The following is a 57,602-nucleotide window of genomic DNA, read 5'->3' on the forward strand; positions in this document are numbered from 1 at the left end:
GTCGTAACATGGAACTGATGTTACCGGAGATCAAGAAGCTAGCTGAAGTCGATATCGACCAAGTGCATGTGACGTTTAACGAAAGTGCCCAATACGCTGCCTATCTATACTACACCGCAGCTATTCAAAGCGGTGGCAAACCCTCTCCGGAATTGAAGGAGTCCTTGTTCGGCTTCGTACAAGAACTGGCAGCGGAGCTTGATGAAGAAGGCCGTAAAAGTAAGCTGGATGAAATCTTCAGCCAATATGACCTTGTCAGCCCGTTTGATCTCAATGATGATCAAAAAGAACAGGTTTACCAGCAAATGACGAGTGCAAACCAGCTAGAACAAAATGCAAAAATCACCTCTGTACCTTCTTTCTTGGTCAAGGGTAAATACCTGGTAGAAAATGGTGCACACGACAGCTTAGAAGACTTAGCAAACACCATTCGTTTCCTATCTGAAAAGCAATAAACCATCCCATTCGACCGGGCTAGCAATTTACACCTAGCCCGGCATCGTATTTCATTGTCAAATGTCTTTCCCCGTTACAGCATCACACAATCCAGTTGCGGAAAAATGGCATCCCTAAGCCAAACTCATACCCTGTTAGGTGCTCCAACTCCCCCTTAAATTTCATTTTTAACCCCATCAACCAACCTCTTTGACCTATTTGCCCCCTGCCGATGGTAGGCATACGCCAGTATCTACCACCTCGTTAGCGTTGAACGATTGACAGAGCATGTCAAAAACCACGCAAAAGTATTAACGATTAACTGCTTTTTACCCATATTTATCAACGCGCTCAATGGCAAAAAAAACTAAAGCTCAAGACCTAAAAAAATAACTTTAGCACCCAGCCCCTTCGTTAACACTTTGCGGCTCTCCACAGACCACAGCAAGTATAAAAACATAAAAAAACAGCCAAGCCACATTAATAAAAACAATGACTTAATTATAAAAACTTCTTTAAACTCACCCCATTAAGATCATTTCACTATTACTACAGGGAACTAAGTATTAAAAAGTAAAAACAAGCACTTACGATGTGCGATACACCATTAAAATTAGGAATTATGAAATGAATAAAAAGCTAATTGCCCTAGCAGTGGCAGCCGCGGCAGCATCATCGTCTACACATGCATTGGAAGTTTATAACGATGGTACTAACACCTTCTCTGTTGGTGGTCGTTTGGCGGCAAGTGCACGTTTCTCTGATGGTGACTCTGAACTACGTAACCAATCATCTCGAATTAACTTCGGCTATACCCATGCGCTAGAAAGTGGCTGGGACATCGGCACTCGTGCAGAGTGGGCTTATGATGCGCTAGCAAACAGTTCTGAGGGCAGCCATGTTTCTAACCGTCTAGGTTATATCACTGCCGATCATGAAGATTTTGGTAACTTCACGCTTGGTAAAGCTTGGTCTGTTCATTACGATGTAACCGGCAAAACAGATATTTTCTGGGTTTACGGTGGTGATACAGCAGGTAACTATGACGGTATTTCTGGCGACGGTGGCGTACATGGGACAGGCCGTGCAGACGACGTAATTCAATACCGCAACAACTTCTACGGTGTTCAGGTTGGCCTTCAGTATCAATTCCAAGACTCTAACCTGTCTTTTGATGACTCAGGTAATGTAGATGGTGGCTATGACCGTGACTCCGGCTACCAGGCGATGCTAGGTTATGACTTCGATACCGGAATGGGCATCGTCGGCGTGAGCGGTGTTTACGGCGAAACAAAATTTGATGACCGTGCAGACGCTAAAGTTGCGAACGCCGTGATCACTTATGAAAATGAAGCGCTATACCTAGCCGCTAACTACGGCCAGTTCCGTAACCACCAAAAAGCAACCGGTAAAGTATTCAGCGAAGCTAAAACAGCTGGTGGCGCCAACGATACAATTAAAGAAGCAACTGGCCTAGAGCTGGCTGCAACTTACGACATTAACCAGTTCCAACTTCTAGCTGGCTATAACCAACTTGAAGATGACAATTCATCTGCTAAGCAAGCATACGGTACACTTGGCGTGGCTTACTTCACAGGTCCTGTGATTCTTGCCGCTGAGTACCAGATCGATGCTAGCAGCAAAGATGCTAACGGTTCTGACGCGGGCTTAGATAACGAGCTTGCTCTACTGATTCGTTACAACTTCTAACTGCTAACTTCTGTTTCGCTAAATTGTGTTCATTGTCGTCGAAGAGACTTGACGAATTTTTATTTCGGGCACCAGGACGGTGCCCCTTTTTATTTCACACCTAGCACTTGTTATTTCACACCCCCGCCTTCACTTCACATCGAAAGTAAAATAGGTCTCAGGATATGGCTCTTTGGCTAAAGTAAAATGCCACCACTCTTCTTTAAGCGGTTTGAAGCCATGTTTTAACATGATGGCCTGTAATAGCATTCTGTTAGCCCTTTGCTGTGCCGAACTTTTCGGGGAGTTGGGCCACGATGCCTTACCAAAGTAATCCCAGCTTGTTCCCATATCCAAATCTTCACCACTAGCAATATCAATCAAGGTAAGATCCACCGTACTCCCTCTCGAATGGCCAGACTTAGCCGCAATATAGCCATCTCGGAATAAGTGTTTTTTTTTCGACTGTCGGGTAATATTTTTCTTTCATACGGGTATCGGACAAATCCTCAGCCCAACGAACAAAATGATCCACCGCAGGCTGAGGACGATAAGAGTCGAACACTTTCAAGCCTAATCCAAATGCCTTTAGGTCTTTCTGCACTTCCGCTAATGCCAACGCTGTTTGCTCGGTACTGATCGCTTTCGCAGCCCTGTAGCCGCTTATCCGTTCGCCAACGAAGTTATCACTGGTGAAATAACGAATATCGACAACTATCGTTGAGTCGACGTGCTGAATATCAACAAAGCCACCAGGCAGTGACTCAGCGTTAGAAAAGGTGCTCATTAGAAAACCGAATACAAGGGATGAGATAAAAACTAAGCCGGCACTCTTTGACATATTCGCTCCTCCTTGGGTATCGATAAAACTGTAGTGCAATTCACCTAAGCAAAAAGCAGCATCCCGAAATTTTAGAGCAGTACATAATTTTGATGAAAACATGTCATTTATTACATTCAGTATTCACCTATAAGTTGGCTTTAGAATCAACATGCTAGCGATACATTGCAATGGGTGACTTTTACAGCTGTCGAGCGTTTTGATCACATTTCACCAATCTCGTTTACAACCAATCTATCTATAAAAATGGCCCGTATTATCGATTGGTTACAAAGGCGGATAATCGTCTTGTCAAGACTTGAAGATCTTGCGGGTTAGTGGTTTGATCTGCGCCTTGCTGGTTTTCACCCACCATGCTCAACTGGGTGAGTAAGCTTAAGATAAGGCTAGGTAGCTTTACTTTTTTGCTGGCAGCAACACAACATGATAACAGTAAGGTGCATTCATAATGGCGAAATCCCCAACCGCTCCGGAAGTCTCTCAAGCCGTCGATATCGAGTACCAATCCACCTCTATGGAAATTTGGGACAGCAAGTATCGTCTGAAATCAAAGCATGGAGAAGCTATTGATGTCACGCTTGACGACACTTTCAAACGCGTTGCCCGCGCATTGGCAGATCTAGAAAACGATGACACGAAAGATCATTGGTACAACGAGTTCCTTTGGGCACTTCGTAACGGGGCAATTCCTGCGGGACGTATCACCTCAAATGCAGGTGCATTCGAACACAAACCTGCAACATCAACCATTAACTGTACCGTATCTGGCACCATTGAAGATTCAATGGACGATATCTTAGGTAAAGTTCATGAAGCAGGCCTCACCCTGAAGGCAGGCTGTGGTATCGGCTATGACTTCTCAACCCTACGTCCACGCGGTGCTTTCGTGTCTGGCGCAGGCGCATACACATCTGGCCCACTTTCTTTCATGGATATCTATGACAAGATGTGTTTTACCGTCTCTTCTGCCGGTGGTCGTCGCGGAGCACAAATGGGCACCATGGATATCCGCCACCCGGATATCATCGATTTCATTCGCGTCAAGCGTGAAGATGGCCGCCTACGCCAATTCAACCTGTCGCTGCTAATCAACGAAGACTTCATCGAAGCAGTTAAGAACGACGGTTCTTGGCAGCTTATCTTCCCAATCACGGCGAAAGAAGCAAAACAAGACAAGCTGGATCTGGACAATGACGGCAGCATTGTTTGGGCAGACTGGCCGACCAAAGAAAACCTGGTTGAGGATGCTGAAGGCCGTGTAGCATGTAAAGTCTACCGTACCCTTCCAGCCCGTAATCTGTGGAATGTCATTATGACATCCACCTACGATTACGCCGAGCCGGGCTTTATCCTTATCGATAAAGTTAACCAGATGAACAATAACTGGTTCTGTGAAGAGATCCGCGCAACTAACCCATGTGGTGAGCAACCACTACCGCCTTACGGTGCTTGCTTGCTGGGTTCGGTAAACCTGACTAAGTTTGTCCGTGAGCCATTTACTGACAATGCCCACTTCGACTGGGATGCCTACCGCAAGGTTGTTGCTATCTTTACTCGTATGCTGGATAACGTCGTGGAAATCAACCAGCTTCCACTTGAGAAGCAGCGTCACGAAATCACCAGTAAACGCCGACATGGTATGGGCTTTTTGGGCTTGGGCTCAACCACAACCATGCTAAAGCACAAATACGGCAGTGCCGCCTCGGTTGCCTTTACCGAGCAAGTCGCTCAGGAAATGGCGATCACAGGCTGGAAAGAAGGCCTTAAACTAGCCAAAGAGAAAGGTGTCGCTCCTGTGATGGACCAAGAGTTCGAAATCACAGCCAAGATGCTGCGCCTGCGCCCTGAAATGGCAAAAGACGGCATAAAAGCCGGTGACAAGGTGAAAGGTAAAGTCCTTCACGCCAAATACAGCCGCTACATGCAGCAGGTTGGCGAGATCGAACCTAAGCTGATCGACGATTTGGCTAAACATGGCTGTCGTTTCACCCATCACAGCTCAATTGCCCCAACAGGCACCATTTCCCTGTCTCTGGCTAACAATGCCAGTAACGGTATCGAGCCTAGCTTTGCGCACCACTATACTCGCAACGTTATCGTACCAGGCAAGAAATCCAAAGAAAGCGTTGATGTGTACAGCTTCGAGCTATTGGCCTATCGCAAATTGATTAACAAGAAAGCGATGCCATACACCACAGATGAAGAATGCCAGCTACCGGAGTACTTCATTACCGCTGATGACATTACGCCGAGCCAGCACGTAGAAGTGCAAGCGGCAGCCCAGCGCTGGATTGACTCATCGATTTCGAAGACGGCCAACGTACCGACCGACTTCCCGTTCGAGGACTTCAAAGACATCTACATGGATGCTTATGACAAAGGCTTGAAAGGTTGTACGACTTTCCGTTTCAACCCAGAAGTGTTCCAGGGTGTGTTGGTAAAAGAGCAAGATCTTGAAAACACTACCTACGTGTTTACCCTAGAAGATGGCTCTACCTTTGAAGCCAAGGGCAATGAAGAAATCGAATACGATGGCGAAACGCACACCGCCGCAAACCTATATGACGCCTTGAAAGAAGGCTACTACGGTAAATTTTAAGGTACAGGTTAGAAAGACATGACAAAGAAAATTGACGGTAAGATTGTTGTCTTCAAGGTAAAAAGCAAAGAACAAGAAGCCCCTCAACCGGCTGCACCCGCTGTACCTGAATATGAAGTACAGCATATGCATGAAGATATGCAGCGCCCTGAGAAGCTATTGGGCACGACTTACAAGCTGAAAACACCGGAACATATCTCAGAGCATTCGCTATTCATTACTGTGAACGATGTGGTGCTCAATGAAGGCACCGAGCATGAGGTTCGCCGTCCGTTCGAAGTGTTCATTAACTCTAAAAGCTTGGAGCACTTCCAGTGGATCGTTGCCCTAACCCGCATCATGTCTGCGGTATTCCGCAAAGGCGGCGACTGCACTTTCCTTGTTGAAGAGCTGCGCTCTGTGTTTGACCCTCGTGGTGGCTACTGGAACAAAGGCAAGTACGTACCTTCTTTGATTGCCGAAATTGGCAATGTTATCGAGCAGCACTTGACTGAAATAGGCATGCTGGGCAAGCCAGAAGTCGACGAGCACCAGCAGGCGTTCCTAGATGCCAAGAAAGCAGAGCTTGAAAGCAAGAAAGAAGAAGCCGAAGAAGCGTCAAGCAGCTTCCCGCCAAGCGCGACCCTTTGCTACAAGTGCCATAACAAGTCGGTGATCGTCAAAGACGGCTGCCAAACCTGCTTGAACTGTGGCGATTCTAAGTGCGGTTAACGCATAAGCCTTTGTAATTTAACTTCCAAAAAGCTGCCAGAATGGCTAACACCGATCAGTTAAGCCATTGATCTGTTGAATGATCCTACGGTTGAGTGAAAATACCCCCAGACATTAATTTTGGGGGTATTTTTTATGTTGGCACATTGGCTTATAGATGTTGATGATTTTGCTTCACCTGACTCACTCTCTTTGTTTCAGAAAGAGTTGCCGCTTGAGTGGATTCAGCAGGCATTCGATGACACCAATAAAGCAAGCTTGAGGCGACGGAAGTTACCGGCTGAGCTTGTGGTCTGGCTCGTTGTCGGGATTGGTTTATACCGCGATAGACCGATTACCGATGTACTTGATAAGTTAGATCTGAAGCTTTCCAGTTCTCTAGGTGAATCCATTGCTCCAAGTGCGATCCCCCAAGCAAGAAAACGGTTAACGGCTAAGCCTCTCGAAGCTTTATTTACATTAACTGCACAACATTGGGCACAAACAGAAGATAGTGATGATACATGGTTCGGATTAAAGCTTTTCTCTGTTGATGGTACGCAATTTAGAACCCACGATACCCCAGCTCTTGCAGAGCATTTTCAATACGTTAAGCACAGTAAAACACGCCATACTGAATACCCAGTTGTAAGGCTATGTGCACTTTGCTCCCTTCGAAGTCGCCTAATCCATAATGTCGCTTTTGGCCCTAGCTACAACGGTGAAGAAAGCTACGCCAAGCAACTCATTTCCTCTGCAACGGCCAACTCTCTTACTATTTTCGACCGATGTTATTTAGGTGCGGAGTTAATGATTAACTGGCAAAACCAACATGGTTCTAGCCACTGGATGACCCCCATAAAATCCAATACAAAGTACACAATCATAGAGCAGTTAGATGAAGACGGGCGTGACTTGATAGTCGAAATGAATGTTTCTCAACACGCTCGCAAAAAAGATCCTCATCTGCCTGAAAAGTGGCAAGCTAGGCTTGCGCTTTATCCAGAAAAAGAGCAACCCAATCATATAAAAGGGGTTTTGACGTCCCTAACAGACAAAAAATATGACCTGCAATCCTTACTTGATGTTTACTTCGAACGATGGGAAATCGAAAACAGTTATGGGGAGATAAAGCATGACATGCTTGAAGATGAGATCCTACTCCGTAGTCAATCAATCGAAGGTGTTGAGCAGGAGATCTGGGGCATTTTAATTGCTTATAACCTAGTCCGGCTGGAAATAAGCAGGATAGCAAAAGAAGCTAAAGTGTCGCCTTTACGGATCAGTTTCACATAATTGATTGATAAAAGCTACCCTCTTTGAGGGTGGCTTTTTTTTCTCATTAAATTATCTTACTTATTAAGCATATAAAAATCATTAAAAAGAATATATTGGTTACATATCAATAATCCCCTAGAGTATTCTTTGCATGCATAAAAACGCAAGACACATCAAGACAATATTAATAAAAACTTATTCCCTATCGCATTTTATCTGATTTTTTATATTCTGACTTTTTCAAAATTAGAAGCTTGTCGATTATTACCATTTAGCCCCTTTTTTTTTGTCGCGATTTAATTAATCATCATAAGCAGAAATTCCTAATGATTTAATTAAGTTATTCATTAACAATGACTGTTACCAAGGGTTAATAAATTCATGTCAACTTTTGATATTAACGTAGTAGATCATGACATTCCAACAATTCACAATTGGAATTCATTAATTCTTGAGACAACAGAAAGAAGAATTTTCTTTGAACCTAGACAGGAATTACTAGGTGACCTGTGTTACGTATACGCAAAAGATGAAAAGAGAAAGAAAATCTCTGTTGGTTCTTTTTATCACTGGATGATACCAGCCATTAATCATGAACAAATTAAACTTTTTCAGGGTGAGTTTGACAGAAATGCGAGTGGTTATGCTTGTTGGGCTTGGGTTAGCGATAAAACCCTTGATGAGTACTTAACGGATCCGGCTTTTGTTCCTCACCCTTCACAGTGGAACGAAGGGCCAAACCTCCTTATTTTCGACATCTGTTTGCCTTACCCGGAATCAAAATTTATCAAACAATTGCTCAATATAAGTCGAAAGCTCAAAAACTCAGGAGTGAAAAGCCTTCACTACCGTGAGCCTGGCAGCTTAAAACCAGTATACAGTTGGTATATCTAGCATGAATAATAACCTCCTTTTAACTCATAGTGTTCCTAGCCACGACAATACTGCGCTTTATGGTGATCATTTACCAGAACACAGTTTTATTTCTTATCCTGCTTTTAAAGTTAAAGATGCCCAAATAGCCTGGATGAATGAAGATTGGTTAAATGAACAAGGCATAGACGTAACCCAAGCAGAACGGCTTATTCTGGACAACTTTGCTTATGTCAGCAGTGGCTATGCCGATGATAATGAGCTGGATCTAACTGATAGTAAAACCTTCATCTCTGATCGTTACGGTAACACCGGTGACGCTGGTAACGGTGGAAGTGCCCGCTGCGGGCTTAATGGTCAATTGCAGATCAAAGGTAACGGCGTCAATCCGCTGGTTGCAGTCAACGTTGATGAGGGTCATTCATCTGGAAAACTGCCACTCAGCGAGGCGATCAGCGAGGCAATATGGAGTGAAATATGCCATCGCGAACTTCCATTTGGTGCATTAAGGATCATTGCGATAATCAGAACTCCACAAACCATAACGGGTGAAAATACCTTTGGCGATGTGGTAGAACAGCCTTGTTCTATCATGATCAGAGAAGTGGCAACCCGCCCTGCTCACTTTGAGCCTGCACTTAACTTCTGGCCACGACAAGGACATGCTCATCTGCGTGATTTAACACATATATACGTAAAATCTGCAGTCAAGTTACTTGAGAGTAACGAGCGTAAAATGAGCGGTAGCAATACCCCAGTATTTGACCTTGTGGAACGTTTTGTCACCCGGTTTGCAACTCAAGTTGCTGTCAGTCGCATCAAGGGGATGCCCCATGGGTCATTGACCAGTTCTAATATTGCTTTAGATGGCCGTTTTTTGGATTTAGGTACGGTATCCGGAATCGGCGATTTCTCCAACGTACTGCTTACTTCCGGCCTAGGAGCAACCTGGGATGATCACCATGGTATTAATGAATGGCTACAAACGTTTTTCTTTCATCTGAATAGACACAGTGAATCTGGGCTAAATGAATCTCAACAAAAAGTACTGGTAAGTAAATTTAATACAACCCTAGAAGAGCAAGAGAATCGTTATACGGCTATCGAGTGTGGCATTCCTGAACAAGTGCCAGACCTTATTGAAATCGGCCGAAAAATAAAAATACAACTAAGAAAAAACAAATGGCATGTTTCTCGTTTGGCCGATTGTAGTTTTGATAAAGAAAAATTTTCAGGTGAAGTTAAATCTGCACTTGAGCTGGTTGGTTACCCAAATGTCAAACCTAAGTTTAAATATAGAAACATTAAGTATTCGAGGTTTACTATTTTTTCTGATCCATGTTTGCAAGGTCAGTGTGGTAATAGAGAAGAAATCAATACGTTTATTTCTCACTATTTAAAATAAATAATATTAGTAGGCTAGTGAAATGGATTCATTATCAATAATTATTGCTGTCCCTCTCCTTATAGAACTTATCTGTGTCATGGTGTTGATGGGGATATTTCTATTTCGCTGGAAGCCGGAAACCATTAATGATGATTTACCCTTAGTGACGGTTTTCGTCCCTTTTTATAATGAAGATAAGGATCTTATTCTAAAGTCCTTAGATAAAATAGATCAACAGGATTACCCATCAAAAATACAAGTACTGATTATTGATGATGGTTCAACAAATAGTACGCCAAAATTTGTTACCCAATGGCTACAACAAGAAAGAAAGCAAGACTATCTATTATTAAGTAAACAAGAAAATACTGGTAGAAAAGGTGCTGCTTTGGATTTTGCCCTAGCTCAGCAAGTCGCCAGTGGTGAGATCTACATTGTGGTAGATAGTGATACGTTCATTGAACCTGGCGGTATTTTAGCGCTAGCCAATAAGATATGGAGCCACCCGGGCTATGCGGCTGTTTGTGGTTATGTGGTACCCAAAAACCGAGAAAGTAACCTATTATGCAAATCTCAATATTATGAGCACATCGGCGTACACGGTGCACTTAGAACCTCTCAGGATCAATTAGGTGTTGTTCCAGTTCTCGCAGGGGCTTTTGTTGCGCACCGTGCCAGTGCGGTACGTGAGCTAGGCGGCTGGAGCGAGTGGTTAGTTGAAGATATTTCTTGGTGCTGGAAAGCCCTGGCACATCGCTACCGAACTGGTTATACCGCTCAGGCTATCGCAACGACTCAATGCCCAGAAAACAATAATGCACTTTTCCGCCAACGTCGACGCTGGTCCCGTGGCCGGGTGGAAGCTTTCTGGGAGACTTGGAAAGTCTCCCCTTTCATGGGATTAGTGTCACTACCGTGGTTCCTCATCTCAGCGACTGAGTTTCTATTTCCGCCTATCTTTATAGCTTTGCCATTGTTCGCAATATTCGGAATGTGGCTACCTTTCAGTGTGATGGCGGCAGCTCTGTTTATCGAGTCGATCTTTATCTTCTTCTTTATAGCGAAAACCGGTAATGCCCATAACCTAAATCGTATTGAGATGGCCATGCTGCCTTTATTTACTCACTTGCTTCGATTTATTACCTGGATCCCCAATATTCTTGGCTATTTGGATGAAATATTTGGTAGAGATAAAAAGTGGTTGACCCGATAACAAATTAGCTACACAAGAACATTTATTAAAAGATTTAGACTAACTGCAGTCTAGAGGCGGCAGCGCATAAAGCCTGCCATTAATTGTCACGATATAAGGAATATATCATGTTTGAACTAACTGAAGAGCAAATCAATCTAGTATCAGGTGCTGCATCAGAAGAGAACCGTCCACCAACAACAGGTGGTGGCACTTGTCACGAAGAGTGTTGCAAGCCACCTACACGCCCACCATACGGTGGCGAAGAAGGTCGCTACTAATTAGCACGCACTGAGATATTTAACATGTGATGAAATATATCATCACATGTTTTTTGGAATTTTAACGAAAAGGAAAACACGATGTTTGAGCTAAATGAAGAGCAGATCAAACTGGTTTCCGGCGCTGGTCGCGATGAAGAAGGTCGTCCAACTGGTGGCGGCACAGATGAAGAAGGTCGCCCAACTGGCGGCGGTTCAAGCGAAGAAGGCCGCTACCGTTAATCAGACGCAGGTATAAACCTGCTGTTGCTCACAGGGGTTATCAGACCCCTGTTTTTCCAATCACAGCAGATCCAATTAATCTCTATGTCTCAGCAATTATTTCGTGAAGAATACCTTCAGCAACAACACAAAACGGAGCAAGGACAGATTCTGATTCTATCTGGCCTTAATCAACGTATTGTAACGGCTTGCTGCATCATAGTAATTGGAGCCATTCTTACCCTGCTAGTGTTAGGCAGTTATACCAAAAAAGCACAACTTGAAGGGGTAATTGTACCTTCGACTGGTCTCATTGCCGTAAAAGCCGCACAGAATGGAGTAATCGAAGCGATTTATGTGGAAGACGGACAGCAAATTGAAAAGTCTTCAAGTTTATTTCGAGTAAATAGCGAAGTATTTGACATAACGGGAGAAAGTATCAATCAACGACTCAAGCGTAGTCTGGAACAACAATTTAATACTTTACAAAGCCAACGCGATTACGAGCGCTTGGTGACGCAATCTCGTATCGATGATCTAACCAGTAAAATTGAACGGTTGGAGCTAGAAATAAATAGTGCCAAACAATCGCTTGAGTTTGCAAAAGAGCGAACTCTGCTAAAAAAAGAAGCCAGAGAAAGTTACAGTAAACTACTTCAAAATAACTATATCTCGGAACTTGCCTACAAAGATTATCTTTCGGCTCTAGTTAGCCTTCAATCAGATGAAGAGAGCCGCAAGTTAATGATCCAGCAACTAGAGCGTGAGCGCGTCGCTGCACAACACCAAATCGATTATATGTCACTGCAAGGGAACCTTCGTACTTTGGAGCTTGAAAGGCAAATAGACGGTCTCCTTCAGCAACAAATAGAACTCACCTCTGCTTCTCAAACAGTCGTCCATTCTCCAGTCAGTGGCAGAATCACCACATTACGCGCCGAAAGTGGTCAATCTGTAAGCCAAGGAGAAGTGATACTCAACATCATACCGGAGCAGGCAAGACTACAGGTTAAGTTATATGCACCCAGCCGTTCAATTGGCTTTCTACAACTAGGTCAACCAGTAGGATTGCGGTTCGACGCCTACCCGCATGAAAAGTTTGGCATTCAAAAAGGTAATATCGTTCAAATTTCACAATCAACACTTACTCCTACAGAGCTTAAAGCACAAGACCAGACCATCCGTTCAGATGCCGAAACACTTTACAAAATTACAGTATCACTGAATAAGTCAACCATTGATGTATATGGCAAGGAGCAGCCCCTAAAAGTAGGCATGCGAGTGAATGCTGATATTAATGTCGAAACTAGAAAACTATATGAATGGTTGTTAGGGCCCATCGCCCGGATTCAAGGAATAAATGAATGATCCAGAAAGAGAACCTAGATTGGGCGTGGCGAAAAAAGCTGAGGCTGGTCAGGCAAACCGAATCGGCTGAATGTGGTATTGCTTGTCTCGCAATGATTGCAGACTGGCATGGGTTCAAAATTGACTTACCCGCTTTAAGAGCACGTCATCACTTTTCTCAACACGGCCTGACACTGGCTGATGTCATGAACTGTGCTCAGAGCCTCAAACTCTCCTCCCGCCCACTACACGCAACGCTTGAGGAATTACCAAAACTCAGTTTGCCATGCATTCTACACTGGGATATGAACCACTTCGTGGTTTTAAGCAAAGTCACCGATAAATACTATGAGCTTTACGACCCGGCCTCAGGTGTAACCAAGCTCACGAAAGAGGCAATGAATACACAATTTACCGGTATAGCCCTAGAGCTGGCTCCAACACATGATTTTGAAAAAGCGGATGTTCGGGAAAAAGTCCGTATTCGAGATTTAATTGGCAAAACGGTAGGGTTTAAAAGCGCACTAAGTAAAATATTCATCTTCGCCGTCGCCTTAGAGGTGCTGGCATTAGTGGCTCCATTGGTCAATCAGGTGATTATTGATGAAGTGCTCGTAAGCTTTGATCATAACCTACTTGATCTTGTGATCATTGCCCTGTTGCTATTGGCTGCGACTCAGAGCTTGGTTAGTTTGGCTCGGCAATGGTTTACCATCTACCTCTCGGTCAACTTCAATATGCAGTGGGCAGCGAATGTCTTCCACCATCTGATCAGGCTACCAATAGACTGGTACGAAAAACGGGAATTGGGGGACATCTCAGCCAAGTTTGACTCACTCAACACCATCCAGCATGCCATTACCAATAATATTATTCAGGCATTACTTGATCTGATCCTTGTAACGGGCACTTTGGCAATCATGTTTATTTATAGCCCTCTGCTAACCATGATCAGCATCGCTACTGTGATCCTTTACGCCATCATGCGCTTCGCCTGGTTTGACAGCTTTAAACGTGCAGAAGAAGAGATCTGGTCTACCAATGCCAAAGAACAGAGTAACTTTCTGGAAACTCTTCACGGTATCTTGAGTGTAAGAATTAATGGTGGCATGGGTTGGCGAGAAAACACTTGGAAAAACCTGAACATTGCACGTAGAAATGCTCAGTTGAATGAGTCCAAACTGATGATGATCTATAGCGTTATCATGGAAGGCCTCACTGCTATTTCCACTGCTGGGGTATTGTGGTTCGGTGCCAAACTGGTGATTGATGGGCAGTTCACTGCCGGTATGTTAATTGCGTTTTTATCTTTTCAAGCTCGCTTTTCTGGCAGTGTCACCGATTTAATCAACAACTATTTTGAGTTTCGTATGTTGTCAGTACACACAGAACGCTTAGCAGATATTGTACTGACCGACAAAGAACAATTTAAAGAAAACATTGCTTTGCCGCCATCCTCAACGCATGGGGTCGATAACACAGCTCTGCAAGTGGAAAACCTCAGTTTCCGTTATTCTGAAAACAGCCCCCTGCTATTTGAAAATCTATCATTCAGTGTGTCTGCCGGAGAAGTAGTTGCTGTCACAGGTCGCTCTGGATGTGGAAAAACCACTCTAGCCAAACTGCTACTAGGACTTTATACACCGGAATCTGGTCAGGTGAAAGTTTTGGGCCAAGATGTGTCTCATTGCAATTTATCTGATTTAAGAAATGGTATAGGTTCAGTATTTCAAGATGATCAGCTATTCAACGGTTCAATTTTGTCAAATATCTGCTTTTTCTCCCAAGACGTTGAAATGGAAAGAGCGATAGAATGTGCCAAGCTCGCCAATATTCATGATGAAATAGAAGCTATGCCAATGGGTTACCAGACACTGGTAGGAGAAATGGGTAATACGGTTTCTGGCGGCCAGAAGCAACGGATTATTTTTGCTCGAGCATTATATAAGCGGCCAAAATTGCTTATTCTAGATGAGGCAACTAGTCACTTAGACGTTACTAGCGAAAAAAAAGTCATCCATGCAGTACGTGAGCTTAACCTACCGGTTATTCAAATTGCACACAGGCCCGAAACTATTGCTGCAGCTGACCGCAGTATTGATATAAGTGCAAGGCCAATAATAAAAGGTAATGCCGCTTAGTCATTAATCTTCAATATAGTGTTTTAACATAGTGTTATTAGTTCAAAACGAGCTTCACACATAGTGTATTTTCAAATTATTTAAAGATTAAGGAGAATCGATGAGTATAGTAAATGATGATGATTTAAAGGTTATGAATTTTCATGAAGGTCAACCTGATGATTCAACAGCAAATGGTAAAAATTATACTTATGATTGGACCAGTATCCATGCTGATAATTTCAAAGTGTGTTTTGATAATTTAAGTGAAAAGAAACTAGCGCTAGAAGTGGGTTGTTATGAAGGTAGAACAACAGCCATGCTGGCTAACGTTTTCGATGAAGTAATAGGTGTGGAGCCTGCCCCACGAGATTTACTACTAGAGACAGTTGCTGAAAATGAAAACGTTACACTCTGTAAAGGCTTACTTTACGACGTAATTAATAATGTAGGCTCAAATTTTGACTTTATTTATATTGATGGTAGCCACATCGGTCAAGATGTACTTTTAGACGTACAACTTGCATGGAAAAAGTTAAACGTTGGAGGCGTATTACTGATAGATGATTATGAATGGTACAATGACCCATACATTGTAACAATGTTTAATGACGGGTTTATTGAAAGCCTTGGTTTAGATCATAAAGAATATCGAGCAAGATTTAGCCCTAAACGAGCTGTGGATGCTTGGCTGAGTATCTCTGTGGAAAGTGAAGTATTTATCAAAGGTTATCAGGTTGCGGTAAAAAAAGTGAGAAATATCAATGAACAAATTAAGAATCGAAGAATTTTTTTCTCACCTGATGATTAATAAAAAGGGCAAATCATGAAAAATAACACTTTCCCCGGCCTCACTGCTAACTTGCTCAAAGCTCTAATGGTTGTTTGGGACACAAATGAACAACAGGTAGTTGAAATTCTTGATACGTTAGAGACAGAGTATCAAGTTAGAAGTAGCAGCAACTTAATTTATCTTGAACAGGAAAAGAAGCCTGATGACAATAAACTTATCCAGTTATGGGATAAGAAAATTAGCTTTATCGATTGGTGCCTGAACAATAATATTGATTATTACTATGACGTACTTACTGGCAGGATTTTTAGTGATAAGAAAGAGCAGCATATTGAGTATGTGATAACATCAAAAGCAATGTTATATAAACTACTGCGAAGTTATCCTGCAATCATTGATCAAATTTTGAACTGGAATGATAAATCTTCTGTCAATGATTTTATTATCAACGAAAAGATTAAACTTTTGATAGATCATAGTCAAAATGAATCAGTGCTTGTGAATCTTTCAGAAAGGAAAGTAGAAGGATATTGTCCCAATGCCTTTTTTGACTTTATTGTATGCTATGATGAAGCCTATATGTGTTGCAGTGGTTGGCATGCATCAAAAAGTATGGGTAACCCATCAGAACAATCACTAAAAGATATATGGAATAGCGAAGAGGCCAAATTATTTAGAAAATCAATTATAGATGGTTCCTATCGGTATTGCTTAAATGATACCTGTTCATACTTAATGGATAAAAGCCATAAATTTCCTTCTCTTGAGCAGTACCATGAAAGCATCCAAAAAGATATTCTTCGAGCAGATGGCGTAATGTCTCATGGACCCGCACACCTTAATTGTGGGTTTGACATGTCATGCAACCTCTCTTGCCCATCCTGTCGGACTGATCCGATAATTGAAAGTGGTACACGTGCTGAAAAAATCCAAGAAATAGAGCGTGAGATTGAAAGTATGGGCTCTTTTTTTCATAGTGTTTACATTTCCGGTTCAGGAGATATCTTTGGCTCACCTTACTCTAAAAAATTCCTGAGAAGAATGAATGAGGATAACTTCCCAAGATTAAGTTCTCTCAACCTACACAGCAACGGACAATTATTTACAAAAAGCAATTGGCTTCAGCTTCCACAATATATTAGGGATTGTAATGTTACCCTTGAAATATCACTGGATGGGGCTAGCAAAGAGACCATTGAAAGCAACCGTAGAGGAGCTATCTTTGAAAAGTTGCTTCATAACCTTAAGTATATTGCAGAATTGAGACAGAACAACCATATCAATTTTCTAACGTTTAGCTTTGTTGTTCAAGATAACAATTTCCATGAGATGAGCGAATTCGTTGAATTTTGTACTCAACTGAATGCTGACTGCATTAGTTTTACAAAAATTCTAAATTGGGGTTCATTTTCTGAGGAGGAATATGTAGAAAAGGCCGTTCACTTAAGTACTCACCCTCGTCACCAAGAATTATTAGACATTCTTAAAGAAGATAATTTATACAATGATAACGTATCAATCGGTAATTTAGCATCGTTAGTTTATCAAGAGTGAAGCAGTATACAGGACGTCGAAAACAGTCGTGGGAAAGCTACCTAGGGTAGCTTTCTGTATTTCTAGTCCATCGCGACTCCACGCAATACCATTTCAACAATAAACTGACGTGCATTATCAAACTCTTCGTCAGTTAACTGCCTGCCCTGTAATAAGCCTATCTCAGTATCAAAATCTGCATAGAACTGTGTCGCCCCCCAAATGAGATAGAGCAAATACATTGGCTGAACAGGCCTTATCAACCCTTGTTCAACCCAAGCCTGAATAACCGTCACCTTTTTTTCGGACCACTCAATCATTGGCAAATGAATATCATCGCCGATAACTGGTGCACCTTGGATGATTTCCATTGCAAAAATTTTTGATGCCTGGGGGTTTTCCCGGCTATAGCGCATTTTCTTGTTAATGTAATTGACTAACACTTCACCCGGAGGTTGGTTGACCGCGTTCTCAGCGAAGCCGTCATTCCACATTTTTACGATTTCTTGCAGTAGCGCTTTATACAGGCCATTTTTGGATTTGAAGTAATAGAGAATGTTTGCTTTTGGCAGAGCAACTTTATCAGCAATAGATTGAAGTGATGTCCCTCTGAAACCATGCTTGGCAAACTCTTTCGTTGCGGCTTGTAAAATCAAAGCTTGATTACGTTGCCTTATTTCGCCACCACTCGCCTCTACTACCACTTTACTTGTCTCCATTTCAGCCTCGTCCTTGAAGGTGCTTCTCGTCACTTAGTAAACCTTTCTGATAACTCACCTGTCAACCAATAACAAATACTCAACCAGATGCACACTAAACGTGCAACTGCACCACGGCGGCTCATAACGCTTATAAAATTTGAAGCAAATATATACGCCAGCCCTGACATTACCATTCCTGAACAAATGGTCAGCTTTTTGCATTGCCCCTATTAAGGACCTAGATAAAATAATAAGGAAAGTAATGACCACCTACCCTTTAGAGCTCAGTGAGCAACAACTTGCCAGTATTTGCAGCAGTCAATTCTGGTGCGCAAAGATGAAGCGAATGGGACCATTTAAGCACTACTCAGATTTCATCAAAGCCAGTGAATATGCCTTCGATGCCATGACGTCAGCTGACTGGCTAGAAGCTTTTTCGGGTCACCCGATGATTGGCAACCTCGAATCATTGCAAGAGAAATACAGCCAAGGTAAATCACTTAGTAAAAAGGAGCAGCAACAGGTTCACTCAGCATCACCTGAAACTTTGCTCAATCTGCATCAAATCAATCAAGCCTATTTGGAAAAGTTCGGATTTATTTTCATCGTGTTTGCTACAGGTAAAACCGCAGATGAAATGCTTGGTCTTATCAAAACCCGATTTCATCGAACCACTCAGCAAGAGTTAAAAACCGCAGCAGAAGAACAAATCAAAATAAGCAAACGACGCATGGAGGCATTTCTATGAAAACACTCAGTTGCCATATCCTCGATACGAGCCGAGGTATTCCGGCCCCTAGTATTCCGGTGGCTCTATACCAAAAAGATGCCCTAACTCCTGTTAGCCAACAGGTTACCGATAGTGATGGCCGGGCGCGATTTGAAGAAGTTGTTCTCGATGAGGGTACATACACTTTAGTGTTTGATACTCACACATATTGTACCCAGCACTTCGGAGAAGCGTTTTTTCCTGAGGTCTGTGTGAAGTTTTACGTTGCCGATGACAGGCACTACCACATCCCCTTATTACTCTCACCCTATTCCTATAGCACTTACCGGGGTAGTTAAGCCTGACAAAACACTACGAAAACATAACAAATACAACATAAGTAAAGTCTAAGAAAAAGCATAAGGAAATGAATCTATGTGGCCACAACTCTATGAGTGGTTATCACTCTTTATTAAATGGTTTCATGTGATCTGCGGGATCGCATGGATTGGAGCCAGCTTCTATTTCACCTGGCTCGACAACAGTTTACAAACTCCGCCGGAATGGAAGAAAAAGAAAGGAATCAAAGGAGATCTTTGGGCAGTGCATGGCGGTGGGTTTTATGAAGTCGCCAAATATCAATCGGCTCCAGAAAAGATGCCAGAACAACTCCATTGGTTCAAATGGGAAGCCTACACAACATGGATTACCGGTACGCTGTTACTGTTTTGGATGTACTACCTCAATGCTGGTGCTTACCTTATTGATCCAAGAGTAATGATACTCAGTCCAACCGAAACCATTGCCATCGGTATCGGAGGGATCTTGCTCGGCGTTGCCGCTTACGAGGCGCTACTGCGTTCATCGCTAAGTCAGAACCGCGCTCTGTTCTTGCCTATTCTGCTCATTCTTGGAACGCTATTTTTCTATGGCTTCTGCCAGTCTTTCAGTGGTCGCGGTGCTTATATCCATATGGGAGCCCTTATCGGCTCTATCATGGCGGCGAATGTATTCTTCAAAATCATTCCCGGACAACGAAAAATGGTTCATCAAGTTGCATCAGGTGTTCCCGTCGATCCTAAACCGGGACTTGAAGGCAAAAGGCGCTCCATTCACAACAATTACTTTACGCTGCCAATTGTGTTCCTGATGATCAGTAATCATTACCCAATGGCTTACCAGCATCCTCTTAACTGGGCGGTAGGTATGGCAATTTTGCTCATTAGCGCCTATATCCGCCATTACTTCAACCTAAAGCACAGTGGGCAGCACAAGCCTATTGTGCTGGGAACAGGTGCTACAGCTATGTTAGCCCTCGCGATCGTGATTAGTCTGCCACAAAGTTTCTTGTCAATTAGCTCAGCGAGCCTAACAGCAGCCGTGACACCTACTGAAGAATACGAGCCTCTGAATCAAAGCCAGCATGCCGCCATGGCAATTATCGAACAACGCTGCAGTAGCTGTCATAACTCAGCCCCTACTGATGACATATTTAAGGTCGCTCCACTCGGCGCTGTCTTTGACAACTGGCAGGATATCGAGCGATGGCGTGAACGGATCTTGATAAGAACCGTTGATACGGCTGACATGCCCTTTCTCAATAAAACCACAATGACCGATGAGGAGCGCGTGCAGCTCAATAATTTGCTCAGGAACAACAGCGACAGCTAACAAAAAAGTCAAATTCAGCAGAGAAAAGGAAGTCATTATGAATAACAGCAGTGAGAGCCAAACTGATCTCATCTACCAATTGGAAGATAGGCCAGCCCCAGGAAAGGCATTCTATGCCGGCTTGCAGCACGTACTGGCCAGTTTTGTCGGTATTATCACACCAACATTAATCATCGGTAGTGTGTTAGGGCTGGGCCAGCACATCCCTTACCTGATCAGCATGGCGTTGATTGTGTCGGGTATTGGTACCTTCATCCAAGCCAGAAGACTTGGCCCTATTGGCGCGGGCATGATATGTGTTCAAGGCACAAGCTTTGCCTTTCTAGGTTCGATCCTCGCCGGGGGACTGGCGGTTAAGGCCAACGGGGGTTCACCAGAACAGATTCTTTCGATGATTTTTGGCGTATGCTTTATCGGTGCCTTCATTGAAATCATCATTTCCCAATTTCTGAGCAAACTCAAACGTATTATTACCCCAATTGTCACAGGTATTGTGGTGACGACGATTGGGGTATCGCTCATCAAGGTCGGAATGACGGATCTTGCCGGCGGGGTGAATGCATCGAACTTAGGCAGTTGGCAGAACCTGCTGGTCGGTGGCGTAGTTTTGAGTACGGTGATTTTATTGAACCGCTCTTCGCATTTAATGGTTAGGCTATCAGCCATTCTTGTCGGTATGACGACAGGGTACTTCCTTGCTTCAAGCATGGGGATGATATCTATCGGTAATGCCTTTGAGCAACCGCTATTGAGCATTCCTGTTCCCTTCAAATTCGGTTTTGATTTTGATTGGGCGATCTTTATCCCTATTGCTGTGATCTATACCATTACAGCAATCGAATCAGCTGGTGATATCACAGCAAATTGTTTGGTAACCAAGCAACCTGTAGAAGGCCAGGGGTACCTAAACCGCCTAAAAGCAGGGATATTAGGTGATGGCGTGAACTCTATGCTGGCTGCAGTATTCAATACTTTTCCCAATACGACTTTTAGCCAAAATAATAGTGTGATTCAGCTTACTGGAATCGCAAGCCGTTATGTGGGTTATTACATAGCAGTTATTCTTGTTGTCTTGGGTTTATTTCCCATCATTGGAGCCATTCTCACCACTATTCCAAAACCGGTTATTGGCGGGGCAACACTGGTAATGTTCGGAACCGTCACAGCTGCCGGTATCAAAATTATCGCCCGAGAGAATCTAGACAGGCGTAACCTTATGATTATGGCTGTCTCTTTTGGCATGGGACTTGGCGTAATGATGGTGCCAGAGGTGGTATCTGACATGCCTAAGATTTTACAAAGTGTGTTTAGCTCCCCTGTCACCACCAGTGGCCTAGTTGCTATCTTCATGACTTTAGCCATGACGACAACAAAGCAAAACAAGCAATCAAAAAATGCCACCGCGCCTAAAACAGCCGCCAAATTAAAACAAAACCTTGAACAAGGATAATTAAACGCTTACTCCCTCTTTAGGCGGGCATAACCATGCCCGCTACTCTCAATATTCTACCTACCTCAATGGAAAACTCACTGTTATGCGACATTTGAAGTATCGCAAAAAGGAATGAAGTGATATAAAAGAACGACCGTACTTTTTTGTGCTATCTGATAGGGAATTCCAATGACTGACCAGACACCATCTGCAAACGTGGCCATTGCAAACGTAAACAGCGAGAACAAGTCCGCTCTCAGTAGCCCTTATTCCCTTCAAAACGGCATCAAGATCAAAAACCGTCTGTTCAAGTCTGCCATGAGTGAGCAGCTTGGTGACGCTGACCATAATCCTAAACCAGGTTTGGTGACGCTTTATCAGTGCTGGGCGCATGGCGGGGTTGGTTTGGCGATGACCGGGAACATCATGATTGACCGTAATGCACTGGGCGAGCCAAAGAATGTCGTGCTTGACGATGAGAGTGATCTCACCATTTTCAAAAAATGGGCAGAGGCCGGAAAACAGAATGGGTCACAAATTTGGCCGCAGCTTAATCACCCGGGTAAACAAATCCCGAATTTCCTTTGTAAAGAGCCTGTCGCACCCTCAGCAATATCATTATCTAGAGGGCTGGAAAAAGGGTTCAATACCCCAAGAGCCTTAACCGAAGAAGAAATTCTTTCTATCATCGCTAAATTTGCCACCAGTGCAAAACTGGCAAAGGACGTGGGTTTTACCGGGGTACAAATTCACGGCGCACACGGTTACCTGGTTAGCCAATTCCTATCTCCAAGGCACAACCAACGTGATGACCAATGGGGCGGTAGCCTTGAGAACCGAATGCGCTTTGTCTTGTCGATATATCACGCCATCCGTGAACAAGTTGGGCAGCACTTCCCTATCGGCATTAAGCTCAACAGTGCTGATTTTATGAAAGGCGGCTTTAGCGAAGAAGACTCTATGCAAGTAGTCCAAGCTTTGGCGGATGCCGGTATAGATTTAATTGAGATATCTGGTGGCACCTACGAAAGCCCTTCAATGATGAGTGGCAAGAAAGCCAAGGAGAGCACCATTCAGCGTGAGGCCTATTTCTTGGATTATATGGAAAAGGTTCGTAACCTTGTCTCAACTCCCTTGGTCGTTACCGGCGGTTTCCGCAGCGCCCCTGCCATGGCAGAGGCCCTGGAAAGCGGAGCAACTGACTTTATCGGTTTAGCCAGGACAACAGCTGTAGATGCAAACTTCCCTAATAAGTTGTTAGCCGATAGTCATTACAGCATGCCATTAACTAATCCAACAACGGGCAACAAAGCCATGGATCAATTGGGAATGCTGAGCATTACTTGGTATGAACAACAACTTTGGCGCATGGCTAAAGGGCTCGACCCAAAACCTAACTTAAGTGCTTGGGGAGTGGTATTTAAAACCCTTGCCAGTGCAGGAATATACGCTTTCAGAAAGCGCAGAGCGTAAACCCAATTCTATTTGTTGCGGTACTCAGTTGCAGTGCCGCAACATCTTGATTTATGCCCTATCCCTTTGCTATAAACCTACTGCTTCACCAGCCTCCCCCCCATTGGGCAATAGACGAACGTTCAAATACTATGACCTCAGATCAGCCAGAACAAAAGCAAACAACTTATAAAAAACCTGATAACTCTCGCAAGGCGTATTCGAGACAAACAGGCTCGCATGAAGATGGGCAAAAAAAAGCCGGCCCTAAACCTGCCCAAAAGGTCGAAGATGTTTTTGAATACGCAATTTGGTGGCTGAACCAACGCGGGTACTCCGTCGTAAAGCTAAAAGAGAAGCTTACTCGTAAAACCACCAACAACGAGTGGGTAAAAGAAGTCATTAACCGCTTGCTAGAGCTGGGATACCTTAACGATCAACGCTACGCTGAAACCTATGTCAATTCCCGCTGTCGCTCTTATGGCCCTGCAGTGCTAGCGCAAAAGCTCAAACTACAAGGCGTCGCACAAGCCGATATTGATAATGCATTATTATCGATTGATGAGTCCGAGCAAGATGTACTGATCACCCGTGTTATCAATAAATACGCAGGGAAAAAGAGTGCAAGAGACATCAGCTTGCGTCTTCAGCAACAAGGGGTCAGCGCGTCTAGAATACAAGCTATATTGTCACAATCCCTAGATAGCGAGCATGAGCAGCAACTGGCTGAGCGACTCATTGCTAAGCACGAGAAGAAAATGGGAACAACAGGGCTTATTCAAAAATTACGCAGCGAAGGGATCAGCCAAGAGTGTATCGATCAAGTTCTGCTCATTGAAACAGAACAAGATGGTGTTAGCGATGACCAACGCAAAGCATTGGAATTTTTGAACAAAAAATATAAATCCCCTATTACTGACTTTGCCGACAAGAAAAAAGCCACTGCATTCTTGGTTCGAAAAGGCTTCAGCTTCACTGACGCCAACTATGCCCTCGAACATCACTTAGAATAGACATTGCTTAATACAGATCAGGGAGCAAAACGCTGTTTTGCTCCCTGTAACTTAATAATTATCTTAGTTAGAGGAAAAAGAGCTGCTCTTGGGTGACGCCCTTATCACCAAACGAGATCAATCCCGCTCCTACTACTTCGCCAACTTGCCACTTGCACCACGCTTTACTGCCATCGACCATGACCTCTGTAATATCCATCTTATCGCCATGTTCCCTGAGCCCAGTAATATAGGCTTGCAGATCTTCTCTGGTGTGGACAATGCCATTTTGATCTAACAGCTTGTAGTCAGACGTGACATTTTCCGCAATCACACTAGCATCTAAATGGGTGAAGCCGCTCGCGTAACCACCCAGCTTATCTTGCGCTGACATACTCCTATCCTCTCTCGGTCAAGGAAGAGCTAGAACTAACTAGCAGTATAGTACTTAGCCCTATTCCAACCGTAACCCTAAAGGCGAATTTTAGAGGATATCAACGTAAATTTATGCCTGCAGGTATTGCCCAAGAGAGATAAAGAACGGCACGCCCAATAAAATATTAAATGGGAACGTAATACCCAAAGCAGCGGTTATCGACATACCCGCATTGGCTTCCGGCAAGCTTTCTTTCATCGCGGCAGGCACTGCAATATAGGAGGCACTCGCACCTAAAATAGCCATCACCGCTATTCCTCCAGCGCTAAAACCAAGCATCAATCCCAGCCCAGTCCCTGCGATACCGCCAATCATCGGCATCAAAATCGCAAAGCTCACCAAGAACAGGCTGTTCTTTTTGAGTGCCGCTAGCTGCTCCCCTGCAACCAGACCCATCCGCAACAAAAACAGTGCTAATACCCCCGAGAACAACTCAATGAAAAACGGCGATAGCTTCTGCACACTCTGACCACCGATATAGCTAATCAACAGGCTACCGACCATAAGCAAGATACTCTGGTTGGCCACCAGCTCTTTTTTGATAAATTCGACATTGATAAGTTTTATACTGCCTTTTGCCAGAACCAAACCCACCAAGATAGCCGGCATTTCAAGCAAAACCACAAACAGTGGGAAATAAGCCTCATAGTTAATGTTGCTGGCCTCAAGCAACGCAACTGCAACTGCATAAGTCGCCACACTGACAGAACCATAGTGGGCAGCTATTGCGCCAGCATTGATTCGGTCTAGCTGACCAAAATACCGCAGTAAGGGGTAGGCAATAAGCGGCAGCAATAAACCAAACGCAATAACGGCAGCGGACATGGTAATTAGGCCCGGGTCGACATGCTTCTGCAGGGCGATACCTCCCTTGAGACCAATCGCCACCATTAGAAACAGGCTGAGGGTTTTATACAAGCTATCAGGGAAAGTAACCTTAGCCCCCAATAGCTGACACACAATTCCCAGGACAAAAAAAGCGACAACAGCATCCATAAGTTACTGCTTCCCCGAACCGTGAACAGACAGAGATTGGGCTTGTAATACTTGGTCAGGTATTACTTCCGCTTCTTTTCTATCTCGTTTTTCACCGGATTTGACGGCGGAGAACACGGTAAATCCAGCCAAACCTACCGCTAAGACAGCAAAACCTGGTAATCCTTGGCCAAGCGTTGCACTCAAGCTGTAAAACAAGACCAGCATCGCGCTGGTTAGCATAGGCAAGGCGTAATTTCTTATCTTCATTGTGACCTCCATCGAAATTGAGGAAATCTTACCCTTAATGATAAATAGATAAAAATAGATAATAGCTATATTATGATTAGATAAAAATCTAATCGTAATTATTGGAGGATCACATGTCGTCCAGGCTCCATGCCCATATCGGGACTTTCCGCCAATTGGAAACTCTGTTGGCTGTCTTTGAAGAAGGGAGCATTAAATCAGCCTCTGAAGCCTTGTTCCTAACCCAGCCTACCGTGTCTATGCAGTTGAAAAAGCTATCAGAAGCCATTGGGTTGCCGCTGTACCAGCAAGTGGGTAGAAAGCTGAAATTCACCGATGCTGGGCTGGCGACAGTAGCAACGGCGAAGAAAATCCTGCAAAACTGTGAAGAGCTGGATATGCAACTTTCTAGCCTAAGGGGGCTTAAATCGGGAACCTTAAGGCTAGCCTGTGTCACGACGGCTAAGTACTTTATTCCCCATTTGCTGGGTCCCTTCTGCGAGCATTACCCGGGTATTGATATCCAATTTACCATCGCCAACCGACAGCAGATCATCGACCGACTGGAGCAAGGCTTGGATGACTTCTATGTGTTCAGTCATTTGCCCGAAGGGCTCGATCTCGATGTAATAGAGTTTATGTCCAATGATCTGGTCGCTATTGCCGAGGCCAATCACCCTCTGGCAAACCAGCCCTCAGTATCATTAGAAGAGTTCTGCCAACAAGATTTCCTTATCAGGGAGCAAGGCTCAGGCACCCGCTACGCCATCGAAGGGTTTTTCAATGATCATCAACACAAACCCAACATCAAAATGACTATCGCCAGCAATGAAGCCATCATTCATTCGGTCCTGTCACGACTTGGTGTTTCAATCCTGTCGGCCCATACACTCGCCTTTGGTGAGATTTATGGTGTGAAAACACTCAATGTCGAAGGATTGCCGATCCAATCTAAGTGGTCCTTTTCATGGACAAAAGCCGAGAGCTTATCCCCTATCGCTCAGGTGTTTCTCAGCTACGTGGAAACAGAAGGCAGAGACGTGATGCGAAAGGCTGTTCAGTTTTAATCTAAATCGATGCCCATGTTCCACCTCAATCGGCATAAAACGCACAACGACAATGGAAGATCTTTCTCTTACTTCTGAGCCTGCAACCTTGGTCAATTGGGGCTAGGCTTAACCCTAAAATGGTAGGAAGAAGCAACAGAGAGTCTCCAATGCTGCATCAACTTATCCTGATTTTAATGGGCCCTATTTTTTGGGTGCAAGGCAAGTATGTCCGAAAATCTATTCCGTGCCTCGGTGAAGCGGAAGGGCCTCGTCAGGGCCGAAGTGGACAAGGTAAACAACCATTAAGAGTCTTACTACTTGGCGACTCCGCCGCAGCCGGTGTTGGAGCCAAATGCCAGTCACAAGCTCTATCTGGCCAGCTTATTTCAGCATTGGAAAAGCAATTTAAAGTTGAATGGCAACTTATCGCTAAAACGGGATTTACCACCAAACAGGTCCTCCAGTCAGCCATGTTACATCCCAAACAGATGTATGATGTCGTGGTGATCTCAGCAGGTGTTAATGACGTGACCAAACCGACCAGTGCGGCTAAGTGGCTCAAACACCAACAGAAACTTACCAATACACTACGAAGCCATTTCTCTTGCCAACACATCATTCTCAATGAAATTCCGCCTATGGAGGTCTTTCCGTCCCTCCCCCATCCATTACGTTGGTATTTAGGCAGCAAGGCCAAGGCTTTCAACCGGAAACTAGCAAAATGGGTAGATACTCAGCCAGATTGTGAACTGGTCAACATAGGGGGACCACTTGATGTTGTCCATATGGCCGTTGATGGTTTCCACCCCGGCCCACAAATTTACCAGCAATGGGGGCAAGCGGTGGCAAAACTCATTGAGGCACGGTGGTCCTCTCAACGATAAAAACCATTGCTGCTAGTTATTAATATTATTGTTTTTAGTGAGTTTTATTATTTCTTCGTATCTACACACCTAAGTTTCATCAAAAATCTAAAGAACTTTACTTACCAGCCTCAATTATTTAATTGTTATTCATTTAATCAGTATCACCTAAACATTATCAACATATGACTAGTTATAATCGCCACTTCTTGCAATCGCATATCATTCATCACGTCTTCGACTAAAAAATTCAAATAACATTTATAACATTTATAACATTACTTGAGAGCAGAGCCTTGCACGTTCTAAAAAGGTAAAAACCAATCATACAAAGTCGTTAACACAACTTTGCGAAGTTGTCTCACACCCCAAAAAACACAACCTTCGTGTTGTTTTTAGGTTAAACAACAAGTTTTTTAACATCATATGTTTAGTAACCTTATGGGATTTGTTGCCACTTAGTTTAAGTGCAAAAAAACAAAATATGTAATAACTTTTGATTCTCAACAAAGTCGATTCACCTCACATTTTATATTTTAACCATCGTTAATATCTCATCCCGAAAAATAACCAATCAGGTAGAAACCTATGAGTAATCGCTCGCCTATAAAAATAGTTGCAATATCAACTATTATCGCAATGGCTGTTATATTCATTGCGCAAGTTGTTATTGGAACAAAAAATATTTCATTCGGGGAAATAAACATTGCCATCCTGCCAATGCTGTTTGCCGTAACGATCGGGATGATCATTTCTTTAAATCCAGTACGTAATAAAATTAGTGCATGGGGTAAGATCTTCACTGAAGAAGAAGAATCCTTCGCCTCTAAAATGGTTGGCTTCTGCTTGCTTGTGCTAGGAACTCAGTACGCAGGTATGATCATTCCAAACATCGACATCATCTTAGATGCCGGTATCCCTCTTATCTTCCAAGAGCTTGGTAACCTGTTGCCAATTCTGGTTGCAATTCCGTTAGCCGTGAAATTTGGCATGGGCCGTGAAGCAATCGGCGCATGTTCATCAATTAGTCGTGAACCTTCTATCGCTGTAATCCAAGGCAAATACGGTACCGGTACCAAAGAGTACATCGGCGTTCTAGCGATTTACCTATGTGGTTCGGTGATCGGTACCCTTTGGTTCAGTGTACTGGGTAGTGTTGGTCCTTTAACGGGTATTCACCCACTAGCACTTGCTGCCGGTACTGGTGTAGGCAGTGGCTCAATGCTAAGTGCAGCATCTGGTGCTTTGGTTAGCAATCTTAACCCAGAGATGGCTCAGCAAGCTCTTAGTATTGCTGCTGCATCTAACCTGCTTTCATCTGTGCTAGGTGCACTATCGCTTACATTTATCGGTATTCCACTTGCCGAATTCGTTTACAAAATTTGCCAGAAGAAAGAGGTGCAAGATGCAGTCGGTGCTTAATGATATGAAGTTTGTGTTCTTGGCACTGTTGCTTGCCATGTTCACACAAACCCTGACCACGGGTATCAATTTCTTCAATATGTGGGATAGCTTTATCGCGATGTCAATTGTGGTATTCCTATCTCTGGTAGCCAAAAACTACATCAAGTCACCACTACCGACTTTTGCCTACGCGACCATTATCGGTATTTTGATTTGTTTACCTGAAACGGCCATTAGAACCTTCTTCCTCGATTCAATCGGCAAAGTACAGTTCCTATCTTGTACTGTACCTCTTCTTGCCTTCGCAGGTCTGTCTGTCGGTGGCAAGATGGAAGAACTGAAAAAGCTGTCTTGGAAAGTGATTGTATTGTTCCTAGTGGTTTCAACTAGCTGTTTCCTAGGCGCATCTTTGATTGCACAAATTGGCTTCTCAATGAAAGGGATTATCTAATGCTGTCTCGTTTTAATATCGACAATAAGCTTCTTGAGCTAACCACTTTCAGCATCACGGCTCGCCAAGATTTACATCAAATCCCTGAGCTGTCTGGCGAAGAATACAAGACATCCGCTTACTGCCAGAACATCATGAATGAGTGTGGCTACGCTATCACAACTTACGATGGCTATACCGGCTTTATCGCTGATTTGATTGTTGATGATTCATTCAAGATGGTTGCCTTCCGTGCTGATATGGACGCACTGGAGATGGATGACCTGACCGACAACGAACATACCTCACAGCATGCAGGTCGTGCCCACAACTGTGGCCACGATGTCCATATGGCAACGCTGCTGACTGCAGCAAAATACCTGTCAGCTTACAAGGATGAACTAAAGCACAACGTGCGCTTCATCTTCCAGATGGCAGAAGAAGACATGCGTGTTGATGGCGCAAACAAGATGGTCGAGCTTGGCTGTATGAATGGCGTGAACGAAGTCTATGCACTGCACAACGATGCAGCGCTCGAATGTGGCTTCGTTAGCATCAATAACGGTATTATGTCTTCGTACGGTAGCGCCTGGACCTTGGACATCGAAGGTAAATCTGCCCATGGCTCTACACCTCACAAAGGGCTGGATGCAATCCGCGAAGGTGTACGCATTGTCGAAGACATGGACTACATCGTCGCCAAGCAGACCAACCCGTTCTCGCCTGCGGTATTTGTCTGCGGCATGTTCAACGGCGGTACAGTGCCAAATGCGGTTGCGGCTAATGTACAAGCCCGCGGGACAATCCGCTCGATGGACAGTGAAACTGATGAAGTGCTGCGCGGCAGCTTCGAGTCCATCGTTGCCCAGAGCAAGCTCCGTGGCTTCAATACTTCTATGACTTACTGCGGTTACCCTGCCATTATCAACCACCCAGAAGCCTACCAGCGTGTGGTTGAAGCAGCGGGTGATGCCGTACCTGCTGATATGATGAACGTCAATGGCTCACCAATGACCGGCAGTGAAGATTTCAGCTACATGGTTAACGCAACAGAAGACAAGCGCGGTGCGTTCTTCTTCTTGGGCTCGGGTAATAAAGAGAAAGGGATCTGTAACTACCTTCACTCTAACCCATACTATGTTGACGAGCATGCTCCTTTGGTAGGCGCACAAATCTTCATTAATATCGCAACACGTTAATCACTGCGATAACAAAGCGTTAGTCTAAGGTCTGGCATTTCGGTGCCAGGCCTTTCTTTTGTCCGCTTTTTACCAGCCAATTTTATAACGCAAAGCCAATAGCCAATAGCCAATAGCCAATAGCCAATAGCCAAGCTTTGACCCACCTAACAGCTTTCTACCTTTAATCCCGCTACACTCCGCGCCAATTATTCCTATAGCACATATTCAACGTGTAAAGTTATGGCAACTATTAAAGATGTCGCCCAATTGGCAGGCGTATCCACTGCGACGGTATCACGCGTTATCAACCGCTCGGCCTATGTAGAGCCCGTTACCTTAGAGCGGGTTGAAAAAGCCATTAAGAACTTGAACTACCAACGTGACGCCAGAGCCACCGCCCTTGCTAGCCGATCCAATAATACTCTTGGCCTACTGACCGGTAACCTTGCAGATCCATTCTTTGCCCTTATCGCCAAGCATGTTGAAGAAGTGGCGCGACAGCATGGCTGCCAGTTGGTCGTGGTCAGTGGCGGCCACAATGCTCAGAGGGAAAAAGAGGGGCTGGATTTTCTCATCAGCCAAGGCTGCGAAGCCATGGTCGTGCACTCCAAAATGCTCGACGATAGTACCTTGCTGAGATACAGCGCCCAGTTACCAGCCATGGTATTGCTTAACCGCACTATCCCACAAATAGCCAATCGCTCGGTGTGGGTCGATAACCGCAAGGGGGCGGCTGAATCTGTCAGTTACCTGATTGCCCAAGGCCACCGCAAGATAGCCTGTGTCACCAGTGATCTTCCGATTGAAGATAGGACAGACCGACTCGAAGGTTATCGTGATGCCATGCAACAAGCGAACTTGGCGATAGAGCCAAACTGGATCATCAACCAGAACTTCAGCGAGCATGGTGGTGAATTGGCTGGTGAGCAGTTGCTTACCCAGTGTCCCGAAGTGACCGCTGTCGTCACTTTCAACGATGTCATGGCAGCTGGCCTAATGGCAAGCCTGCACTCTCATGGCTTGAATGTCCCTGGCGACATATCGATAGTAGGTTTTGACGATGTTTTGCTGGCCCGTTATCTCTACCCTCGCCTGTCGACCATGCACAACCCGATTGACGAGATGTCCGCCCATGCAGCCAAGCTTGCCCTCAAGCTCAAAGCCAGTGGTTTGAACCCGCCTAGCGATCACCAGTTTCAAGCGACTTTAATCGAGAGACAAACCGTTGCAAGGCCCAGAAAGCCCCTTTTAAGCAAAAAAATGTGACGAAACTCATATGTACATACGCCATGTAAGCGCTTACATGAAACCAGCACCTAGCTCTCATTTTGTATCTGGGTGCCCCCTTAACATTGTGTCATTGAAACAAACCTGTACTGACTCAAAGAGGACAACACAATGACAAATACAAAGCCTCTGCCATCACTTCCGCTGGCGATAGCCCCTATCGCGGTAATGTTTGGCTTACTGGCAATTGGTTACGGCATGCTTGGACTGCGTATCGAACCACTACTATTAGTTTCAGCTGCGTTTACCGGCTTTATCGCTTATCGCATGGGTTACAACTGGGATGACATCATGGGAGCTATCGTTGAGAAGCTCGCCAAAGCCATGCCGGTTATCCTCATTCTGGTCTCGGTCGGTGGCTTGATAGCCAGCTGGATGATCAGCGGTACTATCCCCTACATGGTCTACTGGGGCCTGAAAGTCATTAGCCCTGAATACATCTTGATTGCCGCCTTCTTTGTCACCAGTGTCGTGTCGGTGTGTACCGGTACATCTTGGGGCTCGGCAGGTACAGTCGGAGTGGCGCTAATGGGTGTTGCTGCGGGCTTGGATGTTTCCCTTGCCGCAGCAGCGGGTGCTGTGGTTTCCGGTGCTTACTTCGGTGATAAAATCTCGCCTCTTTCCGATTCAACCAACTTCGCACCTGTTGTGTCTGGCACCACCCTTTATGAGCACATCCAGCACATGCTCTACACGACCTTGCCAGGCTTTGTGATCGCTTCTATCGTCTTTTTCTTTGCTGGTCAGCACGGTGATATCGCCGGTGTTGCTGAGCCACAAAAAGTGGTCGAGATCCTAGCTGGCCTTGAAAGCCTTTATAACCTAAACATCCTGCTTGTTATCCCACCAGCAATGATCCTTTGGGGCGCATTGACTAAGAAGCCGGTGATCCCTCTAATGCTGACTGCTTCGGCAATTGCACTTGGTCTGGGTATGGTATTCCAAGGTTTCAGCCTACAGCAGGGTTTCCAAGCTTATGTCGATGGTTTCAACATCAGCATGTTCAGCGCCAACGGCCACGCAATCGACACCATCATTCCTGATGTTTCAAAGCTGCTTAATCGCGGTGGCTTGTTCTCGATGATGAGCACTATCCTGTTGGTCTTCTGTGCCTTTGCCTTCGCGGGGATCCTTAGCCTTACAGGCGCACTCAATGTCGTACTTGGACACTTCCTGCACCTTATCCACACAACAGGCCAGTTAATCCTGTCGACCGTGATCGCGACTATCACCGTTGTGTTCACCACTTCCGATGGCAAGCTGGCACTGCTTATCCCGGGTGAACTGTTCCAAAACGCCTACCGCAAAATGGGGCTAGATACCAAGAACCTATCCCGTACCATCGAAGATGCCGGCACCATTATTGAACCACTAGTCCCTTGGACTGCAGCAGGTGTATACATGGCCGGTACCCTTGGCGTATCCACTCTCGATTACCTCCCTTGGGCTATCCAATGTTACACCGGCGTGATTTTCGCCATTATCTACGGCTTCACTGGCTTCGGTATTGCCAAAGCGCCAGTTACTCAATTAACAGAGCCAGCATCAGAACAACAAGCAACAAACCCTTCGGCAGTTGCTGAAGCGAAATAAGGTAACACCATGACACTATCTTTCGACCAGGTTCATGACCGCCGCTCAACCGGCTCTCTAAAATGGGATTTCATGACCGAAAAGCTGGGGCTTGATTCTGAAGAGCGCCTACCTATGTGGGTATCGGATTACGACTTCCAAGCACCACCAGCGGTGCTGGAAGCACTCAACCAACGGATCGAGCATGGCATCTTTGGTTATGCCGAGCGTAACAACGAGTATTACCAAGCGATCATCAATTGGTATCAGCAGCAACATGGGATCAATATCGATCATAACTGGATCACAACAGTACACGGTGTCCTACCCGGCCTATCAATGTTGATCCAGATGTTGACCGAAACTGGCGACAAGGTGGTCATGCAGACTCCGGGCTACGGCTCATTCCGCAAGATCACCGAACTCAATGATCGTGAAATCGTTGCTAACCCTCTGGTTAACGACAATGGTGACTACCGGATGGATCTTACCCACCTTAAGCAGTGCTTTGCACAAGGCTGCAAGGTGATGATCTTCTGTAACCCGCACAACCCTGTGGGTAAAGCCTGGTCGCAAGAAGAGATTCTGGCACTGGCCGAATTATGTGAACGCTACCAAGTGTGGCTGCTCAGTGATGAAATCTGGGGCGATTTGGCAATGCCGGGCCATCAATACCATTCGGCACTGGCACTACCGGAAAATTTGAAGAAACGCCTTGTGGTTGCCACTGCTGCAAGTAAGACATTTGGCCTGTCGTCATTGCGGATCTCTAACTTCATGATCCCAAACAGTGAACTGAAAGCGGCCTTTATCCGTCGCCTTGATGCCCATGGTATGGATGTCTACAACAGCTTGGCAATGTGTGCAGCGACTACTGCTTACCAGTCATCTGGTGATTGGCTAAATGCGTTGAAGCTCTATCTGCAAGGCAACATCGACACCCTAGCGACTTTCATTGAAAAGGAGCTACCTCAACTGCACTTCCAGCCACCACAAGCTGGATACCTTGCTTGGGTAAATTGCCGCGAGTTAGGGCTTGAAGATGCTGTTCTGGAGCAAAAGTTGGTTGAAGCCGGCATTGTGCCAAGTATGGGAATTGCCTTCGGAACTGAAGGTTCAGGCTATATCCGCTTAAATCTAGGTTGTCCGCGCGAAACTCTGCTTGAGGCTTGCAGGAGGTTAAAAGCGGCTTTGGCTTTGTAAGTCATTTCAAAGCGACTACTCAGCCCTAGCATGTAGCAGCTACACCTAAAAGGATCTGATTGAATCAGATCCTTTTTTCTTAGCATGAGAAAAACCTTACTTGCTCAAGAACACCTGCGAAATGTATTAGAGATAGCCGAATCGCTATTGACCATTCTGTTTATCAGTGCGATACCTCTCAGAAATAACCTCGAGGATAAAGTAGCATCAAACAACATATCATCAGGTATCAGTAAAACATCTGAGAAATTGAAACTGAGAAACATAAATGCAAAAAGTTAATGATTTTGATATTAAATTGCTCCACCTCTTTATTACCATTGTCGAATCAGGCGGCTTTTCTGCAGCTCAATTTAAACTAAACATGCACCAGTCTACCATCAGTACTCGGATGAATGACTTGGAAACACGACTCGGCATGACCTTGTGCCATCGTGGCCGAAGAGGATTTAGACTCACCAGTGACGGTCAAAAGGTTTATCAGTACAGCAAGGAGCTTTTTAAAGATATCGCCCATTTCGAAAGACGGCTAGATAGTATTAGAAATGTCTCACATGGTCATATCCACTTTGCCCTCACCGATAATCTAGCAACCAACCCACGATGCAAAATCCAACAGGCTATCCGCCGCTTTTGCAATGGTTACCCAAAAGTCACCATAGATACCGATATCCGTGACTCTTACCAAATTGAGATGATGCTGCTAGAGGGTAAAATTGAGCTGGGGATCACCTCATCAGAAATGCCTAAAGATGGCCTAAACTACACTTTTTTGTTTAATGAAAAACAATGCTTATATTGCTCGGCTGAGCACCCAATCCTGAACCTCACTCGAGAGGTTCAGGTAGAGGATTTGCTCCAATACCCGATTGTTGAGCGTGGCTTAGCGCACAAAATCACTCCGCTTAGCGAGAAGAAAGATATAATGCACCTTGCCAGCAGTACAAATATGGAGGCAACGGCACACCTGATTTTGTCAGGTAATTTTGTTGGGTACCTTCCAGACCACTACGCCTATATCTGGGAACAGCGCGGTGAAATGGTCAAAGTCAACGCTCCTTCTCTTGAATACCTTGCTGATTTCCACCTAACCACTCTGGATTCAAAAGAGCAATCTCTGGCTGCAACTCAGCTTATGAATGCCGTTGTCAGCGTTCATCATAATCAAGATAAAGACTTAGTCACAGCCTAACACTTTATTATTTATAATTTACCTCCGGGATAAAAATCCTTATCCCGAAGGTTTTATTTCATTCTTTCCAATACATCTAATTTTCGCAAAGTAACCATATTAACCTCACTATTTATTATCCCTCCCAAAAAGCGCTAAATATTTACAGATAAGAACATACCCACCTGATTAGCAAGTCACATAGCCTTTTAATTTATTGAGGTGGGTTTATTACTAAGGTAAATCAATGAGCGTTTATCCATGCATTAATATTCGATTAGATACAATCATCCATAATACTCAAAATATGGTTACGACATGCAAAAACCACGGCGTTACCCCTGCAGGTGTCACCAAGCTCGCCTGTGCCCACCCGGAAGTCGGACAGGCTATTATTAACGGTGGCATTCATCTGCTGGCTGATTCACGCATTGCCAACTTAAAAAAGCTCTACCAACTCGATGCCGAAAAAATGTTACTTCGATTGCCAGCAATCAGTGAAATAGATGATGTTGTCCGTTATGCAGACATCTCTCTTAATTCTGAACTGACAACCTTATACGCTCTCTCGAAAGAAGCCACTAACCAGCACCGAGTGCACCAAGTTATTCTTATGCATGATCTGGGCGATCTCCGCGAAGGAGCATTCTTTGAAGAAGAAACGCTAGCTCTTGCCCGCCATGCTATTGCGCTACCAGGCATCGAACTCGTTGGTTTAGGGACTAATCTTGCTTGTTATGGTGGTGTCGAACCCTGCACCGAAAACCAAGATGAATTGCTTTCAATTGCTGCAAAGATAGAAGCCGAAAACCAAATTAAGCTCAAATATGTTACCGGAGCCAGCTCAGCCGGGTTAAATATTATGCAGCGAGGAGAGCTCCCACAAGGAGTCAACCAATTAAGGCTGGGGGCATCCTTGTTAATGGGGATCGGGCTTAACGATGCTCCGGTTCCCAATACTCGCCAGGACACATTTGATCTTTCAGTAGAGATCATTGAGATAAAAGTGAAACCATCGTTACCTGCTAACTCCACAGCATTGGATGCCTTTGGCAATAAACCTCACTTTATCGACCGCGGGCTTCGTAAGCGTGCCATCTGTGCCATTGGTAAACAAGATGTCGATATCAATCAAATTATCCCGCAAGACAAACATATTATTGTTATCGGCGGCAGCAGTGATCACCTTATTCTGGATATCAATGACAGCGACATTAACTACCAGGTTGGCAGTTTGGTTACATTCAATCTTTCCTACAGTGGTGTTTTGCAATGTATGACTTCTGAATATGTTAACAAGCGATTTATCTAGTCTACCTACCTGAGCGGGCAATAAAGCCCGCCTTGCCCCTCTTAATATTCTCACTTCCTTATTATGGCTCTTCCTCTTTATTACGATATCCATCTTGAGCAACATTAATTGCAAACCACCATATAAATCATTTACTTTAATTTAGATTGTTTTCCTCTCTATAAAACAGAAAAAACCACCAGCAATATTAATTACTGGTGGTTTTGTTATTACCTTAATCCAAATAGTTTACATCTAATTTGCATCGAGCTTAAATCATGGCGCCAATACTTAGGGTCGCCATGATTAATACGGTCAACATTCCTATTAATGGAGCGACCCATTTTAACCAACGTACGTAAGGTACACGTGCGATTGCCAGTCCCCCCATCAATACCGCAGACGTTGGTGTAACCATATTGACCAAACCGGAAGCGGATTGATAAGCCGTTACAACCAAATCACGGCCTACTCCAGCAAAATCAGCAAGAGGAGCCATAATCGGCATGGTTAATACTGCAAGCCCCGAAGAAGAAGGCACGACGAACGACAATAAGACCTCAAGCCAATACATCACATTGATAAAGACAATAGATGAAAGGCCTGTTACTGCATGTTCGGCATAGTTTAGAACGGTATCGGTGATCATCCCGCGGTCCATGATAACGACGATACCCCGAGCGATGCCGATGATAAGTGCAACACCCAATAAATCACGAGCACCATTGATGAAACTAGATGTTAACTCCTCTTCACTCATGCGGGCGACTAAGCCAATAATAATGGTTGCAGCCAAGAACATGGCTGAAATTTCGGCCATCCACCAGCCTGCCATTGCCACGCCGTAGATCATGATTCCGAACGATGCAGCAAACAGTGCCAGAATGATTTTGCGTGTTGTCGTAAATTCAATCAGCTCATCAGACTGATTACCAAGGAAGAAGGCTTTGTTCTCTTCGTATTTGTCATAAACGATAGACTTGGTCTTGTCTTCACGAACCATTTTGGCATAGCGCATGACATATCCGACACAGATCACCCAACCAATGAGCAATATCGCAAAACGTGGTTCGATACCGTCTGTAAATGAGATGCTCGCTGCATTAGAGGCAATTACGGTAGCAAATGGGTTGATGGTTGAGCCAAGGCTGCCAATACCCGCTCCCAACTGCACAGTTGCCGCTGCAACCAAAGGATCAAAACGTGCCAGCATCATGACAGGGACAAGCAATGTATAGAAAGGGATTGTTTCCTCAGCCATACCGTAAATCGTTCCCCCTGCCGCAAACATGGCCATCAAGATGGGGATCATCAGCTCTTCCCGCCCTTTGAACCGTGCGGTTACACGTGCGATACCGGCATCAATCGCACCCGTTTTGGTCACCAAGCCAAGGAAACCACCGATGACAAGAATAAATAAAGCAACGTCAATTGCCGCAGCTTCATAACTGTTGTGATCATAAAAACCATCGATCGGCGCAAGTAAAATGTCCACGAAACCCTGCGGGTTGCTGTCTATCGGTTGGTAAGTGCCACTTATCGGCACTTCTCGACCAAGCTCCTCGTTCATCACACGCTCATACTGACCTGCAGGAATGATCCAGGTTAGCAAAGCGACAAACGCAATAAGGGCAAAAAGGATTGTGTAAGCTGAAGGAAATTTAAAATTAGCAAAAAAGCCGGTTTTCTCTTCTGTTGTCGCGGTTTGGGTCGTCATTATTATCTCCTTGTCTTACTGCTATCACCAGCAGAAAACGGTAACTCTCTATACCAAACACTGAGTAGGAATTGTTATTGGGAAAAATAGAAATCAAAGCATTATTCAAAGTTTTCTTTTATTAATACGTCTCCAGCCAAAATCATTGTTTTTCCTTTGGCAATCACTGAATGAATCGTAAAATCATCATTAAAAATACAGATATCGGCATCACAACCTAATTCGACTCGGCCTTTATTTATTCCTAATGTATCGGCAACGTTAGCTGTCATCATGGCGATGGCCATCTCAGGCTCAATGCCTACATTGATTAATTTCGGTAAAAACTCCAGGTTGCTATCACAACTTGCCGCAACAATACCGGTAAGCTCACCTTGCTCATTAAACTCTGGCAGGCTGCCGTTACCATCAGAGCTAGTCGTAATTCGGTCAGCAGCGACCCCTGATTCAAGTGCATGTTTTATCATCTGCTCTTGCTCAGCAAAATTGCCAGGCGCAGACGTAATATCAATTTTCCCGCCTTTCAATGCAAAGCGGATTGCTTCATCAAACAAGCCTGCATTACGCTCGAGATGAGTTGGTGAAAAGTGTTTAATGGGGATTCCCATATCTAAGAGTTCATCAATCTTGTCAAAAGCATTGGGTAGGTCACCCATGTGGATATGAAGCACGCCGCGTTTTCCTGATAGCAAACTCGCGACTCTGATATCTGAAGTAATACGCGCAAGTTCCTGAGTGGTTGGAAATGAACATCGATGATCTGCCAAGGCAACCTTAACCCCCAATACAGACGGGATAAATGCCATATCATCCCGAATAGACCCCGTAATGGTTTTGGTCGGGACTTCGTAGGAGCCAGTATACATGTAAGCACTCATCCCACTTTCAGTCAGAGCAGCAGCTTTGGCATACAAATCGCGAGGTGAGCGCGAAATACCATCGGTTCCAAGTACACCGATTACTGTTGTGGTTCCTGCCTGTAGCAACTTTTTGAGACTAACCTGAGGGACTCGACTGGCAAAGCCAGACTCTCCACCACCGCCAATAAGGTGTACATGTTGATCAATCAATCCAGGGGCAGCGATCTTGCCACGGCAATCAATCTCGGTAATGTTCGGTAATCCTTTTAGATTTAAATCAGGCTCAATAGCGAGTAGCTTTCCTTGGCCTATTAAGATGTCCGTTTTGCCAACCTTATTGGGGTTATAGAGATTTGCATTTTTCAGTAGGGTAAACATGAGTCCTCTTTCCTTTAAGATCTATAACTTCCGATAACCGTAAATTTATCCGACGGCTACCTCAGACAAGCGAATACTGCTTCGTCTCGCTTGTTGGTTGTCAACATTGAACGACTATTGCAGCAAAAGATAAATAGTGAGGTTGAGATAGTTACTTTGTGTGAAATCGATGTATTGAAAAGAAAGAAGCAATATAGCCATTAATATCAATGAGTTACAAAGAAAGCATTACTCTACCCCCTAGCTATGTTAGCCCCCCCCACAAGCAAATAATCGCCACCTAATTCTTGTCAAACATATCGAGGCCCGATTTGAAATACTTTTCTCTTGTATCCATTCTGATAGCTGCACCTAGCTATGCGGAGTCCCTATGCCAACCCCATGAGGATTATATTACGGGCTGTGATCTTCGAAATGGAAAAGCCGTGAGCTTTTGCTCAAGCAGCGACGGAGGGACCATTTACCGTTATGGCCGTGTAGGAGAGGTGGAGCTTACTATCACAGAGCCTAAAGCAGGTACAATGCAACTAAGCAGTGAATCATATTCACGCGGCGCAGCATCTGAGTATCAAGCAACCAACGGCAAGTACCACTATAACTTTATCGACGCATTATACGGCAACAATGATGCTGGCTACTTATTGCTTGAACTGGAGCATCGTGGCTACGACATACCTTGGCTAAATGAAAGTAGCTTGTCACACCATACGATCAGCAAGTCGTTAACCGTATCGCATGAAACCAAAGGGGAACTCGCCTCTCTTCTGTGTAACGATGACAGCCACTTTTACGGCATTCCTCATAAACAAGCCCAATATATCCATATCATGAGAGAGGTAACTGGTAAGTACCACACTCATAGGCCAGAATCGATTCCTAAGTGCCAATCCAGCACCCAGCCTTGTATTGCGCTCTATGAAGATTTCCAACAAGAATATGCATTGGTGTACTTTTAACCGTTGAAAATAGTCAGTATGTCAATAACAAAACCTATTTGGTCAAGTCGGCTACAGGTGAAATGGCTGAGATCCCTATTGCGACTGTTGCAGCTGAGATAACCGATCACTCATTCACTGAAGTATTTCACTTAACGGTTGATGGCCAGCAAAATGTTGTTTCACTTGAACCGGCCAACTAGATAACCGACTCCAGCGATAGATAGGAATATGTGCCGCCAGCTGGCACTTATTTCCTATAAAGATCAGAGCTTATATTCTTAAATCAAACCACTGTTAATCGGAATCAATGCCCCCGAAAGCTGATGTCGTGTCGGCTGGCTGATATCGATCATTATGCCAGCCAGTTGCGCAGGTTCGACAAAGTTATCAGGTTCAATATCAGGTAATGCCTTACGATTAATTTCGGTATTAATAATGGTCGGCTGCACAGCGTTAACTGTAATGTTGGTACTAATTAGTTCAGCAGCCAAACTTTCAACCAATCCGTTCAAAGCCAATTTTGAAGCCATATAAGGGCCGAAGCCAGCACCAACAAAGCGTGACGTGTCCCTTGCCGAGACAAAAACCATACTGCTACGGCTCTCTCCCAGCATGACAGGGACTAGTGCTTTAGACATACACCAAGCCGTTTGGAAGTTGGCATTAAACAAACGCGCAACTTCATTCGGCTCAACATATTGCCAATAGCTCCAGGAGAACACACCAGCACAATGGTAATGAGCTTCTATCGTACCCAGGTGCGTTATTGCCTCTTCCACCATACGGCGGGCCGATTTTTCATCGGCCATATCACCATAGATAATTTTTATCGCCCCTTTATGCCTCTCCTCGAGTTGGCCGCCTCTTTGCTCATCCCCTACCCGAGCGAAGCCAACTAACTTGGTGCCCTCTGATATGAGTTGTTCGATAATCTTGCTAGCCACTTCAGAAAATGGGGCCGCGATAGTTGCTGTTTTGATCATTAGATACCTCTCTTTTTTCAGGAGTATATCTGAATGCCTTTTGCCATTGCCGCAAAGCAATTTTGCTTTATCTGCATGCCCTTATGTAAATCGCTTTATGTACATACTTTATCGAAGAAGCTGTAGGCTTGCTCTTTCGCACATGAATTGGGCAAACTCTGTACCTTGCCTTATTTCCACTTCCTTGACTAACTCTGTCAGTAAAACTTCCAGATCTTCGACACCTTTTGAGCTAGCCGATTGCGCCATGTAGTCAGCGATACTTTGCCTTGCTTCCTGCTTTTTACACATTGTTTAGTCCTTTACATTGAATCCCAGTCAACCACATCTTAATTTTCAGTCCACATTGTTCACTGATCGCGCTCACAAAACTTTTTTCAAAAACAAAATTAAACAATTTAAAATCAAAAGGTTGAGCAAAAATGTCGTGAAATGACTTTGACTTCTTACGCCGACACGAGAAGCGTTCTGCCTGACTGCCAATTAACCGGAATATACGGATATGACATTGATGGGTTCGATCCTACAAACTGGATATCGTTATTCATACTGCGAATGTTAAATTTATGCCCAGTTACTGAGCCGAATAACTTCACTGCAAAGAAGAATTAAGATGATGCTATCAATACCTCATGAAATATCGTTTGGTGAAATCTACTTACCTCCATTACTTGTTGTCATGACACTGGCATATTTAATGGCAATAGGCGTATCACAATTCTTCGGAAAGCTTGGTTGGCACAAATATATTTACTCGCCAGCTATTGCTGAGTTTTCCCTCATGGTTATTTTCGTTGAGTTATTCAGCAATTTCATCGCAATCGTATAACAGTCAGGTCTTATTATGTTTAAAAAACTATTATTAACGATCCCCTTAATTGCGTTTGCGGGGCACATCTTAATTAACAAAATGGACCAAGTAGACCAATACCCTTGGACTCGAGATGCTCAGGTACGGGCGCATGTTATTCAAATTACACCACGTGTAACGGGCCCGATTATCAATCTGGCTGTTAGCGATGACAGTGAAGTTCAAAAGGGCGACCTTCTTTTTGAAATTGACCCAAGCATCTATCAAGCAGATTTAGAGCAAGCAAAAGCCAAAGAGCAACAAGCCATGGCACAGCTGAAAAAAGCCAAAAATGAAGAGAGCCGCTCTCTGGCCCTATCACGCCGGCAGCCTGGTTCTGTACCCATTTTGAACCTCAACAACCTGCATATTGCTGTTACAACAGCACAAGCAAACCTTGCGGCAGCGCAAGCTGTGGTGAATGAAGCCAAGCTGAACCTGGGGTTTACAAAGGTCATTGCACCGACCGATGGTTATATCACCAACCTTAATCTACGCGAGGGTACACAAGTCGTCGCTAACCAGCCTTCGGTCGCGCTAATCGACAAACATAGTTTCTGGGTTGAAGGTTTCTTTAAAGAAACTGATCTACGAAATGTCAATCAAGGAGACACGGGATTGATCACTCTGATGATGCATCCAGACCAGCCTTTTGAAGCAAAGATCTCCAGCATTGGGTATGGCATTTCTCAGCAAGACGGTAGCACCGGCAATGCATTGCTACCTACTGTGAACCCTAACTTCGAGTGGATTCGTCTTGCCCAACGCATTCCGGTGAAGTTTCATTTTGAAATTCCAGACAGCGATATTCAATTACGTGTTGGCACAACGGCATCAGTAAAAATAGTCGGTGACAAGAGAGAGTAGCCATGTTCAACCTCAATGCTGCATCTAAAGAAGCGATAAAAGTCGCAATTGCGTTTACTTTATCCATTGTATTCGCCATTGCCTTTGGATGGGAAAAACCCTATTGGGCGGCAATAACCGTTGTTGTCGTCGCCGCTAATGACAACTACAACACGGCAATAAAACATGGCAGGAATAGGCTATTAGGAACAATATTAGGGATTGTCTACGCAGTATTGACAGTACATTTCCTTGCCCAGGATAGAGAGCTCTTTATTCTATCCTTACTTGGATTCTCTGCCTTTTGTGTTTATATGTCTGGCTGTGAACGCTATGGCTACGCATTCAAAATGGCCTTCACCGTCGGCGTTATCATTGCTGCAATGGGACAGTTCAACAATACAGCAACATTTGACTTTGCGGTATTGAGGATTCAAGAAACAGTACTCGGAGTATTGGTCTATTCAGTCGTATTCCAAGTGTTCTGGCCAAAGAATACAGAGACGTTATTGATAAGCCAGCTATCGCAAGAAATTGAATCTCAGATAAAGCAAACACGATCGCATTTGGCTGCACTGTACTTGGGTCAGTCATTTGTACCATCTGATTGTGATGCTTCTCGTAACGAAAACCTAAAACAGCAGGTGATCCAAGCAATCAATGACAGCCCTCGGATTTACTCTGAAGGGAAGATATGGCGTAAGTCTGTTGCTTACCTAACCAATAACATCGGGCTCCAGCCTCTTCTCACTGCAAAGGAAGAAGCCAACAAACTCAAGCAGCACTATGGGATACTTAAAGCATTAAGGCACTGCATGCTGTCCAATGATATGAGATATATCAGAGAGGCAGAAGCCGTTTCAGAAATGGAACCAGTTTCGATAAGGACAACGTTCTTTGCCAAGGTAAAGCGCTCTTTATGTCATGATTACAAAAAGCGTTTGATGTATGTTTTGCGGGCACAAGCTGCATTGATGACAAGCTATGCGATGTGGATTTACTTGCCAACACCAGCAGGCATATTATTTCCGGTGATTGCATCAAGCCTAATCAACGCATTATATGATGTACCATCTATGTATTTTAAATATACATTAATTGGTATTTCCTGTTTTAGTGCAGTGATTTTACTTGAGTTCATCTTCTTGATGCCAGCTTTTACAGAGATATATGAACTTGCTGCGTTTTACTTCATTAATATATTTTTAATTTGGAAGTTATTTTCCAGCCCACAGCTTGGCGTATTAAGAGTCTTAGGCGGAAATTTGTTAGTGATGATGACGATGTCGGCTATGTATTTAACACCTGTGTACACCATTACTCAGTCGCTCAATACTCTGATGTTTATATTTATCATTTTAGCTATTGTTCGTTTCTATACCTTGCTAACGGAAGAGATTAGCACAGCATTAAAACTAGAAACAGCATAAATATCTTTAGATGAAATTGAAAATACTGACTTTCAACTTCGCTCATTTACTAAACATAATATTTTGGTGCACTCGCCAAAACTCTATATAGCAGCATTAACTATGAATATTATCACCTATGAAATTTCGACATTAATGTCGTTCACGTTTGCGATCTTACTTTTGTTTATTGGTAAGGGTCTGATTGAACGGTTTGAAATATTGCAAAGATACTCTTTCCCTGAACCTGTGATTGGTGGTTTTGTATGCGCAACCTCGATTGCCCTACTCTATTACCTAGCCGGCATCGAAGTGTCGTTTTCGCTTGAGATCCGGGATTTTTTACTACTCTACTTCTTTGCGGGTATTGGTCTACAAGCAAAAATCAACACATTATTGAAAGGTGGCAAACCACTATTTTTCTTGCTTATTCTAGCCGCCACTTTCATCTTTCTACAAAATGTTGTCGGAATGAGTGTTGCATCTCTGTTCGGTCTAGACCCTAAAGCAGGCCTACTATCTGGCTCAGTTAGCTTGGTGGGCGGTATAGGTACAACACTGGCCTGGGCGCCGACTTTCATCAAAGATCTTGGCATTAGTAACGCTATGGAGTTGGGTGTCGCCTCAAATACCGTAGGCTTGATTACAGCTTGTGTCATTGGCGGCCCGATAGCTAATTACTTATTAAAAAAACATAAGCTTGCGCCATCAAAAGATAAAGATCTAACGATAGGCTCACAGCTGAAAGAAGCACAAAAAGTAGAGCTTAGCCACTATGCCGTATTGTGGGCTTGGGCATGGTTGAATGTCACGATCACCATTGGCTACAGTATCGACAAACTTATCAAGGCGAGCGGGGCTAACCTTCCTTTATTCGTAAGCTGTCTGCTGGCAGGGATCATCGTAGGAAACATCGGTCGCGTATTGTTTACTAAAAATAAAACCCAGGCCAAGATTGCCCAAGGTCAGAAAGGGTTAGCCATGATTTCTGACATCTGCCTCGGTATGTTTTTAACCATGGCGCTGATGGGTCTGAAGCTTTGGGACTTGGAAGGGCTATTTGGCTATATCTCGGTGATTATGTCCGCACAGATCTTGCTATCGATAGCATTCACCGTCACAGCTGTTTACTACCTGATGGGACGAAACTACGATTCCGTTGTCATTTGTTCTGGCTTCGGTGGCATCACTCTGGGCTCTACAGCAACAGCGATAGTCAATATGACCGCTGTAACAGGAAAGTATGGTTCCAGCCCACAAGCATTTATCGTCGTGCCACTCGTATGCGGGTTCTTCATTGACATCATTAATGCCTTAATTATCGGATTCTTTGTCGGTATGTAAACCCAATTAAACAATTTCAAAGAGGCCGTTGTTAACGGCCTCTTTTTATTTATATGTTGTTATCTATAAAAATAAGTTAACCGTTTTTTTAAAGTTAATGTGGATACCGTCCTTCATAAGCGATTAACTCAAACTTTCAAATCAACATATTATAGATTTCAACGAAGCGCAGTCATTCACTTTAATAAATGCTTCAAACATTAGCTCAATATACACACTGAAATATACCGGAGATAAAAAATGAAAAAGCTTACTGTAGCATCAACGCTTGCCCTTACCGTTCTGGCTGCAACACCAGCACTTGCTGCTGACACTGATTACTTCATCGGTGTGGGTGTCGGCTACCAGAACGACCATATATCACATGACCAAAATGGTGAAGATGTGACGACTCAACTGCGTGGTGGTGCAATTATCAATGAACATCACCGTGTAATGGGTACATACAGCTACATGGACAAGTCAAAACAAAACACTTTACTTGCTTCTTATGACTACTTGGTCCCTGTACATAAAGATATCAATGTCTTTGCCGGTGTTTCAGCAGGAGTTGCCAACAGCCATATCAATCATCGTAGCTCTACCGACTTTGTTTACGGTGGCCAGGTGGGCGCGATGTATAAAATCAATGAGAACTGGTCAACTGATCTAACTTACCGCTACCTAGACCAAGACTACGACAAAAACGACACGAAGGTCGATAACTCCCAGCAAGTCGTTCTCTCTGTTGACTATCACTTCTAAACAGAATGATAAATGGGGGGGAAGCAATGCTTCCCTCTTTTTATATTCATAAGACCAAATGATGATGGCATAAACATAAAGGTAGATAAAATGAACTCTATTTATCCATTTGAATATCATCTTGATGCAGAAGGCTATAACAACCTCTCTTCCGTCTTTCACCAACATGTAGAAAGTGAAGGTTTTGAGTATGAAAAAAGTTATACCGACAACTTGCTAAGCTACTTCATGACAGACTTAAGCATTGACGCCCTCAAGTGCTCCCATAAAAATAAAATTGAATATAAAAATGATTTTGAAATGCTTAACGACCCTATTTTTAATCATCAATATTCAATGATTAAAGATTATAATGTCAATTTCAATGGTATCACGACACCCTCTTTATACTGCGAATTACATAGTTTGTTTGAAGCATCATTGTTAGATATCAGGGTTTCAAGCTCAGTCATCAAAATTGATTATGTTGAGACACCTTTTGATTCTAATGATATTTGTACCGCGCTAGAGTGCCGACTCTCTACACTCATAACCAAACATACAACCGCAGATGTTACTATTCAAACCGAGCACAATAGTGATGTAAAGATGGACAATAGCAAAGTGATTATCGATAAACATGCCGTGGTCAGCGTTATTTATCATAATAATATTATTGAGATAGCAGAAGATATTAACGATGTTGTCGAAAGCATGAGCCAAGAGTTCCAATTTGAATATAGCCTTCTACACGAACATGAGATAGAGGTTGATGAATTACGATATTTCAACACCAACAACAATTACAAAAACCATAATATACCTATTTTAAAATCATTTATTAAAAGTAAATGATATGGCACATATTCTTTCCAATCGATATAGAATACAAGATTTAACAGCAAATAAAGAAGAGTTGAAAAATCAGTTCCGCTGGGAAACGATTAATGCTATCACGTATAAAATTGGCGGCCTGCTCTTTGTTATCGGTAGTTTTTTCTTATTTCCGGCTCGATCTGAGCATGCAAGTACAGGAGGCGCCATTTTCCTCGTCGCTTCACTACTGTACTTGATTGTCAATGTACATGACCTATATGAAATCCGACGGTACTGGAAGTCACAGCCAACCCATAGTCTACAGTTAAAGTTGGAGTACTTTGCAGGGTTCAGTTACTTACTCGGCACACTTTGTTTCGTGTGTGGCCGTTTATGCTCATTTTCAACTATGGGCTTCTCCTTTACCGGCACTTGGCTTTTCATCTGTGGCAGTATGTTGTTTGTGTTAGGCGCACTGTCAAATGTATTACTCATTATTAAGGAGAGCTCTATACAACAGTTACAACTCATGAACCTCACGGCAATTTGCTTTGTTATCGGCTCCTTGCTGTTTGCTTTAGCGTCAGTCCCCTATTTATGGCGCTTTGAGTCTACTGTGGATCAACTGACAGTATTCAACTTCCTTGCCTGGCAATACATGCTAGGGAGTTGCTTGTTTTTTCTCGGGGGTATATTCAATTATTTTCGCTCATATCTTTTAATACAGGATGCTATATCGAGGTGAAGGAAAAACCTTAAACCAGCACAACATTCCTTTATTTGGACATTCGCCCAATGAATTTTAGTTTTGAACAACTGCAAGCTTTCGTCTCCGTTTGTGAACACCAATCATTTAGCAAAGCGGCAGTATCCCTGAACAAACATAGAACGACCATCGGACAGGTGATCACTAACCTGGAGGATCAGATCGCAATATCCCTCTTTGAACGAGCGGGTCGCTCAGTAATACCAACTGAAGACGGTAACTTACTCTACCTATATGCGAAGCAAGCCGTTGAACAAGCCAAAACGTTCGATAAAGTCGCTCTAAGCCTTGCATACGGTGGACTTGAAAACATTACTATCGGCTACACCAGTTTTATACCGCATCCCGCTTTGGCAAAAGTCAGAGCTAAATTACTTTCCGATTTTCCCACGATGAAAGTCAATTTTATGGTGATGAACAAACACGAAGTTGTACAAGCACTGCATGATGGTACCATCCATATCGGCTTGACCCTGGGCAAGAACTCTCAGGCCATAGACAGCCTAGACTATACCTTTTTAACGTACGCAAGGTTTAAGGCATTTGTCCATAAAGATAGCTACCTGGCCAAGTTACCAAAAGAAAAAGTGCTCAGTGAACTGAAAACCAGTCGCCAGTTTGTCTTGAAATCACTGCTCGATGAAGGACTTGGTAACAGCACTATTTTTTCGCCTGATTACGAAGTGATTGAGCAATTATCATTAATCATCAAATTCATCCGTGAAGGCTTAGGTTGGGCGTTTCTCCCTCAAGCAGTCATGGAGTCTGCCTACACCACCGAATGTTTCGTTGAGTTGGTTATGGATGAGATAAAACTCGAGCCACAAGTGCCACTTGTACTTATCTGTCCCCACTCAAAGCAAATCATCAATATCAAACGCTCGCTAATAGAGTTGATTGAATGACTTCATCCTACAAACACGATTAACCGGTATTTCTTCGCATTGGTAATATTTATATCAAGCCAAGGGATACTCCTTCGATTTAATGAAATACAGCGTTAAGAGATTAAACATGAAAAAACTATCTACGTTTATTATTCCAGCACTACTCGTTGCAAGCACGTCAGCTTTCGCCTCGTTAGACTTACATTTTGCAACAGAGCAAGATGCAACCTGGGTAAAGGTGACTGATAATGGGCAACCTGTTGCTAATGCGACCATTACAACGGATTATACTGGTGAGAATGAGTTCATTACTGATGAAGAGGGTAAAACATATATCTTCATCAATGCGCTTCATTCTGGCAGTGTGGACTTTACAGCCGTCGATATGAAAGGACAAACGGTTTCAAAGAAACACTATATCAAAGAAGAAAAGTAGCCAAAAAACATACAGGGCCTTTTAGCCATTTGACTTTTCGTTGAATGGTAAAAGGCCAGTGTACTCCGCAGCAAAACACATCACAACAGTACAAAATCTTTTTATTACCTTCTCTGCTAATATAGCTTTTTTCTTATGTCTGAATATCATATTTTTTGTTTTTTATTCTTTATTTCGCTTTGCATTACAGCAATCAATAATAAACTCACACGCAGCCAAACTACTATCGCAATCACGTTTGGTTCGTTTTGTTTTTCAGTGCTGGCGAAATTACTTAGCGTTACTCAATGGTCCACTTTTTCAACTCATTTTACTCAAGCCATTGAGACAATAAACTTTGAGCATTTTCTCCTACACGGCATCCTTGGTTTACTATTGTTTGCTGGCGCACTAAGTGTGAATATTAAGCGGCTTACAGCCCAAAAGTGGGAAGTATTGACACTCGCCGTAGTCGGTACACTACTTTCCACCCTATTTATCGGCGGAGGCCTCTATTCTCTAAGCCAATTGTTCCACTTTCCCTTAGCTCTTATTCATTGCCTACTTTTTGGTGCACTTATTTCACCAACGGATCCTATCGCCGTTCTTGCCATTGTTAAAAAGTTAGGGGCACCGGAAAGCATCACGACACAGGTAGAGGGGGAGTCCTTATTTAATGATGGTATCGGACTGGTGTTGTTTAGCACATTGTTCACCATCGCCTTCAGTGATCATGCCATTAGCCTAGGTAGCGCCTCTCACTTGTTCCTAAAAGAAGTGATTGGTGGACTCTTAATGGGAGCAGGGTTTGGCTTTTTCTTCCATTTCATACTAAAAAACACCACTAACACGCAGCTCAAAATCATCCTAACCGTATTTATTGCTACTGGTGGTTACTCCGCTGCAGAATGGGTAGGCGTTTCGGCCTCTCTGGCAATCGTTGTTGCAGGGATAATGATAGGTAACTGGACGAGAAAGCGAAGTTTTACGGAGGAAGAGAGCGTGTCTTTAAGCCAGGTATGGGAAATCATTGATAGTGGCCTTAACGGCATCTTGTTTAGCTTAGTCGGATTTAGTCTATTGACGATTCACTTCAACGTTCAAAACGGGGTTATGGTTTTATTGGCAATACCCACAACCTTACTCGCAAGATACCTCTGTGTTTCCTTCTCCTATCAGATTTTTTCAAAGTTCAGGCAATATAATCTATATTCCGTTGGCATTATTACTTGGGGAGGTCTTAGAGGAGGACTCGCTATTGCGATGGCACTGTCGATACCCAGCAACATCTGGCTCGATACAAGTAAAGTACTCAACCTAAAAGATACTCTGCTTGCGATGACTTATGCTGTTGTCATTTTTTCAATACTTATACAAGGAACAACTATCCCGGCCTTGATACGCAAAGCAAACAACAGCAGATAGCCTATAGTGGTGACTTAACCTAAAGCCACCACTATAGGCTATCTTATATCCCTCATTGGTACATTTTTACAAAGTCAGCAATTGCCGTTTGAATGGACTCTTTAATATCTGTAATTTCATCAGAGTAAGTGCACCACATTGCAACGGGAACCACAATATCATCTTTGAACTCATCAAACTTAAGCTCTTTCAAGCCATCAACCGAGCTCTCTATCACCGACACTCTAGGTAATATCCCCCAGCCAATACCTTCCTTAACGAGTTTCACCATCAGCGCTAGGCTGTCCACCAAATCATAATTCGCTGATAAAATGATTTTCTGCGCCATGTCATCTTCAATCAAAGATTTAAGAACTAATTGACGTGATGTTTTCAACTTGGCAAATATCAAGTCTGATGAGGTATCAGCCAAATCACTATATTTAGAGCAATATATAGAAAAACTGATATTTCTTAAAAATGTAGCGTCCATGTTCGTAACAACACTACGGGCATCAACATTAACGAATCCAATATGGAAGCTTCCGTTCTCTATGCCTTCCCTGATCTCTTCTCTTGCCCGGATAAAAAAATTGACTTTAAGCAACGGGTACTGTTCTGATAGCACATCACGTACTGCAACAAGCACATTATTAGGTATGAAACTAGTATAAGCGATGCTGATTTCTTGCAAATGACCGGAGGACAAACTCATCGCGACTTTGTTCAATGCCGATGCTTGCTCTACCACTAATTTGGCGTAATGATATAGCATTTTACCTGCATCTGTAGCCTCAACACTGCGGCCAACGCGCTCAAAGAGGCTAACAGCCAAATCATCTTCCAAGTTACCAATAACCTGGCTTGTCGTTGTTCTATGTTTTCCCAGCTGAGTGGCTGCTTTACTGAACGATTTCGTTTCAAAAACCGCCACAAAAGTTGTAAGTTGTTCAATGCTAAAGGTCACTACTGCTTTCCCTTTTCAAATCACTTTATAACAGTAGCACCAATTTTCGTATTCGCTTTATCACCAGATATGAAAACGCCCAGAGTTGTTTCCAACTCTGAGCGTATAAACAGCGTGTATTCTTTGCGTTTACAAGTTAAGCCTAGCAGTTATTATCGGGGCTGTAGTGGTCAAAATATAGGCTAAAAATAACTCGGCTAAGTCAACGGATGAAAAATGGATAATTGATGCCAGTAAAAGCGCGGTGTATACCCACTTAGTGATGGTATTAGTTCTCGTTAAAGAGCTAGGTGTAAAATCACCTAACTGTTTAGCCATGTAGCTTGCCATTTGCATACCAAGTTGAACTGGCAAGATAGACAAGATGACACCTAGCAGTACTGATTTAATATGAATATCGCTTCCTAAAACAAGACTTATAAATACAACACCTAAGCCAACAATAGTCTGAGCTAGAAACACGCCTTTTGCATATTGCTGGATATCATCATTTGTGAAATCAATCATAGGTATACCTCCCCATTCCTTCTTGGTGCCTTCTAGCGAATGAAACTGATAAAGCCCTGCAAAATAACGAGGTTTACCATATCGATGAAAAACGCCCCGACAATGGGGATCACAACAAAGGCCTGGGGCGATGGTCCGTATTGATTAACCAGTGTGCCCATATTCATTACTGCTGTTGGTGTTGCACCCAGCCCAAAGCCACAATGACCCGCCGAAATAACCGCGGCATCATAGTTTTTCCCCATCACTTTGAAGGTGACGACATAGGTAAACACCGCTAAGACCACTGTTTGAGCGATAAGAATGATCAAAAATGGAATCGCCAAATCAAAAATATTCCAAAGTTTCAGATTCATCAACGCCATAGAAAGGAATAAATACAGCGACACGGTTCCAATAATGTCGGTGGTTTCAGTATCTAGATGGTTGGCTTCAATCCTATCTAAGGTATTTGTGATCACAACACCAATAAACAGGGCATAAACAAAATCTGGGATCATCAGCCAATCAATAGCCAAATCACTAACGTATTGGTGAAGGTATTTTGCCCCTGTGACACAAAGCATTATCATAAACAGGTTCATGATCACCTTCTGCGCGGTGACACGTTCTAACTTGGTATCCATGTATGTGATGATGTCTGACGGCTGTCCATTGCCACTTTGCTCCCTGTCTTGTTGCCCTGCGTCTTCACAGATTAAGTGGTTTCTTTGGATCAAACGCTTACCTACAGGGCTGCCGATTACCCCTCCCATCACCAGTCCGAACGTTGCCGCGGCCATGGCAATTTCCAACGTATGCTCAATACCAAAATTGTCAGCAAACGTCTGTGCCCATGCAGCACCTGTCCCATGACCACCGGATAGTGTTATTGAGCCTGCGATCAGCCCCATTAAAGGCTCTAAACCCAACATTGAAGCCAAGCCGACGCCAACACCATTTTGCACAACAATATAGACAGAGGCGACAGCCAAGAATAAAAACACACTCACGCCTCCTTTCGCGAGTTGTTTGAAGCTCGCCGCCAGGCCAACAGTACTGAAGAACATCAACATCAAGGTATTTTGCAATGGGAGTTCAAAGTCGATTTGAACCCCTTGGAAATGCAAGCAAGTGATAATGCTAGCAACAACTAAGCCACCTATTATTGGTTCTGGAATGCTAAAACGACGAAACATCGCCACATGTTTATTTATAGCCAAACCCAATATCAGTACGCAAATTGCGATTAGAAAAGATTCAAGCACACCGATAGAAATAATTGATTCCATATTACATTAGCCTATTACCCAATCACATGAAAACTTTCATTAATTGAAAGCCCGTGATAATTTGAAAAGGTTTTATGCTCGATAAAAAAAACATCATTAATGATAAAATGACAACTGACACGGTTTGTTTTGATAAGGAATCTATCATTTTCATAATTTTCATTTAATTAAATCACGCAATTTTCTTGGTTTTAAATGTCTTGCTTGGGTTGATAATGCCATCTTGTGCGGCGATGGTTTGCAATTCCCATTCATTACGCTGATGCGTTTTTTCTAACACTGAATAGCTGGCATTGTTACATTGTTCAAATGCTGTTTGTGCATCATTGCTAGATAGATAACTACCCGTAAATAGTGATGAAATCAGGTCTCCGACACCTACCGGTTGCTTGGTAAATGGCAGATATGGCCTTTCTGCCAACCATACCCCTTCCTCGGTAGCCATTATCATAGTGAACATATCTTTTGAACCGCTGTGCAAATGCTTAACCAAGACAACTTTTGGCCCTTTCTCAAGTGCCAACTGACAAGCTCGAATTGCATCTTCAATTGTGTTGAAATCGAAACCAACAAATTGTGCCAACTCATATTGATTAGGCACGATGACATCAGCAATCGGCATAACATCATTAATCAGTGCCTCTGCAACACCAGGGGCGACAATACACCCTTTAGCCGGATCACCCATAACAGGATCGCAAACATAGATGGCGTTGGGATTGTGACGCTTAACCCTGTGTACCGCTTCAATCACAGCCATACATTGCTCAGAGCTTCCCTGGTAGCCTGAAAGCACCGCCTGACACTGCTGTAGTTTGTCGATGTTTTCTATTCCATCAACCAATTGGGTAATATCCTGGGCGTCAAACGCTCTTCCCGTCCAGCCTTCTTTATATTGGGTATGGTTAGAAAATTGCACGGTATGAATAGGCCAAACATCAAATCCCATTCGTTGAAGTGGAAACACTGCAGAGCTATTACCCGCTTTTCCATACACAACATGAGATTGAATAGAAAGAATACCAGACATATCACCACCTATATATACGTTAAGTTTTGAGGCGCTTTAAATACGCCGTCATCTGAGTGGGCATAGATTAGTTAACTTAGGAAGATTGTAATAATCGGGTTTGAATGATTAAACCCTTCATCATTGATGTGAGTGATGATTGTAGGGTGCCATCCATCAAACGTGATTATCGATATTTAACAACCACGGATATTATTTTTCACGAACCGGAGTACAGGACATTGTCTAAATCACTCCTCCTTTAATTCTTAGCTCTATAGCACTGAATATTTAACTTGAAACAATTTAACTGGTAAAAACGATGAGTATTATTCAAAACTTAATTAGTAGCTCACCATTTATCGCCCTATTTTTAACATTAGCTTTTGGTTACTTAATCGGAAAAATCACAATTGGCCGATTCGTACTAGGTGGTGTTGCAGGTACCCTATTAGTAGGTGTATTAATTGGGCAGTTTGGTGTACACATTGACCCTGGCGTAAAAAGCATTTTCTTTGCTCTCTTTATTTACGCCGTTGGATTCCAAGGCGGCCCACAATTTTTCGGCGCCCTGAACTTCAGAACAGTCAATATTCTCATGTCGGCAGTTGTCATGACTGTGACGGGCTTATTATGTGTACTCGCAGCCGCTTACATCTTCGACTTAGATCGCGGTACAGCAGCAGGTCTTGCGGCGGGTGGCCTAACCCAGTCTGCCATTATTGGTACAGCGGGTGATGCTATATCCAAACTGGCCGGTGTGACTGACGAAGCGATTCAGATGATGCAGACTAACGTCGCTGTCGGCTACGCTGTCACCTACATTTTCGGCTCATTGGGTCCAATCCTGATGGTTACCTGGATTATTCCAACCATCATGAAATGGGATATCCGCGGTGAAGCCATCAAACTGGCTGAAAAAGTATCAGGCGGTAAACCAGAACTCGGCCCTGGTGAGTTCAATGCTCTGACTGATCTTGTGACCCGTGCCTATCTTGTTGATGCCAAGAGTAGCTTACAAGGTAAAACGGTAGCCCAAGCGAATGAAAAGCTAATTGATATTGCTATCGAAGTTATCGAGCGTGACGGCAAAAGCCTAGATATCGACAAGTTCCTGCCAATCCAAAATGGTGATGTCGTTATTGTTACAGGGCGCCGTGACCAAGTTCGCGAGTTTGCTCAAGAGATTGGCCGTGAAGTACCTGTGCCTAAAGGCGTCGAACTCATCGAGGAAAATCGACAGCTTATTGCCACTGATTCCAAGCTAATTGGCAAGACACTGAAACAAGTAAAAAATGAAACCAATGCCGATATTACCCGTGGTGTATATATCACCGGTTACCAGCGTGCAGGTAATAACATCGACATTTCTCCTGACTTGGTCGTGAAGAAAAATGATGTCATTCAACTTACTGGCTCAGCAAAAGACATTAACCGTGTTGAGAAAAACATCGGCAAACGCCTTGGCTCTGCCTTTGTAACTGACTATGTATTCTTTGGCCTCGGCATGGTACTGGGTCTATTGATCGGTATGATCAGCTTTAAGATCGCAGGTATTCCGGTCACTATCGGCTCTGGTGCTGGCTGTTTGATCTCTGGCCTAATGGTTGGCTGGTTACGTAGCCGTAACCCTCGTGTGGCTTCGTTCCCAATGGGCGCAGCAAACTTTATCCGTGACTTCGGTCTGGCAGTATTTGTTGGCATCGTTGGCCTTGAGGCTGGTCCACAAGCGGTTGTCGCAGTGAAAGAGAATGGATTAAGCCTATTACTGCTCGGCGTCGCGGTAACCATGATTCCACAACTTGTTTCTTTCTTCTTCTCATACTACGTGTTGAGGATCAGAAACCCTATTGAAGCGCTTGGCTGTGTTACAGGTGGACGCAGTGCAAACCCAGCCTTTGCAGCGCTACTTGAAAAAGCAGGTAACTCAACACCGGTATTCACTTTCACAGTAACTTATGCGGTAGCAAACGTATTACTGACACTCTGGGGCCCAATTATCATCGGCATCATTACTAAAAACGCCGGTATGTAACCCCTAGTCATTCAGACAAAACATTAACTCAACACTTACGGGTGTAATTGGGTCGGCCAATTACACTCTTCAAAAGAGAAAAAGATTATGACGACTGAAACCAAAACTATCGACTTTTCAAAATTTGCAGACCTAAGCCCTTTCGAACTA

At 43.7% G+C, this 57,602-nt stretch carries 55 protein-coding genes and 1 pseudogene (1 of these 56 cut by a window edge); 42 read left to right on the forward strand and 14 right to left on the reverse strand.

Annotation, left to right across the window (positions count from 1 at the left end; translation table 11 throughout):
* Positions 1-455 carry the 3' portion of a thioredoxin domain-containing protein gene (locus ACXAGQ_RS26495; protein ID WP_475257978.1) on the forward strand. 169 nt of this gene lie to the left of the window's left edge, so only the last 455 of its 624 coding nucleotides appear in the window; the start codon falls outside the window, past its left edge; the stop codon is at positions 453-455.
* A gap of 607 nt (positions 456-1,062) precedes the next feature.
* The gene (locus tag ACXAGQ_RS26500) at positions 1,063-2,145 is read left to right on the forward strand and encodes a porin (RefSeq protein ID WP_475257980.1); all 1,083 of its coding nucleotides are present in this window, start codon (positions 1,063-1,065) and stop codon (positions 2,143-2,145) included.
* Positions 2,146-2,274: 129 nt separating this feature from the next.
* On the opposite strand, the gene ACXAGQ_RS26505 is transcribed toward ACXAGQ_RS26500, so the two are convergent.
* Positions 2,275-2,520 (reverse strand): M15 family metallopeptidase, encoded by a 246-nt coding sequence (locus ACXAGQ_RS26505; protein ID WP_475257982.1) that lies wholly within the window; start codon positions 2,518-2,520, stop codon positions 2,275-2,277.
* Between the two features lie 25 nt (positions 2,521-2,545).
* Positions 2,546-2,965 (reverse strand): M15 family metallopeptidase, encoded by a 420-nt coding sequence (locus ACXAGQ_RS26510; RefSeq protein ID WP_475257983.1) that lies wholly within the window; start codon positions 2,963-2,965, stop codon positions 2,546-2,548.
* 448 nt (positions 2,966-3,413) lie between these two features.
* On the opposite strand from ACXAGQ_RS26510, the gene ACXAGQ_RS26515 reads away from it, so the two are divergent.
* The 12 genes and pseudogenes from ACXAGQ_RS26515 to ACXAGQ_RS26570 all read left to right on the forward strand — a co-directional run bounded on the left by ACXAGQ_RS26515 (position 3,414) and on the right by ACXAGQ_RS26570 (position 17,280).
* Positions 3,414-5,564 (forward strand): adenosylcobalamin-dependent ribonucleoside-diphosphate reductase, encoded by a 2,151-nt coding sequence (locus ACXAGQ_RS26515; RefSeq protein WP_475257985.1) that lies wholly within the window; start codon positions 3,414-3,416, stop codon positions 5,562-5,564.
* A gap of 18 nt (positions 5,565-5,582) precedes the next feature.
* Positions 5,583-6,275: a TSCPD domain-containing protein gene (locus ACXAGQ_RS26520; RefSeq protein WP_475257987.1), complete on the forward strand. Its 693-nt coding sequence runs from the start codon at positions 5,583-5,585 to the stop codon at positions 6,273-6,275.
* A gap of 135 nt (positions 6,276-6,410) precedes the next feature.
* Positions 6,411-7,544 (forward strand): annotated as a pseudogene (locus ACXAGQ_RS26525) (IS4 family transposase); the annotation flags it as partial.
* A 369-nt stretch (positions 7,545-7,913) separates the two neighbouring features.
* Positions 7,914-8,426: a toxin-activating lysine-acyltransferase gene (locus ACXAGQ_RS26530; RefSeq protein WP_475257989.1), complete on the forward strand. Its 513-nt coding sequence runs from the start codon at positions 7,914-7,916 to the stop codon at positions 8,424-8,426.
* A 1-nt stretch (position 8,427) separates the two neighbouring features.
* Positions 8,428-9,810 (forward strand): protein adenylyltransferase SelO family protein, encoded by a 1,383-nt coding sequence (locus ACXAGQ_RS26535; RefSeq protein ID WP_475257991.1) that lies wholly within the window; start codon positions 8,428-8,430, stop codon positions 9,808-9,810.
* Between the two features lie 22 nt (positions 9,811-9,832).
* Complete coding sequence (locus ACXAGQ_RS26540; protein ID WP_475257993.1) at positions 9,833-11,005, forward strand: glycosyltransferase family 2 protein; 1,173 nt, start codon at positions 9,833-9,835, stop codon at positions 11,003-11,005.
* 107 nt (positions 11,006-11,112) lie between these two features.
* Positions 11,113-11,265 carry a hypothetical protein gene (locus ACXAGQ_RS26545; RefSeq protein WP_475257995.1) on the forward strand — a complete coding sequence of 51 codons (153 nt, stop codon included), beginning with the start codon at positions 11,113-11,115 and terminating at the stop codon, positions 11,263-11,265.
* A gap of 81 nt (positions 11,266-11,346) precedes the next feature.
* Positions 11,347-11,487, forward strand: coding sequence for a hypothetical protein (locus ACXAGQ_RS26550; protein WP_475257997.1), 141 nt, complete (start codon positions 11,347-11,349; stop codon positions 11,485-11,487).
* Between the two features lie 84 nt (positions 11,488-11,571).
* Positions 11,572-12,834, forward strand: coding sequence for an HlyD family secretion protein (locus ACXAGQ_RS26555; protein ID WP_475257999.1), 1,263 nt, complete (start codon positions 11,572-11,574; stop codon positions 12,832-12,834).
* Entirely contained in the window at positions 12,831-14,954 is a 2,124-nt protein-coding gene (locus tag ACXAGQ_RS26560) for a peptidase domain-containing ABC transporter (RefSeq protein ID WP_475258001.1), read from the forward strand. The genes ACXAGQ_RS26555 and ACXAGQ_RS26560 overlap by 4 nt, the downstream gene beginning before the upstream one ends.
* Positions 14,955-15,054: 100 nt before the next feature.
* On the forward strand, positions 15,055-15,744 hold the full coding sequence (locus tag ACXAGQ_RS26565; RefSeq protein ID WP_475258003.1) for a class I SAM-dependent methyltransferase: 690 nt from the start codon (positions 15,055-15,057) through the stop codon (positions 15,742-15,744).
* 15 nt (positions 15,745-15,759) lie between these two features.
* A complete protein-coding gene (locus tag ACXAGQ_RS26570) occupies positions 15,760-17,280 on the forward strand; it encodes a radical SAM protein (protein WP_475258005.1) in 1,521 nt (506 codons plus the stop codon).
* 62 nt (positions 17,281-17,342) lie between these two features.
* On the opposite strand, the gene ACXAGQ_RS26575 is transcribed toward ACXAGQ_RS26570, so the two are convergent.
* A complete protein-coding gene (locus ACXAGQ_RS26575) occupies positions 17,343-17,978 on the reverse strand; it encodes a TetR family transcriptional regulator C-terminal domain-containing protein (RefSeq protein WP_475258007.1) in 636 nt (211 codons plus the stop codon).
* A gap of 244 nt (positions 17,979-18,222) precedes the next feature.
* Between ACXAGQ_RS26575 and ACXAGQ_RS26580 the strand changes: the two genes are divergently transcribed.
* The 6 genes from ACXAGQ_RS26580 (at position 18,223) to ACXAGQ_RS26605 (ending at position 24,237) form a co-directional block, all read left to right on the forward strand.
* Positions 18,223-18,708: a 2-oxo-4-hydroxy-4-carboxy-5-ureidoimidazoline decarboxylase gene (locus ACXAGQ_RS26580; RefSeq protein ID WP_475258009.1), complete on the forward strand. Its 486-nt coding sequence runs from the start codon at positions 18,223-18,225 to the stop codon at positions 18,706-18,708.
* Positions 18,705-19,028: a hydroxyisourate hydrolase gene (uraH, locus tag ACXAGQ_RS26585; RefSeq protein ID WP_475258011.1), complete on the forward strand. Its 324-nt coding sequence runs from the start codon at positions 18,705-18,707 to the stop codon at positions 19,026-19,028. The genes ACXAGQ_RS26580 and uraH overlap by 4 nt, the downstream gene beginning before the upstream one ends.
* Positions 19,029-19,104: 76 nt before the next feature.
* Positions 19,105-20,340, forward strand: a complete 1,236-nt coding sequence (locus ACXAGQ_RS26590; protein WP_475258013.1) for a urate hydroxylase PuuD — start codon at positions 19,105-19,107, stop codon at positions 20,338-20,340.
* A 37-nt stretch (positions 20,341-20,377) separates the two neighbouring features.
* Complete coding sequence (locus ACXAGQ_RS26595) at positions 20,378-21,790, forward strand: uracil-xanthine permease family protein (protein ID WP_475258014.1); 1,413 nt, start codon at positions 20,378-20,380, stop codon at positions 21,788-21,790.
* Between the two features lie 171 nt (positions 21,791-21,961).
* On the forward strand, positions 21,962-23,245 hold the full coding sequence (locus ACXAGQ_RS26600; RefSeq protein WP_475258016.1) for an NADH:flavin oxidoreductase/NADH oxidase family protein: 1,284 nt from the start codon (positions 21,962-21,964) through the stop codon (positions 23,243-23,245).
* 131 nt (positions 23,246-23,376) lie between these two features.
* Positions 23,377-24,237, forward strand: a complete 861-nt coding sequence (locus ACXAGQ_RS26605) for a RecX family transcriptional regulator (protein WP_475258018.1) — start codon at positions 23,377-23,379, stop codon at positions 24,235-24,237.
* A gap of 67 nt (positions 24,238-24,304) precedes the next feature.
* Here ACXAGQ_RS26605 and ACXAGQ_RS26610 read toward each other — a convergent pair whose 3' ends face one another.
* The 3 genes from ACXAGQ_RS26610 to ACXAGQ_RS26620 form a co-directional block, all read right to left on the reverse strand.
* Entirely contained in the window at positions 24,305-24,610 is a 306-nt protein-coding gene (locus ACXAGQ_RS26610; protein ID WP_475258019.1) for a hypothetical protein, read from the reverse strand.
* Positions 24,611-24,721: 111 nt separating this feature from the next.
* Positions 24,722-25,648 (reverse strand): sodium-dependent bicarbonate transport family permease, encoded by a 927-nt coding sequence (locus ACXAGQ_RS26615; RefSeq protein WP_475258021.1) that lies wholly within the window; start codon positions 25,646-25,648, stop codon positions 24,722-24,724.
* Between the two features lie 3 nt (positions 25,649-25,651).
* Complete coding sequence (locus ACXAGQ_RS26620; protein WP_475258022.1) at positions 25,652-25,897, reverse strand: hypothetical protein; 246 nt, start codon at positions 25,895-25,897, stop codon at positions 25,652-25,654.
* 113 nt (positions 25,898-26,010) lie between these two features.
* Between ACXAGQ_RS26620 and ACXAGQ_RS26625 the strand changes: the two genes are divergently transcribed.
* The 10 genes from ACXAGQ_RS26625 (at position 26,011) to ACXAGQ_RS26670 (ending at position 37,348) form a co-directional block, all read left to right on the forward strand.
* The gene (locus ACXAGQ_RS26625) at positions 26,011-26,943 is read left to right on the forward strand and encodes a LysR family transcriptional regulator (RefSeq protein ID WP_475258023.1); all 933 of its coding nucleotides are present in this window, start codon (positions 26,011-26,013) and stop codon (positions 26,941-26,943) included.
* A gap of 149 nt (positions 26,944-27,092) precedes the next feature.
* A complete protein-coding gene (locus ACXAGQ_RS26630) occupies positions 27,093-27,809 on the forward strand; it encodes an SGNH/GDSL hydrolase family protein (RefSeq protein WP_475258024.1) in 717 nt (238 codons plus the stop codon).
* Between the two features lie 567 nt (positions 27,810-28,376).
* Positions 28,377-29,210: a DUF3100 domain-containing protein gene (locus ACXAGQ_RS26635; protein WP_475258026.1), complete on the forward strand. Its 834-nt coding sequence runs from the start codon at positions 28,377-28,379 to the stop codon at positions 29,208-29,210.
* Positions 29,194-29,643, forward strand: a complete 450-nt coding sequence (locus ACXAGQ_RS26640; RefSeq protein WP_107297873.1) for a hypothetical protein — start codon at positions 29,194-29,196, stop codon at positions 29,641-29,643. Before ACXAGQ_RS26635 ends, ACXAGQ_RS26640 begins: the two co-directional genes overlap by 17 nt.
* Positions 29,643-30,821, forward strand: a complete 1,179-nt coding sequence (locus tag ACXAGQ_RS26645; RefSeq protein ID WP_475258028.1) for a M20 metallopeptidase family protein — start codon at positions 29,643-29,645, stop codon at positions 30,819-30,821. The genes ACXAGQ_RS26640 and ACXAGQ_RS26645 overlap by 1 nt, the downstream gene beginning before the upstream one ends.
* A 222-nt stretch (positions 30,822-31,043) precedes the next feature.
* The gene (locus tag ACXAGQ_RS26650; RefSeq protein ID WP_475258030.1) at positions 31,044-32,069 is read left to right on the forward strand and encodes a LacI family DNA-binding transcriptional regulator; all 1,026 of its coding nucleotides are present in this window, start codon (positions 31,044-31,046) and stop codon (positions 32,067-32,069) included.
* Between the two features lie 132 nt (positions 32,070-32,201).
* Positions 32,202-33,683 carry a Na+/H+ antiporter NhaC gene (gene nhaC / locus ACXAGQ_RS26655; RefSeq protein ID WP_475258032.1) on the forward strand — a complete coding sequence of 494 codons (1,482 nt, stop codon included), beginning with the start codon at positions 32,202-32,204 and terminating at the stop codon, positions 33,681-33,683.
* A 9-nt stretch (positions 33,684-33,692) separates the two neighbouring features.
* On the forward strand, positions 33,693-34,865 hold the full coding sequence (locus tag ACXAGQ_RS26660) for a MalY/PatB family protein (RefSeq protein WP_475258033.1): 1,173 nt from the start codon (positions 33,693-33,695) through the stop codon (positions 34,863-34,865).
* A 268-nt stretch (positions 34,866-35,133) separates the two neighbouring features.
* A complete protein-coding gene (locus ACXAGQ_RS26665) occupies positions 35,134-36,057 on the forward strand; it encodes a LysR family transcriptional regulator (protein ID WP_475258035.1) in 924 nt (307 codons plus the stop codon).
* A gap of 226 nt (positions 36,058-36,283) precedes the next feature.
* Positions 36,284-37,348 (forward strand): alanine/ornithine racemase family PLP-dependent enzyme, encoded by a 1,065-nt coding sequence (locus ACXAGQ_RS26670; protein ID WP_475258036.1) that lies wholly within the window; start codon positions 36,284-36,286, stop codon positions 37,346-37,348.
* A gap of 250 nt (positions 37,349-37,598) precedes the next feature.
* Here ACXAGQ_RS26670 and ACXAGQ_RS26675 read toward each other — a convergent pair whose 3' ends face one another.
* Together ACXAGQ_RS26675 and iadA are read right to left on the reverse strand one after the other, a co-directional pair.
* The gene (locus tag ACXAGQ_RS26675; RefSeq protein ID WP_475258037.1) at positions 37,599-39,044 is read right to left on the reverse strand and encodes a YfcC family protein; all 1,446 of its coding nucleotides are present in this window, start codon (positions 39,042-39,044) and stop codon (positions 37,599-37,601) included.
* Between the two features lie 101 nt (positions 39,045-39,145).
* Positions 39,146-40,282, reverse strand: a complete 1,137-nt coding sequence (gene iadA, locus ACXAGQ_RS26680; protein ID WP_475258038.1) for a beta-aspartyl-peptidase — start codon at positions 40,280-40,282, stop codon at positions 39,146-39,148.
* A 425-nt stretch (positions 40,283-40,707) separates the two neighbouring features.
* Between iadA and ACXAGQ_RS26685 the strand changes: the two genes are divergently transcribed.
* A complete protein-coding gene (locus tag ACXAGQ_RS26685) occupies positions 40,708-41,238 on the forward strand; it encodes a hypothetical protein (RefSeq protein WP_475258039.1) in 531 nt (176 codons plus the stop codon).
* Positions 41,239-41,498: 260 nt separating this feature from the next.
* On the opposite strand, the gene ACXAGQ_RS26690 is transcribed toward ACXAGQ_RS26685, so the two are convergent.
* Both ACXAGQ_RS26690 and ACXAGQ_RS26695 read right to left on the reverse strand, forming a co-directional pair.
* A complete protein-coding gene (locus ACXAGQ_RS26690) occupies positions 41,499-42,203 on the reverse strand; it encodes an SDR family NAD(P)-dependent oxidoreductase (RefSeq protein WP_475258040.1) in 705 nt (234 codons plus the stop codon).
* 108 nt (positions 42,204-42,311) lie between these two features.
* Positions 42,312-42,494: a hypothetical protein gene (locus tag ACXAGQ_RS26695; protein ID WP_475258041.1), complete on the reverse strand. Its 183-nt coding sequence runs from the start codon at positions 42,492-42,494 to the stop codon at positions 42,312-42,314.
* A 325-nt stretch (positions 42,495-42,819) separates the two neighbouring features.
* On the opposite strand from ACXAGQ_RS26695, the gene ACXAGQ_RS26700 reads away from it, so the two are divergent.
* From ACXAGQ_RS26700 to ACXAGQ_RS26745, 10 genes are all read left to right on the forward strand, one after another.
* The gene (locus ACXAGQ_RS26700; protein ID WP_475258098.1) at positions 42,820-43,032 is read left to right on the forward strand and encodes a DUF1656 domain-containing protein; all 213 of its coding nucleotides are present in this window, start codon (positions 42,820-42,822) and stop codon (positions 43,030-43,032) included.
* A 15-nt stretch (positions 43,033-43,047) separates the two neighbouring features.
* Positions 43,048-43,920, forward strand: a complete 873-nt coding sequence (locus ACXAGQ_RS26705; RefSeq protein WP_475258043.1) for an efflux RND transporter periplasmic adaptor subunit — start codon at positions 43,048-43,050, stop codon at positions 43,918-43,920.
* A gap of 2 nt (positions 43,921-43,922) precedes the next feature.
* The gene (locus tag ACXAGQ_RS26710) at positions 43,923-45,329 is read left to right on the forward strand and encodes an FUSC family protein (RefSeq protein ID WP_475258044.1); all 1,407 of its coding nucleotides are present in this window, start codon (positions 43,923-43,925) and stop codon (positions 45,327-45,329) included.
* Between the two features lie 102 nt (positions 45,330-45,431).
* Positions 45,432-46,652: a sodium/glutamate symporter gene (gene gltS / locus ACXAGQ_RS26715; RefSeq protein WP_475258046.1), complete on the forward strand. Its 1,221-nt coding sequence runs from the start codon at positions 45,432-45,434 to the stop codon at positions 46,650-46,652.
* Positions 46,653-46,892: 240 nt separating this feature from the next.
* Positions 46,893-47,396, forward strand: coding sequence for a porin family protein (locus tag ACXAGQ_RS26720; protein ID WP_475258048.1), 504 nt, complete (start codon positions 46,893-46,895; stop codon positions 47,394-47,396).
* Positions 47,397-47,486: 90 nt separating this feature from the next.
* The gene (locus tag ACXAGQ_RS26725) at positions 47,487-48,230 is read left to right on the forward strand and encodes a hypothetical protein (RefSeq protein ID WP_475258049.1); all 744 of its coding nucleotides are present in this window, start codon (positions 47,487-47,489) and stop codon (positions 48,228-48,230) included.
* 1 nt (position 48,231) lies between these two features.
* Positions 48,232-48,936, forward strand: a complete 705-nt coding sequence (locus ACXAGQ_RS26730; RefSeq protein ID WP_475258051.1) for a YrhK family protein — start codon at positions 48,232-48,234, stop codon at positions 48,934-48,936.
* A 50-nt stretch (positions 48,937-48,986) separates the two neighbouring features.
* Positions 48,987-49,862 carry a LysR family transcriptional regulator gene (locus ACXAGQ_RS26735; protein WP_475258052.1) on the forward strand — a complete coding sequence of 292 codons (876 nt, stop codon included), beginning with the start codon at positions 48,987-48,989 and terminating at the stop codon, positions 49,860-49,862.
* A 109-nt stretch (positions 49,863-49,971) separates the two neighbouring features.
* Entirely contained in the window at positions 49,972-50,280 is a 309-nt protein-coding gene (locus ACXAGQ_RS26740) for a hypothetical protein (RefSeq protein ID WP_475258053.1), read from the forward strand.
* 135 nt (positions 50,281-50,415) lie between these two features.
* On the forward strand, positions 50,416-51,684 hold the full coding sequence (locus ACXAGQ_RS26745; protein ID WP_475258054.1) for a cation:proton antiporter: 1,269 nt from the start codon (positions 50,416-50,418) through the stop codon (positions 51,682-51,684).
* A 52-nt stretch (positions 51,685-51,736) separates the two neighbouring features.
* On the opposite strand, the gene ACXAGQ_RS26750 is transcribed toward ACXAGQ_RS26745, so the two are convergent.
* From ACXAGQ_RS26750 to pdxY, 4 genes are all read right to left on the reverse strand, one after another.
* Positions 51,737-52,630, reverse strand: a complete 894-nt coding sequence (locus tag ACXAGQ_RS26750; protein WP_475258056.1) for a LysR family transcriptional regulator — start codon at positions 52,628-52,630, stop codon at positions 51,737-51,739.
* Positions 52,631-52,759: 129 nt separating this feature from the next.
* Entirely contained in the window at positions 52,760-53,137 is a 378-nt protein-coding gene (locus ACXAGQ_RS26755; protein ID WP_475258057.1) for an ATP synthase subunit I, read from the reverse strand.
* 32 nt (positions 53,138-53,169) lie between these two features.
* Positions 53,170-54,408 (reverse strand): sodium/glutamate symporter, encoded by a 1,239-nt coding sequence (gene gltS / locus ACXAGQ_RS26760; protein ID WP_475258059.1) that lies wholly within the window; start codon positions 54,406-54,408, stop codon positions 53,170-53,172.
* A gap of 172 nt (positions 54,409-54,580) precedes the next feature.
* Positions 54,581-55,438 (reverse strand): pyridoxal kinase PdxY, encoded by an 858-nt coding sequence (gene pdxY, locus ACXAGQ_RS26765; RefSeq protein ID WP_475258061.1) that lies wholly within the window; start codon positions 55,436-55,438, stop codon positions 54,581-54,583.
* Between the two features lie 301 nt (positions 55,439-55,739).
* On the opposite strand from pdxY, the gene aspT reads away from it, so the two are divergent.
* Complete coding sequence (aspT, locus tag ACXAGQ_RS26770; RefSeq protein WP_475258062.1) at positions 55,740-57,452, forward strand: aspartate-alanine antiporter; 1,713 nt, start codon at positions 55,740-55,742, stop codon at positions 57,450-57,452.
* Positions 57,453-57,602: the final 150 nt, after the last annotated feature.

Source organism: Photobacterium sp. ABD4_091 (assembly GCF_056160145.1).

Bases quoted from the DNA above. Each gene is read 5' to 3' on its own strand.
- ACXAGQ_RS26500 (WP_475257980.1), top strand. From the start codon at position 1,063: ATGAATAAAAAGCTAATTGCCCTAGCAGTGGCAGCCGCGGCAGCATCA.
- ACXAGQ_RS26510 (WP_475257983.1), bottom strand. From the start codon at position 2,965: ATGTCAAAGAGTGCCGGCTTAGTTTTTATCTCATCCCTTGTATTCGGT.
- ACXAGQ_RS26515 (WP_475257985.1), top strand. From the start codon at position 3,414: ATGGCGAAATCCCCAACCGCTCCGGAAGTCTCTCAAGCCGTCGATATC.
- ACXAGQ_RS26520 (WP_475257987.1), top strand. From the start codon at position 5,583: ATGACAAAGAAAATTGACGGTAAGATTGTTGTCTTCAAGGTAAAAAGC.
- ACXAGQ_RS26530 (WP_475257989.1), top strand. From the start codon at position 7,914: ATGTCAACTTTTGATATTAACGTAGTAGATCATGACATTCCAACAATT.
- ACXAGQ_RS26535 (WP_475257991.1), top strand. From the start codon at position 8,428: ATGAATAATAACCTCCTTTTAACTCATAGTGTTCCTAGCCACGACAAT.
- ACXAGQ_RS26540 (WP_475257993.1), top strand. From the start codon at position 9,833: ATGGATTCATTATCAATAATTATTGCTGTCCCTCTCCTTATAGAACTT.
- ACXAGQ_RS26545 (WP_475257995.1), top strand. From the start codon at position 11,113: ATGTTTGAACTAACTGAAGAGCAAATCAATCTAGTATCAGGTGCTGCA.
- ACXAGQ_RS26550 (WP_475257997.1), top strand. From the start codon at position 11,347: ATGTTTGAGCTAAATGAAGAGCAGATCAAACTGGTTTCCGGCGCTGGT.
- ACXAGQ_RS26555 (WP_475257999.1), top strand. From the start codon at position 11,572: ATGTCTCAGCAATTATTTCGTGAAGAATACCTTCAGCAACAACACAAA.
- ACXAGQ_RS26560 (WP_475258001.1), top strand. From the start codon at position 12,831: ATGATCCAGAAAGAGAACCTAGATTGGGCGTGGCGAAAAAAGCTGAGG.
- ACXAGQ_RS26565 (WP_475258003.1), top strand. From the start codon at position 15,055: ATGAGTATAGTAAATGATGATGATTTAAAGGTTATGAATTTTCATGAA.
- ACXAGQ_RS26570 (WP_475258005.1), top strand. From the start codon at position 15,760: ATGAAAAATAACACTTTCCCCGGCCTCACTGCTAACTTGCTCAAAGCT.
- ACXAGQ_RS26575 (WP_475258007.1), bottom strand. From the start codon at position 17,978: ATGGAGACAAGTAAAGTGGTAGTAGAGGCGAGTGGTGGCGAAATAAGG.
- ACXAGQ_RS26580 (WP_475258009.1), top strand. From the start codon at position 18,223: ATGACCACCTACCCTTTAGAGCTCAGTGAGCAACAACTTGCCAGTATT.
- uraH (WP_475258011.1), top strand. From the start codon at position 18,705: ATGAAAACACTCAGTTGCCATATCCTCGATACGAGCCGAGGTATTCCG.
- ACXAGQ_RS26590 (WP_475258013.1), top strand. From the start codon at position 19,105: ATGTGGCCACAACTCTATGAGTGGTTATCACTCTTTATTAAATGGTTT.
- ACXAGQ_RS26595 (WP_475258014.1), top strand. From the start codon at position 20,378: ATGAATAACAGCAGTGAGAGCCAAACTGATCTCATCTACCAATTGGAA.
- ACXAGQ_RS26600 (WP_475258016.1), top strand. From the start codon at position 21,962: ATGACTGACCAGACACCATCTGCAAACGTGGCCATTGCAAACGTAAAC.
- ACXAGQ_RS26605 (WP_475258018.1), top strand. From the start codon at position 23,377: ATGACCTCAGATCAGCCAGAACAAAAGCAAACAACTTATAAAAAACCT.
- ACXAGQ_RS26610 (WP_475258019.1), bottom strand. From the start codon at position 24,610: ATGTCAGCGCAAGATAAGCTGGGTGGTTACGCGAGCGGCTTCACCCAT.
- ACXAGQ_RS26615 (WP_475258021.1), bottom strand. From the start codon at position 25,648: ATGGATGCTGTTGTCGCTTTTTTTGTCCTGGGAATTGTGTGTCAGCTA.
- ACXAGQ_RS26620 (WP_475258022.1), bottom strand. From the start codon at position 25,897: ATGAAGATAAGAAATTACGCCTTGCCTATGCTAACCAGCGCGATGCTG.
- ACXAGQ_RS26625 (WP_475258023.1), top strand. From the start codon at position 26,011: ATGTCGTCCAGGCTCCATGCCCATATCGGGACTTTCCGCCAATTGGAA.
- ACXAGQ_RS26630 (WP_475258024.1), top strand. From the start codon at position 27,093: ATGCTGCATCAACTTATCCTGATTTTAATGGGCCCTATTTTTTGGGTG.
- ACXAGQ_RS26635 (WP_475258026.1), top strand. From the start codon at position 28,377: ATGAGTAATCGCTCGCCTATAAAAATAGTTGCAATATCAACTATTATC.
- ACXAGQ_RS26640 (WP_107297873.1), top strand. From the start codon at position 29,194: ATGCAGTCGGTGCTTAATGATATGAAGTTTGTGTTCTTGGCACTGTTG.
- ACXAGQ_RS26645 (WP_475258028.1), top strand. From the start codon at position 29,643: ATGCTGTCTCGTTTTAATATCGACAATAAGCTTCTTGAGCTAACCACT.
- ACXAGQ_RS26650 (WP_475258030.1), top strand. From the start codon at position 31,044: ATGGCAACTATTAAAGATGTCGCCCAATTGGCAGGCGTATCCACTGCG.
- nhaC (WP_475258032.1), top strand. From the start codon at position 32,202: ATGACAAATACAAAGCCTCTGCCATCACTTCCGCTGGCGATAGCCCCT.
- ACXAGQ_RS26660 (WP_475258033.1), top strand. From the start codon at position 33,693: ATGACACTATCTTTCGACCAGGTTCATGACCGCCGCTCAACCGGCTCT.
- ACXAGQ_RS26665 (WP_475258035.1), top strand. From the start codon at position 35,134: ATGCAAAAAGTTAATGATTTTGATATTAAATTGCTCCACCTCTTTATT.
- ACXAGQ_RS26670 (WP_475258036.1), top strand. From the start codon at position 36,284: ATGAGCGTTTATCCATGCATTAATATTCGATTAGATACAATCATCCAT.
- ACXAGQ_RS26675 (WP_475258037.1), bottom strand. From the start codon at position 39,044: ATGACGACCCAAACCGCGACAACAGAAGAGAAAACCGGCTTTTTTGCT.
- iadA (WP_475258038.1), bottom strand. From the start codon at position 40,282: ATGTTTACCCTACTGAAAAATGCAAATCTCTATAACCCCAATAAGGTT.
- ACXAGQ_RS26690 (WP_475258040.1), bottom strand. From the start codon at position 42,203: ATGATCAAAACAGCAACTATCGCGGCCCCATTTTCTGAAGTGGCTAGC.
- ACXAGQ_RS26695 (WP_475258041.1), bottom strand. From the start codon at position 42,494: ATGTGTAAAAAGCAGGAAGCAAGGCAAAGTATCGCTGACTACATGGCG.
- ACXAGQ_RS26700 (WP_475258098.1), top strand. From the start codon at position 42,820: ATGCTATCAATACCTCATGAAATATCGTTTGGTGAAATCTACTTACCT.
- ACXAGQ_RS26705 (WP_475258043.1), top strand. From the start codon at position 43,048: ATGTTTAAAAAACTATTATTAACGATCCCCTTAATTGCGTTTGCGGGG.
- ACXAGQ_RS26710 (WP_475258044.1), top strand. From the start codon at position 43,923: ATGTTCAACCTCAATGCTGCATCTAAAGAAGCGATAAAAGTCGCAATT.
- gltS (WP_475258046.1), top strand. From the start codon at position 45,432: ATGAATATTATCACCTATGAAATTTCGACATTAATGTCGTTCACGTTT.
- ACXAGQ_RS26720 (WP_475258048.1), top strand. From the start codon at position 46,893: ATGAAAAAGCTTACTGTAGCATCAACGCTTGCCCTTACCGTTCTGGCT.
- ACXAGQ_RS26725 (WP_475258049.1), top strand. From the start codon at position 47,487: ATGAACTCTATTTATCCATTTGAATATCATCTTGATGCAGAAGGCTAT.
- ACXAGQ_RS26730 (WP_475258051.1), top strand. From the start codon at position 48,232: ATGGCACATATTCTTTCCAATCGATATAGAATACAAGATTTAACAGCA.
- ACXAGQ_RS26735 (WP_475258052.1), top strand. From the start codon at position 48,987: ATGAATTTTAGTTTTGAACAACTGCAAGCTTTCGTCTCCGTTTGTGAA.
- ACXAGQ_RS26740 (WP_475258053.1), top strand. From the start codon at position 49,972: ATGAAAAAACTATCTACGTTTATTATTCCAGCACTACTCGTTGCAAGC.
- ACXAGQ_RS26745 (WP_475258054.1), top strand. From the start codon at position 50,416: ATGTCTGAATATCATATTTTTTGTTTTTTATTCTTTATTTCGCTTTGC.
- ACXAGQ_RS26755 (WP_475258057.1), bottom strand. From the start codon at position 53,137: ATGATTGATTTCACAAATGATGATATCCAGCAATATGCAAAAGGCGTG.
- gltS (WP_475258059.1), bottom strand. From the start codon at position 54,408: ATGGAATCAATTATTTCTATCGGTGTGCTTGAATCTTTTCTAATCGCA.
- pdxY (WP_475258061.1), bottom strand. From the start codon at position 55,438: ATGTCTGGTATTCTTTCTATTCAATCTCATGTTGTGTATGGAAAAGCG.
- aspT (WP_475258062.1), top strand. From the start codon at position 55,740: ATGAGTATTATTCAAAACTTAATTAGTAGCTCACCATTTATCGCCCTA.